The following is a 57,671-nucleotide window of genomic DNA, read 5'->3' as shown; positions in this document are numbered from 1 at the left end:
ACCAGCATCACCTGATAGTCATCACTGTCAAAGGCCTTGCGCATTTCCCGTCCTTTCAGTCCCGGGTTCATGTTGCGTTCGTTAAAGGTCTGCCCGACTAAGCCGCTGCTGTCGGTATCCTTGTCATTAAACTCAACCTCACCCGAGAAAGCGACCATAGCCTGAATAGACTTGTAACCCTGATCCGCCACGTATTTGTCAAAGGCCAACTTGTAACGCACCGCTTCTTTACGTGAACTGGTCACCACCATGGCTTTAGCCTGCCCACCCAATAAGCCCATCACGTTATTTTTGAAATGCTCGACAATGACTTTCACTTTCTGAGAAATGTTGTGGTCATGCAGGCGCACCCACTGATTCAGTCGGATCTTGGCTTTTTTGGCATCGACCTGTTTGTCGGCTTCTTCAATTTTCTGTTTGAGTTTATATACCACTTTATAGTTGGTATAGTTTTTTAGCACATCCAGAATAAAGCCTTCTTCAATGGCCTGGCGCATGGAGTAGACATGGAAAGCTTCCGGCTTGTTCTGCTTGGATGGCGGTAGCTCAGGATTGGGTACACGGCCAAACAGTTGCAGGGTTTTGTCTTTCGGTGTCGCGGTAAAGGCATAGTAACTGAGGTTATTACTGCCCTTACGTGCAGCCACCACCGCATCCAGAATATCTTCCGAAGACAATTCAGCATCCTCTTCGCGCTCTTCCAGCATCAACACTTCTTTCAGTTGTCGTGCCGTAGAGCCGCTTTGTGAAGAATGCGCTTCATCGGCAATCACCGCATAACGTCGCTGTTTCAGATTGGTACTGTTTTCAATCGCACGCAACACAAAGGGGAAAGTCTGGATGGTCACAATGATAATCGGCTGTGAGGTTTCCAATGCCTTGGCCAGTTTTTCCGATTTGGAGCCATCGCCTTCTTTATTGTTGATGCGTCCGACCACGCCATCGGCATGTTCAAACTGGTAGATGGTGTCCTGTAGCTGGGCATCCAGAATGGTACGGTCAGTGACCACAATCACCGAATCAAACAGTTTCTGATTGTGTTGATCGTACAGGGTCGACAGCTGATGTGCTGTCCAGGCAATCGAGTTGGACTTACCTGAACCTGCACTGTGCTGAATCAGATATTTATGTCCAGTGCCCTCCTCTAAGGCGGCATTGATCAGTTTGGTGACCACATTCCACTGGTGGTAACGTGGGAAGATCAGCAGTTCTTTTTTGTACTTGCGTCCTTCCCAGTCTTCTTTTTCTTCAATTTGCAGATGGACAAAACGTCCAATGATATTCAGCAAATTGTCCGGTGTGAGGACTTCATTCCACAGATAGGCGGTGGCGTACTGATTCTGGTCTTCTGGCACATCATTGCCTGCGCCACCGTCATGCGTGCCTTTATTGAATGGCAGGAAGAAAGTATCTTCTCCGGCCAGTTGGGTCGCCATATAGACTTCGTATTGACTCACGGCAAAGTGTACCAATGCGCCACGCTTAAACATCAGCAAGGGTTCAGGCTTGTTGGTTTCTGGATCTTTCGGCAAGCGGGTACGTTTGTACTGCAACATGGCATTCTGCACCGCCTGTTTAAACTCGGACTTGAGTTCCAGTGTTGCCACAGGAAAGCCGTTTATAAACAGCACCAGGTCAATGCGCCATTTCTTGGCCTGTTTGCCCATGTCCTGTAACTCGGCAGCCGTAGCATACGGGCTATAGACCAGCTCTGGCACAATGCGGCAGATGTTCTTTTTGTAATTGGCTAAGGTATCGGGATTCAGCGCATGTTCAGGTTTAAACTGACACAGGAAAAATCGTGCGCTGCGGGTTTTCACTCCATGACGAAGCACACCCAAGGTGCCATAGGTACGCGACTGTTCATCGGTGGCATTGATGTCGGCTTTCTTTAGCTGGGCCACCACGGCATCGAGAAAATGCCGTTCGGTATCCTGCGGAAAGATGCGCTGGAACTTCTGCCAGTCTTGTGCTTGGGTCTGTTGCACAAAATCCAGTACGTCCTGTTCATACAAGGCGGTTTCACGGTTGTAGCCTTGTGGCGTACCGAGTTGCCAGCCTTTGGCCAGCATCTGTTGAATGATGTCGTTCTGGAAAATGCTTTCGCGGGTGGCGTCTAGACTCATGCGCTTAACTCCGTCTGTGTCTCAGCAACCGTTGGCGATTGCCAGTGGCGCACGTCGATTTTTCCAGTCACTGCGGCTGAGATGAGAGCGGTTCGTCGTTCTTGCATAAGCTGAATGGCTGACTCAGCTTTGGCAATTAAGTTATCAATTTTGTTAATTTCACATTCAAGGAAATTTGAAATCTGTTCTTGAACTAAAATTTCAGGTACAGATAAATACAAATCCCCGTATTTTTCAGCACTAACATTTTGAATTGTTGCTTGGATTTGAGAACCTGATACATATTTCCAATATGACTCAGACTGAAAAAACCAATATGCAAATTTTGGATTTAATTTCTTTTTATCCGATCTAGCTCGAATCAAGTATCCTGCAAAACAACTTGTTCCAAATTCATCTTTAAATAAAAACGATTTACCAACAGTTGCACCACTTCGTGCCAAAAGAATATCCCCATCTTCCAAGAGATAATTTTCAGCAATGTGATGTGGCAGTGATCTAAAAGTATTTGGATCTAATGACCCATCATTATTCATATCTGTAATACGAATGTAGCGGGGGTTATTCGGATTATCATCTTCAGCAGCTTCATTTGCACCATATACTAAATTACCTAAAATTAAGTGTTTTAATCGGACTATCCCCCAATGCTCCGGCACTTCCCCTAACCATTCCACACCCGAATCTTTCATTGGGACATTTGGGTTAAGTCCTTTGGTCACGGCATGGCTAATCACCGCCTGACGTTTTTCTTTCAGCAGTTCAATCAGTTGTTGCTGTTTTTCAATCAGGTGGTCGATTTTGGCGGTTTCATGATCCAAGAAATCACCAATAGAATTTTGTTCATCTAATGTAGGAATAACTATCGGAAGTGCATTAATGCGATCAACTGCAATTCCTGGTTGTGCAGCAGAAACGGAATATTGCCCCAAATCCATAAACCTTAAAAATTCTGATAAATATGTAAGGTTAAATTTTTCGTATGGATAGACAACAACAGCATGTTCAGTAGCAAAAAACTTTCCTCTTGCTACATTGATATTTCCACAAAGTGCACCTTGTCTACCAACTAGTGCATATTCACCATCACAATTATATTTTTCAGTAAATCCTCTCAAACCATTACCACCAAATACAGGGTAAGTTCCTGTATCTTCAATATCAAAGGCAGTTATGCCATCACCACTCAATAATCTTAATTTATAACTTAATTTAACGACTTTCCAATGGCTAGGAATCTCACCTAACCATTCAACACCTGAATCTTTATACTCAGTGTATTTTTGATACTTCGCCATTAAGAATGCACCTCTTGCAGAAGTTCCATAATTTCACGGCTCACCGCATCTAAATCCGCATCAATCTCAGCTAAATCACGTGGTGGCTGGTACACGTAGAAATGACGGTTAAACGGAATTTCATAACCCACAATACCAATCTCACCATCTTTCTCATCGCGCTTGTCAGCATTGATCCAGGCATCAGGCACATGGGGCTGGACTTCACGTTTAAAATAGTCTTCAATCAGTTCAGTCGTGCTGACCTTTGGATTCAGTGCAATATTCTCCGCATCACGCAAGTCGCCATCCTGCACAAACTCGACCACTTTGCCCTGGTAGCTGAACTGGCCATATAGTGGATTTTCAACCTGTTTCACGACCTTGTTAATCACTGGTTCTGCTTCCGGATTTTTCCAGGTAATGGCATCTAACAGCTGTTTCTTCTCTTTGGCATCCAACTTGATGTCGGTTTGCTTCAGGGCTTTTTTCAGCACTTCATCAAACTGGTTAAAATCATCAAACTGCTCAGTACCAATCACCTCTTGTAACGCCTCGGCTTTTTCCATCAGGGCTTTCTGGAATAGCCAGATTTTGCTGTCCAGTACCTCTTTAATGTCTTTTTCTTTTAGCTCAGGGAACTCGGCTTTAATCAGGGCACGCACCTCAAGCGCCACGTCCTGCAACTGACCATAAGTTTCTGCTGTCCACGCTGTACCAAAGGCTGTGCCCAATTGCGCATCGATACTTTGCATCACGGCATTAAACGGTTTTGGCGCAAAACGTAATGCAGCAATCGCGCTATCCGTGATCTGTGCCGATAAACGTAATGGACGTTCAATCGTTACGCGACGGTAGCCAAATTCATGGCTGTCAAAAATCTTGCTGGCGAATGGTTTTTGCTGTTCGGTTTCGCCATCCTGCGCCAAGGTGTCTACTGCCACAAAGTCACCGTAATTTTGGGTAATGGTGGCAATTTCAGCTTCAGTCAGATAGTTACGTTTTGAACCCAGCGACTTACGCATTTTGGTACTGAGGTTTGAGGCATTGATCAGCTGTACCTTGCCTTTACGTTCAGTGGCTTTTTTATTGCTGAGTACCCAGATATAGGTGGCAATCCCGGTGTTGTAGAACATATCGTTCGGTAAGGCAATAATGGCTTCCAGCAAGTCGGCTTCTAAAATATAGCGACGGATCTCACTTTCGCCACTGCCTGCACTGCCAGTAAACAATGGTGAACCATTCAGGATAATCCCGATGCGACTGCCGCTCTCGCTACTACTGGCATCACGCATCTTGCTGATCAGGTGCATCAGGAATAATAATGAACCATCGGACACACGTGGCAAGCCGGCACCGAAACGTCCATCAAAGCCCTTGTGTTCATGCTCGTCCTTGATGTCCTGTTCGATCTTTTTCCAGTCCACGCCAAAGGGTGGATTCGACAGCATGTAGTCAAACTGATCCACAGCAAGCTGGTCATTCGACAGGGTGTTACCCAGTTTAATCCGGCTCACGTCCTGGCCTTTGATCAGCATGTCGGCTTTACAGATGGCGTATGATTCCGGATTGAGTTCCTGACCGAAAGCGCGCATCACGGCATTCGGATTCAGCTCATGCAGATATTCCATCCCAGAAGAGAGGAAACCACCCGTCCCGGCTGTCGGGTCGTAAATGGTACGGATAATGCCGTCTTTGGTCAGCACGTCATCATCTTCCATAAACACCAGTGCCGTGGTCAGACGCACGATGTCACGCGGGGTAAAGTGTTCACCTGCGGTTTCATTAGAACCTTCGGCAAAACGACGGATCAGTTCTTCAAACACCAAACCCATGTCATGGTTGGATACGTTCTTTGGACTCAGATCCGTGGTGGCAAACTTTTGCACGACTTTATACAAAAGGTTGGCATCATCGAGTAAGCCTGCAAATTCGATGAAGTTAAAGTATTCAAATATCTCGCGAGCATCTTTAGAGAAACTTTGCACATAGGTGCTTAAGTTGGCCTTGATATCACTCTGCCCCATTTTGCTGAGATCCATTGGGGAGGTGTTAAAGAAGGCTAGACCGTTGGTGGCACGCAGCAATAACTTTTCTTGAGCTTCTTCTGGCAGATTCAGCTTGGAGACTTTTTCATGTTCTGCCAGTACCGCCGCCTTGCTTTCTTCCAGTACACACTCCAAACGACGTAACAAGGTAAATGGCAGAATGATGCGACCATATTGCGATTGTTTGAAGTCACCACGCAGCAGGTCAGCAACCGACCAGATGAAAGAAGCGATTTGAGAAAAGTTATTGTTGGTCATAGTGGCGAATCAATTCCTGAATTCTTATCTGTGATCAGTATCTGGCGACACTTCGGTTGCTAGAGATAATACTGATAATTTTTTAACTGTTGGATAATATTATATTATTTAAAAAGCAGATTGTTGATTATTCATTTATTGCATGAGAGTTAAGCGACAAATTTTGTCGTCTGGTTTCAGATTTTTCTCATAGAAGGTTCATCCACCATAACGCTACAACCCTGCTTTTGAAAGCCGTGCCTATTTATAAGCCCATCTGCTAAACTAGGCTTACATTACCTTTGTTCAAGGAAATTCCAGAATGCTAAACACTCTCGAACAGAAAAAAAAATATATCCAAGCTACGCGCTTGCAGAATTATCAAGCCAGTTTAAAGCTGGAAGGCATTAACCCGTCCTCAACCGCACCGGCATTAAGTAAAGCTCAGATTCTACAGAAATATAAGAAATTCTCACAGACCTCGGAATCGTGATCAGGCTTCCTTATGGATAAATATGGTGAAATGGGTGACAGCATTTACTGTTACCCCGACTCGGACGTCCTCAAAAACAAACTGAACATTCAGGATGCTGAAATTCTGCAACAGGCAGAACTGGAGTTGACTGAGTATGCCAGCACACGAATTGAGTATGCGGAGCCACCTTACGATCTCAAATACCTGCAATCCATTCACTTTCAGCTCTTTTCAGACCTGTATGCCTGGGCAGGTGAACTAAGACAAGTGGATATTGCCAAAGGCGATACCCGCTTTTGTACCTTCCCGCGTATTGAAATTGAAGCCAATAAGCTCTTCAAGCAACTTGAGCAGCAGCACTATTTTCAAGGTTTAGCCAAACCAGCACTTATCCAAAAAATCGCTGATTTTTATTGTGAAGTCAACGTGATTCACCCATTTCGTGAAGGCAATGGACGCACCCAGCGTATCTTCTTTGAACACCTACTTGCTCACTGCGGCTATGGGGTACAGTGGAGTAAAATTAACAATAAGGAAGTCTGGATTCAGGCCAATATTGATGGATTCAACTGCCGGCTAGATGGACTGATCGCTATTTTTGAAGCCTGCATTATCACTCCTGAATAACAAAAAAATTAAGGGAGCCAAAGCTCCCTTCAATTAGTGACTAGCCAACTTGTTCAGAATCCATTAATTGACTTACCAAGCTGACTAGATAATTCAACTGTGCTCAATTCACAGCTCTAACACTCTGCTGCAACCCCTGCTGAATCTCCTGCACATAGCTCAATTGCGCTGAATGCTCTGTATCTACAGCACTGTCACTGTGTGGATAAAATTCCTCCAGCAATTCCACCCCCTCCTCTGCATGCACCTCAAACTTGGCATTGGCAAAACCCTGCCGTGCAATCTGATCTAATGCCGCCTGATCAAACCCTGCCTGTTTTCCCTGTTGGTCAATCTCCTTAGCCGTCTGAATTGCTGTTTGCAAATCCACGCCTTCCCGTAACGTTAAATCCACGTAATACACGGGCTGACGATAGCTTTGGGTGGTACTTTTTCCCCTTAACGTGAGTTGCAATGGTAAACACGACAACAAACCACCTGATGCTGCATGGTAGTAATTCAAACGTGCTGCCAAAGTGCGAATGCTGTTAAAACCAGTGGTTCTGAAAATAAAAGTCCCAAACTCATCGGCTTCGCCTAAATTGACATGCAGGCGTCCATAAGGCTTGCAATGTCCACCTTGTCCAAGTGGGCATAAGTCGGGGGATGGACAAGGATGTTGCTCTACACCTTGTGATGTCATACGTTGGCAGGTTTGACCATTCCCCACACAAATCGGGCGACCTGTCTGTCGGTCAAACAAGCTGTACTCGGCACGTAAGTTCAATTCAGGGTCATTGAAGATCATCCGCACAGGGATGCTGCGCAGTTTTTGATTCGGTGCTTGGCTACGCAATTGCTCATCCAAGGGGTGTTTAATCCAACCGTCCTTACCCTGTATTTGACTGGTAATGGTGAACTGATCATCTTTCTCTGGCAGACGCTTGCCATTCTTTTCTATTACACGGCCAATACTGATCCGTCCCAAGATGGGTGGTGTGATTGCTAAACCTTTAATCATGTTGAAATTCCTCTGTCGTTGAGATGTTTAGATGTGTTGTCCTGTGTGCTTAAAATAAAATCGGCATAAAAAATCCCGTGCAGGGCTGCACGGGATTTCAGGTTTCTTCTTGCTGAGTGTTTGGCTCTAGGCTTTAAGCTAATCTTGATAAATGTTGAAACGACGACTGCCTGCTTTCTGCAATGGGTACTGTTGAATGAGTTCAGGTTGGTGCTGAAGTAAGGACTTGATGTCTAGGCTGATACTGTCCTTGCTTTTCTTCCATGTCACTGAACCTTGCTGAAATACAGCACGTTCATGTTCCTGCATCAGTGCCTGAACACGGTGTTTAAGTAGGTCAAATTGGCTTTGGTGCTGTTCAATCTGCTGTTTCTCCTGTATCAGCTGATCAAACAGTTCATTGGCAAGCTTTACCTCCGTTAGATCAACACAGCTCAGTGGGGTATGTTCAGGATAGAGCTGTTGTAAAGCTTTGGCTGCCGATTCACTGGCATCCACTGCTGGCGGAACGTCATTTTCAACACACTCCCAAAACAGCCGTTCTGCCTGAATGATCTGTTCAATCAGGGCTTCATTACGACTGACTTTGTAGATTTTAGTTTCCTGCCCACACAGCAACACACAAATATGTGCCGCTTGTTTACCTGTCACGGCCAGTTGGTGTTGTACCTGACACAACACGTATAACGGCACACCATCTCGCCACAGTTTAGCGCCATATTCTCCTGCGGTTTTACATTCCAGTATTTGTACGTCTTCATTGCCCACCACGGCATAATCCAAGTTCGCCAACATAAAGGCTTTGTCAGGATCAGGGTGCTGTAACACCGCATTAACCCGACGGACTTTATTATTGGTGTGCATGCTGTAGTATTCTGCGACCAAGGGTTCTAACTGCTTGCCCCAATATAAAGGTGCATGTCCTGAGCTTTCATCTTCAATATTTTGCTGTACCCGTCCTGTTTTAATCATCCACAGTTCTAGCATCGACATATAAGGATTCAAGCCACAGGCGGCTGCGGCGTCACTGCTGCCTATTCCCTGTTTACGCACTTCCAGCCATGCTTGATAGTCCAGTTGTTTGGTGTTGATCAGACGTTTGGCATTTAAACTACGTTTTGAAGGGCTTGGTGGTGGATGTAGCCGTCCTGAATCAACGACAGCAGTTGAATTGGTTGTAGTTAAAGTGCTGTGATGCACTGTTGGTGTTGTGGTCATGTTTGGGTTCATGTGATGTTCCTCATCTCAATACGTTCTAAAAAACGGCATAAAAAAAGCCACATCCGAAGATGTGGCAAAGAGGGATACAAGATAAAATTTAGGCTGCAAGATATAATGCTTGCTCTAATCCACGTTGCTTTAATGCTACCCCTGCACCAAACCAAGCAGAGTCAAGGCGGTGATCAGTACTCATCGCACGACGTTCATGGTCGACAAACTCGGTGATCGCACAAAGTAGTCCATAGGCGGTGTCTTTGGCTGAAGATAAATCTGCCCCACGTCCCTGCCCATTAAACATATTCATGACTTTGGTCATGGCACGTCCATTCGGTTCAGTTTTATTGGGTTGTGGATTGGCTTGAGACGCGACATTACGGTAGTACTGAATAATGTTATCCTCCTGTTCCATCGCACTTAGGCTATTGTTGTTAAATACCGCATCAAAATAAGCCGCTGCTTCTTTCTGGGTGACTTTACGTTGGGTGAGTTGTTTCATTTCATACATGTGGTCGTACCATGTTTTCACTGAAATACCGAGTTGATCTTTGACTTTGTCGGCATCAAACTTAGTACTGTGCGGTACTTTGACCACGCCTGCATTGGAACTCTGCCCTCGTAAGGCAATCGCTAAGGTGTTATTGCACACCACACGGATATTAGTGAATTGTGCGGTGGTGGCTAAAGTACCATCACATGCGGTTGCTAGCAGAATATAGCCATTGCTGACATCCCCACCTTTCAATTCTGCAGTTTGTCCTGTACGTGCCAAAGCCCAGAACTTTTTCCCACCTTTTAGGACACCTGCGGTTTCCAGTTCAAAGCCTGATTGCTCAGTGAGGTCTCGATAGAATTCTAAAATCTCTCTGGGTTGGACTTCTTGATAACGCTGACTCACCACCGATAAAGGAGCATGGGTATCTGAACGGTACAGTACACGCTGGTCTTCATACGGCATGATGATGCTTTGCCCACGTTCATTCTGTGCCATATAACTGACATTGGATGATTCAATGCGCCAGTCCATACCTGCCTGTTGTGCCCAGACTTCTATCGGTTGATTTTGGGTAAGTTGATTCCCTAGTCCATGCCAAGGGGTATCACCAACATAGGCCATTTGTTCAAGTTGATGTGCCATGATTTTAATTCCTATAAAAAGTTAAATGTCTATAAAGGTATAAAAGCTTAATTACGCATGCTTGGACTAAAATCACGGTCACAGTCATTGCAGTAATAATGTCGGGTATAAACAGGATGTGAGCTTTTTGGGACTTCATTCTCGGTCATCAGCATCCAAATTCCACCGATCAGGACACCTACTAAGGCACCTGCAATCGGGGGGATGTTTAAACTTTTAGAAACACTGATGCCTAAGGTCGCTAGTGCCAGAGGTGACATCACATTGTTTTGCGCTGAAGGTGAATGACTGTTAATGACCAAATGTTGTGGAGATTCCAGTAGTACCGTGTCTCGGGACTGACAATAAGGACATGGCAAACTCATCTAAATAATTCCTGTAATAAAAAATGAGTGAAATAAAAAAAGCCTGCTTTGGGGGAAAGCAGGCAAAGCGTGAATTGGGTTATTGCATAAGGCTGTTTTGAAGGAGCCACATGCTTCTCATTTAAATGATATGTATCTGTATTTTTTTAGAATTCGACTTTAAAAGCTGCTTTTATATTAATTTTAACGGCTTGATTCCAAGATCAATTGACCTGATTTTTATCAGCGATTATCATGCAAGGGCTGGCCTACATTGCCAGTCGGTTTTAGCAGACCGTTCATCTAGCGCATCAGAGTTTATTCTTCTGAGTATTCTCTACGTGCGTAAAACCTTCTCGTCCCCCTTTGCGGTAGAACGGGAGGGGGACGCGTTCGCGCGTGCTGGTTCTAGATGTCCAGTCTGCTAACCCCTTTTCGTTCTGCCACCATTATTTAGCAGTAATTTGGTAGAACTTCTATACATCTAGGAGTCATCTATGACGCTATTCAATTTATGTGCTTCCCCTGCACTCGCTTCATTCTCATACCCTCCCAAACTTTGGTATTTCATCCCGATTCCAACTTTATGGTCTTGCCCTGTGCACTGATTCATTTCATCACACTGATCAACCACTGAGTTTTTAATTCAGGGGCTGCTTTGTGCTGGAACAATATGATGAAATTTATCGCACAGCTAATTTGATCTGTTCTCATTGCGCTCAGTAATAACATAACTAGAGCCTGTGACAGCCAGATAATATGTATTTGAAATTACAGTCAATTTCATAATTCATTTTTAAAACTTTAAAAATATTTGATGGGGAAATAACAGGATGAAATACATTTCAATTGCACTACTGACTAGCCTAGCTTTAGCAGGCTGTTCAAAACCACAGAATGATACAAAAAATGAAGAACTGACTCAAAGTATTGAAAAAATGTCATTGAATGATGATACCCCCGCACAGGCCGTGTCTTCCCCTTTGATTATCGCCCGAAATGAAATTACGACTCCGCTCACTAAAACGGGAGAAAACTTTCAGGAATTAATCAAAGATGAGGGCTATTTTTCTTTTTATCCGCCGTATCAGACCATCTCTGGATTACAGATGTTTGCTGAAAATGACGATACTGCTGAAAATTGTCTAAATTGCGTGAATTTCCAAACCACTCTCAATGATTTAAGAAGTGTTCTGGCTTTAAAAAACAATCAAGTTCTGGTCATCGGGCATACAGGTCAACAATTTCCTGCATTCACTTTTGCTTTAGGTGACGATTATTCCTTGCGTGCAGCGCATGATACCGCGATCAATTATATAAGATCGACCATGCAAGTTAAGCCACCGCAAAAAGATCAGTTTGAAAGTACAGAGCAATATCAACAACGTATTCAGACCCTTCAAAAAGAACTGGATACTAAAAATGCCAATTTAAACTATGACTTAAAACTTCTAGAAATGAGTTTAAATGCGACTTCTAGACAAAGTTTGTTCATGACGAGCAGCTATACGCCCAATGATCGTCCAAGTGGCCCGATTGATAACTTCGTTTATTATGATGCTGACTCGAAAAAGTTACATTTTGAGGACATGAATTTTTCATCTGAACTGATCGTAAATTTCACAGCCCCATCCACGCCAGAGTTAGCAAAAAATATTATTACGGCTGATGGACAGAAATATGTCGGGTATATTTTTAACTTTAATCGGAATAAATTAGAGTTAGATAGTTTAGTCATTTATCAAGCTATCAATACTCAAACTGGTTTATTAAATGAGCCTATCGCAATACTTGAACCGAGTACGATTTCTTTTCAACGAAAGCATTTCAACGGTATCGAAAATGCTCGCTTAAAAAAATTTGATGTCGCATTTAAAAAGCCAATTCACTTTGATTTTACGCTGAATAACTACACCCCTATCGAGCATGTATTTAAAAAGATCGGTGAGTAATCCTCAAGCTTATTAATCTTAAGAATTTTATTAACAATTAAATATACAAGAGTGGCCTCCACCCTGTAGATCACGATATTCGCTTAAGAACAGGTATTTATAATGAATTGTATTCCATCTATTTTTTTATCCAGCGTACTGTTGCTAACTTTAACGGCATGTAATTCAGACAATGATGCGCCAAAGTCTAAAGATACCCAAACGCAAACAAGCTCTGCTGAAAATACTACCGCACAAACAGATGAAGCTTTACCGGAGGATGAATTTAGGACCACCATGGTAGAATATGATCCAGACGATCCTGCTTTTGAAGCTGTAGAGCAAGCGCCCCAAGAAGAGTTTGAGCTAAGTGTCCGTCGTGATCCATCACAGCATACCATGACAGGCTACGTAGATAAGCTGATGATTGTTTCTCTAAATAACGATCCCACGACTTTAACTGGTGTTTCGATCAACCGTGGCAATTGTGGCACCAAAGGTTTCTATGACTATAAAAATATGCGTTATGGTTCTGTAGCGCAAATTTATCTGGGCTGTGCTGCTGAGTATGTTCGTGAAGTAACGATCAGTACCAATAGTGGCTTGACCTACACCTATAAGTTTTAGCTATTCGAGAGGCTAAATATAGCATCATTTATTAACGGAAAAGTTAAGGTTACCCTAAGTGAAACTGCTGAACATATCTGGTCAGCAGTATAGCTGTTGAGGCACTAAAAGTGCGCCATATAGTCAGCCTAGGTCGGTGTAAAGATGAGTCTTGATCTTAGAAAAATAAAGATTTTTCTTACTTAACCATATACAAACTTGCAAAACTAAAAGCTTTCCCTTTTTCATCACTTATCTTGGTATTAAGTTGATTTACATTGATAGAACATAGCTTTATTCCGCGGTTAAATGATACGTTCTGATTGACTTCCTTATTAAGGTCAAAATTAGTAACTAAATCCACAAAACTGGGCTCAAACAGACCTGTTTCAACATTGATCTTGTCATCAGACAATTGAAGTGATGTACTAATTTTAGAATAAAATTCAAAATACAGAGCAAAAAGATTCTCTTGAATCGCCGAAGCTGTAAAATATATAGTCAACTTTAGGTTAGATTTTGCTTTTACAGTAGCGTTATAAGAATAGTGAACACCTACCAACTGAAGTAAATTAGCCAAGTAATCTAAAAATCCCTTTTTTAAATCACTTTCATTCTCAAAAGATTGTGCCGCACCATCATAGCCCCTTAATTTATAGACTGTATAACAGAGCAAAGTAAAAACTCCCGCTCCTTTTTGGGATGCTTTTTTAGATTTTTCTGCATTCAGTATTTGGATAATTCGATGTAATTGCTCTAAACGTGGATTATTCGAATTAGGAGCATTTATAGATGCAGCTGTATCATGCAGTTTAAATTTTGCAAACTCCAAATAATCTAACAAAGCGTCAACCACTGGAACCTTAAAGTCTTCCGCTAAGCGAAACGTTAAGTAATCCTTCTTATCTGCTTCCCCTGTAAACAGAGCTAAATCTGCAATTGATACATGTCCTATTTCATATCCTTTATTTTTAGCTAAAATTTCAAAATCATGTAAGTACTCATAAATTTTCTTTTCAAATTCTTGTCCTTTTAAATACTCATCATGATTTAATCGCGTTGTGCGCTGGTTTAGACTGGAAAAATAATTTTCAATACTAATCCAGGTTAAGAATAGACGTTCCGGATTAAAACGGTAGAGCACTAAGTAACGTATATCAATATGTTCAGTCAGTTTGATATAAGCTTCTTTTAGCTGCTCATCTTCACTTAACTTTTTCTTAAACTTTAATCGAAGCTCATCCATTTCCTTTACAAATAAATCATTACCTAGATGATTGATCAAAAAAGCTTCGGTACCCTGATTGATTTTATTTCGCCCATATTGAAGGCAATCAAAAACATACCCTTGTACTGTTTTTTTAAAATCTAAAGTATTTAAAGAGTTTCCTTCTTTCAGCTCGAATTCACCACAGACATCACCTATAAATTCACTAATTTCAACTTGGTAGAAATCACGCAGCCAATCATAAAAATCTCTAAATTCATCAGATTTTTGAATATCATGAATGATATTTATCGTTTTCAGCATCCGCATAAAACGTACCGAACAATATTCCCTATCCACTTTCCACCATTTTTTCATATATTTTTCAACAGATTATAATATATTATTTTTTCACTAAAAAATATATTCACCATGAATCACAATTTAATCGAACCAAAACCAACTCATCCTATGGAGTTCGATCATGGATAATATGAAGAATCAAACGATACAAATCATTCGTTTACCAAAAGTCATTGAAACATGCGGATTATCTCGCAGCACGATATATGAAAAGCTTAACCAACGATCCCCAAGGCATGATCCTACCTTCCCCAAACCCGTGCGTCTTGGAACAGCCGCAGTAGGCTGGCTTCAACATGAAATTAACCACTGGCTGCTCTCCAAGAAAGCATAGGCTCTAAGTGCTTATCTTTTCAGTCAGGTAAACCACAAATCTATCGACTTTACCGAAAGGGGCTGGATTCCAAGTCCCCTTGTAGACAGTTGTTGTCTCTAATTCTGATGGGTGGCTTCTATAAGATTATAATTAGATCAATATATTTGTATCTTATTAATATTTATATATTTTATAAATAAAGATTATTTATCTTACTTAGTCTCTGCTCATACTATAGGTTAGATGGCAACAATCAGTATTTTATTACCGATTGGAGTTATATCTATGAACGATAATAACATTCATTATCCTAAGATCAAAGAAACTGAGGTTAAAGATTCTTTTGACCCAATACCAAGTTTATCAGTTCAAATTGAAACAGACCTATTAAATGAGTCTGAAGAAGTCCTATCTGGGTATGACGATGAATTAAATGAGCAATTTGAACTAGAAGATCTCTTAAACTCAGAAAGTGATAGCAAGCACGATGAGTTACCTAGTCCTCAGACTCTCAATCAATTCCTTAACCACCTAATAGACCCTAATGTAGCTGCATGCACCATCGCTATTAGTTTATGTGATGAAATAATTAAGCAAAAGGCTACCTCCCTATACAGTCTGTATCAGCCAAAAAATAAAGAGGATATTTCCCTTTTCAATCGAAAACATTGGGAATTGACTCACCCCAGAATAAAGCAATTGCTTCGTTCATTCTTACTTAATTCCAAGCGAACAGCTGTATGGGTGAATATAAAGTGTGAACAGCTTGAGGCTGTTATGGCTGCGTTAGATAAGGCCTTAAAACCATATCTAGACTTTATTTATGACTTAATTGAGCATCCATATGAGGAACTTAATGAGGTAGATGCAAATGGTAGACTGACAGGACATAAGGTTTCTTTAGCAGTAATCTTAAATCGCTTTATTAAAGTGCTTTTTGAACAGTTACATTCGCCTGAATATCTACAGCGTGTGAATGACCGTCGCAAAGTAGCGAAAAGGGGTGAAAAAAAGGTTCAGAAATACATTGATAAGTTACGTGGCCTTTATTCACGTTTATTGGGTGTTCGGGTTGATCTCTATCTACCTGCAGATAAAAAACATTTTACTCCTCAACAAATCGTAAAGCATTTCCATACGATTTTACAGAAACTGCGTCGCAGTAAATCCCTGCATTTAAAAGGCTATGTTTCAAAAATGGAATATGGCGTAGATCAGGCTTTACATATTCATTGTTTTTTCTTTTTCTGTGGTCGTAAACATCGAGAAGACATTAGTTTAGGTCGAATGATTGGTGAGTTGTGGGACAGTCAAATTGGCGGTAAACACAGCTATTTTAATTGTAATACCAGTAAGAATCGTAAGAAGTACAAATACGATGCTATAGGCATCATTGACCGTGATGATCAGACCAAATACGACAATATTGCAAAGGTGATTCGCTACTTTGCCAAGTTCGAACAATATGTCTTACATAGCAGCTTAGCGCGCGTTAAAACGCTCAATACAGGCTTATTACCCCATATTAAGAAAGGTATGGGTCGTCCTAATCTAACTCAATACTACAAATCTATTTAACCTTATTACTGAGATTCTTACTATGAAGCAATTACCCTTACACCGTCCTCAACCTCAATGCTTGCAGTCAACTCATGCTGTGTCAAATGTTTATCCAAACAACCATGTGGATTTACTATCTGAGAATGTAATAACACGATGGACATATGCCGATGAAGGCTTTGGGAGAAGAGCATTTGGATTAATTGATTTTCTTAAACAGTTAGAACATGACAGAATTAGGGTTTTTCCTAAACCAACTGCAGCTTATCCACATCCTTTTATGAACTCTTTGTGCTATTTTGCTCTCCAGCAGATATCACCGTTTTCCTATTTTATCGATCTTTTTGATGGCTTTGAAACAAATCCTTATTTAAGGGTTTTCCATAAATTTGCTGTTGAAAACTCACAACTGATGAGATCAGTACATCAAGTCCCTAATCATATTTGGGAAAGTTTATTCCAGCGTTTACGTGCTGAATTATATACAGCCAAGGCAAAACTTCAGACGAATAAATATGAAGCAGAAATACAAAAACTTCGCAATGAACAAAAAGCTTTCTTTAGACGTGTTATGCAAACACAAGAGCAAGCCAATTGTATTTTCTTAGAATTGCCTTTTATTTCTCAAATTGATCCTCCTCATTACCAAACCCAGGAGGAAGCCGAGAAAGATTCAGCAAAAGTATTGAAAAAATACTTTCAGTGGCTACATACAGCACCAGAGCTAAGAGGCAGGCTTTTTGATATTCACTGGCGCATCATTAAAGGACTGGATCATAAGCTAACAGCACAAGCATTCATTTACATCCTCGGCGATAAAATTGATTATTTGCCGTTGCTAAAAGAACAGTGGGAACTAACCTGCTCAGATTATCAGCTTCAAGGTATTCTTCCAGAACCGAAGCACCTTCATTGTTACGATGGACAAGGACTAGTTCAAAAAGCATGGTCACAACTCATCGAACGAGTACATGAGCCACTTCGTTTTTATCGTTATAAGGGCAATGGTATTACTTATGTGTGGAAAGAATACACAGGCAATGTTTAACCTATAGTCTTTTTTATTTCGGCCTAAGGGTTCATTCGTGAACCCTTTTTTATATATTAAAAATATCTTTTCAAAGCTATAAATGAGTTTAAAATTATTAACGTTTTTTATACTCATTTCCTATCTTATCCTGAATCGTCCTGTTTTTGCTTGTCACATCCAAAATTTTATGAGGGGTAGGTTGAGGGGTAAAACTACAGACAAAAAATAAGCCCTTGTAAAAACAAGGGCTTATTTAGATATTTGGCGGAAGCGGTGAGATTCGAACTCACGGAGGACTCACACCCTCGTCGGTTTTCAAGACCGGTGCATTAAACCACTCTGCCACGCTTCCAATGGCGGCTATCATATAAAGAAAATTTTAACTTGGCAAATATTTTTCCAGGTTTTCGCAACCGACTGTACAAAATAAAATCAAAATCATTTAATTTGCTGAATTTTCAAACTTTTCATAGCGAATGTCGACAATATACCAGTGTTTTGCACCTGATGGCGTCTGCACTACTGCTTCATCATCCACACTTTTGCCCAGCAAGGCGCGCGCCATTGGCGAGTCAATTGAAATATGTTGTGGATGATGATCATAAATTTCATCAACCCCGACAATTCTTAGGGTTTTCTGCTCGCCATCATCATTTTCAATATCGACCCAAGCGCCAAAATAGACCTTGCCCTCCTGTTCAGGTGAAAAATCAATAATTCGCAGCTCTTCCAGCCGCTTGCCGAGGTAACGTACCCGACGGTCAATCTTGCGCAGCAGCTGCTTGTTATATTGGTAATCGGCGTTCTCCGAACGATCGCCGAGACTGGCCGCCCAGTTCACTTTTTTGGTAATTTCAGGGCGTTCTTCATGCCACAAATGCTGAAGTTCCGCGACCAGTTTGTCATGTCCACCACGGGTAATTAAGCTCGATTTCATGGCCTTTAACAGCAGAAAAATATGCCTGTAGCTTACCAAAAACTGCTGCCTTCTCCCCAATTACTCCACTTTTAAAGTTTATAAAATATTTTTCCTAAATAGAATCATTTACTTATGAAACAGTTTTATATTTTTTTATGGACAAAATTTGACAACTCAAATTTTGGTCTTTATTATGCGCACATCTTTTAATTATGATCATTTTTTAACCTGTGTGGCGTAGCCACATTTTTTATCTTTCATCCCATGTCATTTTGAATGACGTCATGAGTGCCCACCCTCTTATTGAATTTATCAAACTTGAAAAAGTCTGAGGCCTTTTGCCTCCTGCTTTGTAGGGCATAAATTACTTGTAGCGGAGACAACATGCACAGTAGTTCAACTTCTGGGTCGAGGCTTGGCCTTCACTCTTTTTTCAACTCTCTCCCTTTAAAAGTCTTAGTATTAAGCAGTGCGTTAATTCCGTTTCATAGTATTAATGCAAGTAAAGCAGCGTATCAGTTTGATCGCGTGGTCAATCACAATAAATTGACCGTGGTTTCTGTTTCGAATCCGACCACCGTGTTTCAGAACAGTCAGCATCTGCATGGCTTTGGTTATGACCTGGTGCGCAACTATGCGCATAGCCTGAATGTCAAACTCGAGTTTAAAACCGTACCGGACAATGCGACAGCGTTGCAATGGGTGGCGTCAGGTAAAGCCAACTTTGCCATGACCACTGCCAGTATTCAGAGCATTGAAAACAAGCATCTGACCGGTTTTTCGGCCACCTGTGGCGATTTAAACACCTTGCAGAAAAATGGCCTAAACAGCAATTTAAACTGGGTATTTAAACATGCCGATGATCCGCTGAGCCAGACCGCCAGTGCCTTTGTCTGCCGTGGCAAACAAAGCGGTGCCATCAACCAGCTGGCCTCGTTCTATAACCAGAATGTGGTTAAGCAGGAATCCTGGAATACTATCCAGCGTGACTTAAGCAATCGCATGCCTTTATATAAGGCCAGCTTCCAGCGCACTGCGCAGCAGTATGATCTGGACTGGCATTTACTGGCGGCCATTGGTTATCAGGAATCGTACTTAAAGCCGAACTCTGTTTCACCAACCGGTGTTCGTGGTTTGATGATGCTGACCAACAGCACAGCCAAAGCTATGGGCGTCAGTAACCGTACCGATCCAACCCAGAGCATTCAGGGCGGTGCCAAGTATTACAACCTGATGCTGAACCGTTATAAGCATATTCCGTTTCCAGACCGTAACTGGTATGCACTGGTGGCCTATAACATGGGTCCGGGTGCCGTGAGCCAGATTCAGAAGCGTATTCAGGCCACCGGTAAAAACCCGAACAACTGGGTCAACCTGTATGCTTACTTAGACGGCAATAAAGCCAAGAACGGACGTTATCGTCAGGCCTTACAATACGTGACCCGTATCCGTGCCTATCTGGAACACATCAAGACCACGCCGCAGCTGGTGAATATTTAAATGCTTCACCGTTGATCTTCAAGGCAAAAAAAAGCTTACCTTCGGGTAAGCTTTTTTGTGTCGGGTCACAATCAGGTGGTTTGCGCCAAAACGTTTTTGAACAGGTCTTTTTGCTCTTGGCTTGGTTTTGCAGTTTGCAATGCCATTAATTGAGACATATCGCCTTGTACTTTGATTTTACCGGTCATGAAGGCTTGCATGGCTGCAGCCATATCAAACTCCAAGAACACTTTACGTAAGGTCTCAGCATCCATATTCAGGGTTGTTTTTGCATTTGCAGACAATCCTTTCTGGATTTTGCCACCGTCTAAAGCTAATTCTGTATTGCCTGAAGCATCCGTAACAACCAAATTAATTGCAAGATTCGCAAGCGCAGGTGGTAAATTTAAGTCACCAGCTTGAGCCGTCAGGTTCTCTACGGTTGCAAACCAATCATCAGATAAAAAAGCAGGCATGATTATTCCTCAATTTATTTGTTCATTTGTGTCGCCTGTCCAGACAACATTTTTGTGAAGCAATGATGCTTGTGACCTGTTATAGCATGTAATTATAAAAGATGGCTAAGATTTTTTGTACGATGCGTTCAAATTTTATATTTTTAATACAATATTGAAATAATTCAAATATATAAAAAAAGCACTGAACTGAAGTTCAATGCTTTTTTTGACTATTTAGTCAGCTGCATAGCCTAAATTGACCATGTTGATGCGGTTGGACTGACCATCTTCATTCTCGTGCGAATAACTGCCTTTAAAGTCAAACTCGCGCTCGCTATCGAGTGCTTCAAAGTCAAACAGCTCGCGGTCTGCCAGTTGCGATGGTGATACATTTTGCAATGCACCAAAAATACTGTGCAGACGTTTTGGATGGGCATTGTCCCATTCACGCAGCATGTCATTGATAATCGCACGTTGCAGATTTTCCTGCGAACCACACAGGTTACATGGAATAATCGGGAACTGGCGCATTTGCGCGTATTTGATGATGTCTTTTTCTTCCACATAAGCCAGTGGACGAATCAGCATATTCTTCTTGTCGGAAGATAACAGCTTCGGTGGCATCGCCTTTAAGCTGCCGCCATGGAACAGGTTCAGGAAGAAAGTCGCCAGAATATCATCACGATGATGCCCCAGTGCCACCTTGGTTGCCCCAATTTCCTGGGCAAAGCCGTACAGTGAACCACGACGCAGACGCGAACACACTGCACAGTAGGTTTTGCCTTCCGGGGTCAGACGCTTGGTAATACTGTAGGTATCTTTTTCCAGAATATAATACGGGATATTATTTTCTTCCAGATAACGCGGCAGCACATCTTCAGGGAAGCCCGGCTGTTTCTGGTCCAGATTCACCGCCACCACATCAAAATGAATCGGGGCAATACGTTTAAACTGCAACAGAATATCCAGTAAGGTATAACTGTCTTTACCACCCGAAATACACACCATGACCTTGTCACCGTCTTCGATCATCTTGTAATCACGAATGGCATGACCCACCTGGCGACGCAGCTTTTTCAGCAAACGGTAATACGCAGAGCTGGTTGGCAGTTCTGGTTTAAAATTAAATCCTTGATCGGACTCAACTGGCGAGAACATAGACGAGATTTACCCATAAAAAAAATACCGCGCAATTTTAGCCGATTCAGTCCCGGCACGCATCAAAAGAATGTAATTTCCTGCTTGTCATTTTTTGTCATCTCGCTGTCTTTATTTTTATGCTAATTTGAACGTTTGCGTTCATCTTTTAAGCAAGATGCTTATCTTTTGGACTTTTCCACAGTTTTCCACAAAAGCTGTGGATAACTTTGTGGATTTAAAACAACTTGACAAGGTCACTTGCCTGCAATTGAAGGCTTCTATTTAAATTGATCATTTTTTAATCAATTTTATTTATAATTAAAATCAATGGTTTAAGTGTGTCAAGCAGACCAGAATAAAAAAAAATAAATATTTTTTTTGATTGTTCTGTCAGCAAACAGGGCTTGATTTTTACAAAGTAAACGGGGAAATAAATGTAAAGACTCTTTTCATCAATGTTTTTTTTGTTAAACTCAAACCACCTGTTTGGGGACAGTATGAACTTCGTTACCATAATGAATACGATAATGTATAAAAGATTACATTTTAAACAACTGGCTTTTTGGGGATGTGTGACGCTGCTTGCGGTTGCATCGCACAGTCATGCCGGACAGATTTATGTCTATAAAGACAATAATGGCTCTACCCTGCTGACCAATCGTAAAAGTTCAGACCAGTCCCTGAAAAAAGTCAAAGTGACGTATTATCCCGACAGCAATATTCATCGTTATAGCAACTGGGGCAGCTCTGAAGCATCGGTCTTACCAAGCTATAGCCGCAATAAAAATGCCTTTGACCATATTATCCAGCAGGCCGCGCAGCGCCACGGTATTTCGTCTGGGCTGATTAAAGCCGTCATGCACACCGAGTCCGGCTTTAATGTCAATGCTCGCTCTCCGGTCGGGGCCCAAGGCTTAATGCAGCTGATGCCGGCCACTGCCAAACGTTTTCAGGTTTCTAATGCCTACGATCCTTATGAAAATATTATGGCCGGGGCCAAATATCTGGCCTGGTTACTAAAACGTTTTAACGGTAATACATCCTTAGCATTGGCCGGTTATAATGCCGGTGAAGGCAATGTCGCCAAATACGGTGGCATTCCGCCCTTCCGTGAAACTCAGGACTATGTGCGCCGCGTGACCAGCCGTTATCACAATCTGTATGCCGGTGGTGTCAGCAGTAGCGATCAGGGACCGTTACTGGCCCAATCCAATACGCTTTCTTCTGGTTCGCATTTAACTGCAGCCCAGCCTGCACGCCCATCGCGTGAAATTATTGTTGCCGCAGATGGCAGCTTTACCGATGCACCGGTCCGCTCCTATGCCACGGCACATGCCTCTGCTGCAGCCCGAATCACCATTTCGGACTAAGATGATTTTTTGTTGATTTTCACGATTTTTTCTTGAATTTTTAATACATTCACCGCATATTTACTTGCATGATTTATGAATCAGATTACATTTTCATTTTAAGAGGATTTACTCAATGATGCGGATTGGTTTGTTCTTGCTAACCAACCTCGCGGTACTGGTTGTAGCTGGCATTATTTTGTCACTCTTCGGTGTCGGTAGTTACCATGGCGCGGGTGGCTTAAATCTAGGCAACCTGTTGGTCATCTGTTTTGTCTTCGGTATGGTCGGTTCTTTAATTTCCCTGTTCATGTCTAAATGGATGGCGAAAAAAACCACCGGTACAGAGCTGATTGACCCGAATGCCCCACGTAACCAGGCTGAAGCGTGGTTATTAAATGAAGTTGCACAATTGTCGCAACGTGCTGGCATTAAAATGCCAGAAGTGGGTATCTTCCCTTCTTATCAGTCGAATGCCTTTGCAACCGGCTGGAACAAGAATGATGCTTTGGTGGCGGTTTCAACCGGTCTGCTGGAGCGTATGAACAAAGATGAATTACGTGCCGTACTGGCGCACGAAATTGGTCACGTGGCCAATGGCGACATGGTTACGCTGGCGTTAATCCAGGGTGTGGTCAACGCCTTCGTGATGTTCTTTGCCCGTGTTGCCGGTGATTTCATTGATCGTAACGTATTTGGCCGTGAAGATGGCGAAGCGCCAGGCATTGCCTACTTCGTGATTACCATTGTGCTGGATATCGTGTTTGGTATTCTGGCTTCGGCCATTGTGATGTGGTTCTCGCGTCAACGTGAATACCGCGCCGATGAAGCGGGTGCCCGTCTGGCTGGCAAACAGGCCATGATTTCTGCCCTGTTACGCTTACAGGCCGAATCTGAAATGCCAGATGCAATGCCAAAAGAAATGAAAGCCTTCGCGATTTCTGCCGGTCAGGAACAAGGGTTTAGTCTGGCAGCGTTATTCCAGACCCACCCGACCATTGAACAGCGTGTGGCGGCATTACAGCAGTTAAACCTGCCTTAATAATAATGCCCAACCGTTAAATAGACAAAAGCCTCCATATGGAGGCTTTTGTTTTTATGTGTGATAGATACTGGTTGGAATGATGACAGCTTACTTAAAGATTTAAACCCTGCATCCACTGCCAGACCCATTGCAGCCCGGCCAAGGTCGCCACCACCAGAATGATCAGGAACAACAGGCCTAATAAATCAGGAAGATGAATCCACAGCCAGGCCACCACAGGATTACGCCAGAATGCCGAATATTGCTGCTTCTGCTCCAGTTTTTCATGCAAGAAAGGATGCACCACATGATGGTCACTCTGGATATCATATTCCTGCCGGATATGATCATGCACAATATCCAGCGCCTTACGGCTAGGGCGAATAAAAATATCAAAAATCGTCCCGGCAATCGGAATAAAGCCCACCACCGCATCCATAACCGCCAGCTTCATGACCGGATTCAGTTTGGCATGTGGCACGCCGACCTGTTTGGCTTTATAAATTGCATAACAGGTCAACACAAAACCGGCCAGATCGCCGGCCACCGGAATGGTACTTAAAGCCGCATCAGCGCCCACGCCCTGTTTGGTAAACGGAATCCGCACCACCGAATCCATCATATTGGCAAACTTGGCCAGATCACGCTCCAGGCGAATCACCTCTTGCCGGGAAAGTTTGGGTTTGGTGCTGTGCAGCTCTGTCATGAATCAACCTGATTTTTATCTATTTATGTCATGTTTTTACTATACTCGAGCGCGCTGCTCAAACGTTTTACTGCTTTGTAAATACAGGCTAAAACAACAGCTGTGAGGCAATAAACAGATAAACCACCACCCCGCTGGCATCGCAAATTGAGGTCACCAGAGGTGCCGACGCACTGGCCGGGTCCAGTTTCAGCTTATTGAGAATAAACGGCAGGCTCATGCCAACCAGACAGCCCATCAGCACAATGCCCAGCATACTTAAGGCCAACACCACCGCCACCATCAAATCGCCACGCACATAACCCAGTACCGACACGGCCAGTGCCATGGTGCCACCTAAACAAAGCGCCACCAGACTTTCCCGCCCGAGCAGATAGAACCAGTCACGAAAATGCACATCGCCGGTGGCTAAAGCACGGACCATTAAGGTCGCCGATTGCGCCCCAGCATTCCCGCCACTACCGACCAGCAAGGGCAAGAAGAACACCAGCACAATATGCGCGGCAATAATCTCTTCAAAATGGGCAATCCCAAAACCGGACAGCAAACTGCCAAACACCAGAAATACCAGCCAGAACACGCGCTGGCGATATAAAGATAAAATTGGTGCATTTTTCAGGCTCAGGTTGGGCAAGGATTCAATCGCACCGGATTTTAAAATATCTTCAGTAGTTTCGGCCTCGACAATGTCCATGGCATCATCATAGGTGACAATCCCGACCAGACGCTGCGCCTGATCAACAATCGGCAAGGCCAGAAAATCATAATGCGCCAGCTTCCAGGCAATCTGTTCCTGATCTTCATCGACCTGGCCCATCACCAGATCCGTGGTCATGAGATGCTGCAGCTGTACCTCTGGCGCGGCCTGAATAATCTGCCGCAAGGACACCACACCGAGCAGATGCTGTAGCGCATCGACAATATAAATCAGGTACAGGGTTTCCCGGTCTGCCGCCACCTGACGCAACTGTTCAATCGCCTGCTGGATCGTCAGCTCTGGGGATAAAGTCACAAAATCCGAACTCATGATCGCCCCGGCAGATTCTTCCGGGTAAGCCGCCAGCTGCTGAATTTGCTGACGTTTTTCCGGGGCCAGCTCGGCCAGAATCCACGGCTGTAGCGTCGGACTCAAACCTTTAAACAGGTCGGTCCGGTCATCTGAATGCATGGCACTCATCAGCTGCAACAAATCGGCTGGGTCCAGCTGTTCGGCAATTTGCGCCTGCACAGTTTTTGGCAAAAACTCAAAGATCAGCGCGGCCTGCTCCAGGGTGGGAATCAATCGAACCTGCGCTTGCAGCGACAGCTGTTCAATCCAGACCGCCAAATCGGCCGGATTCATATGCGCAATCAGGGTCTGTACCCGCTCTGGATGCTGCTGCAAAATGGCCTGTTCCAGTGCCTGAAGTTCAAAAGGATTCAGCATAAACTCTCATCATTATTCTTGGTTATTTTTTAAAATGTAAAGTGATTTGCACTGCATCTGCGTGCTGCCGCAGTGTCCCTGAAGCAGCAGCATTTTTCTCTGTATAAACCCGGCGGATCAGGCCTGTTTCAGTTTAAAGATCGAACGCACCAGTACATACATAAAGGGAATAAAGATCAGCACCAGAACCGTACCGAAAATCACTCCACCCAGCACACTCACGCCAATTTCCTGACGGCTGACCGCACCGGCACCAAAGGCAAATACCAGCGGAATGACCCCGGCCCCAAAGGCCAGCGAGGTCATCAGAATAGGACGTAAACGCAGACTCGCTCCTTCCAGTGCGGCTTCCACGGCGCTGCGCCCCTGCTGCTGCGCCATCGAAGCAAACTCGACAATCAGAATCGCATTTTTACAGGACAGGCCGATGGTGGTCAGCAGTGCAATCTGGAAATAGATATCATTCGGGAACCCGGCCAGGTAGCTGAACAGGATATTACCACCAATACCCAGTGGAATCGCGCTCATCACCGCAGTTGGAATGGTCCAGCTTTCATACAGCGCTGCCAGACACAGGAAGATAAAACCAATTGATACCAGATACAACAATAAAGCCTGATTGCTGGACTGCTTTTCTTCAAAGGACAAGCCGCTCCAGGCCAGATCAACACCGTCCTGCTGGTCAACCAGCTGCTGAATATCCTGCATGGCCTGACCGGAGCTGGCACCGGCTGCGGTATCGGCTTCCATTTCCAGTGCGGTATAGCCCATAAACCGGTTCACCACTTCTGGTCCGCCACCCCAGCTCAGGGTAGAAAAATTACCAAATGGCACCATCTGCCCGTTGGCATTACGCACCGACCAGGCCTGTAAATCTTCCGGGGTGGCACGGAACTCGGCATCACCCTGCATAATCACCCGTTTAATCCGGCCACGATCAATAAAGTCATTGATATAACTGCCGCCCCATGCCGCCGACAAGGTGCTGTTAATCGCGCCTTGGCTCAGGCCATTGGCCATGGCCTGTTTCTGATGAATATTGACATTCAGCTCGGCTTTTTCCGGATTGGATTTTTTATCCAGATTGGCAAAGCTGGAATAACGGTCGGCCTGACTGCGCAGGCTCTGGAATTGCTGCTCCAGATAATCACGGCCCTGCCCATTTAAATCTCGCAGCCAAAACTGCAGGCCATCGGTCTGGCCTAAACCGCGCACCGAGGCCGGCATCCCAATCATAATCTGCGCATCCGGATGACGCTGGAAATGCTGCATGGCCCGCTCACGAATTGCCTGCGCAGCATTGTCACTGCCCGGACGATCATCCCAGTGTTTCAGCGCAATAAAGCCCTGCCCCAAGTTCTGACCAGTACCTGAGAAATTACGGCCATAGCGAATCATCACCAGATCAACATTGGCCTGTTCCTGTGCAATAAAATAGGCACGAATCGTTTCCCCAACTTCACGGCTTTTTGACAGGGGCGCGCCTTCTTGCAATTTAAATTGTACCGTGAGCATGCCCTGATCTTCACTTGGAATAAAGCTGGTCGGCAAGGCTCGATAGAACAAGGCAAATACCCCGATTAAAGCCACAAAAATCACCAGAGAGATGGTGCGATGTTGCAGGGTCCAGCTTGAAGAACGCAGATAATGCTGTTTCAGATTTTCCAGTTTCTGATTAAACCAGGCGGCCCATCGGGCGGTTTTCTGCTTTGGCTTTAAAATTAAGGCACATAAGGCCGGGGTTAAAATCAGTGCCACCAGCAAAGATAAGGACATCGCGGCCACCAGGGTGATGGAAAACTGACGGTAGATGACCCCGGTCGAGCCACCAAAAAATGCCATCGGAATAAACACCGCGGTCAGCACCAAGGTAATCCCGACCAGTGCCCCGCTAATTTCCTGCATCGACTGGATTGCCGCCTGTTTGGCTGAAAGCTGCTGCTCATGCATCAAACGCTCAACATTTTCTACGACCACAATCGCATCATCGACCAGCAGGCCAATCGCCAGTACCAATGCAAAAAGAGTTAAGGTATTGATGGTCATGCCCAGCACATACAGCACTGTCAGGGTACCTAAAATCACCACCGGTACGGTGATGGTCGGAATTAAGGTAGCGCGCCAGTTCTGTAAAAACAGGAACATCACGATCACCACCAGAATAATCGCTTCAATGAGGGTTTTTACCACCTCTTTCATCGACTCCTTCACAAACGGCGTATTATCGCGTGGATAGACTATCTTGTAGCCTTCAGGCAACTGTTTGGAGAGATGATCAATTTCCTGCTGGATTAAAGCCGAGGTCGCCAGTGCATTGGCGCCAGAGGCCAGGGAGATGCCCAGCGCAGCTGAAGGATAGCCGTTAATCGTATTAAAGGACTGATAATTTTCTGCCCCCAGCTCGACCCGCGCCACATCTTTTAAATAAACAAAACTGCCGTCCTGGGCCGACTTTAAAATTACATTTTCAAATTCTTCGACAGTTTTTAAACGTGAACCGGAGGTGACTTTGGCATTTAAATACTGATCGGTTGCGGTGGGTAAATCGCCAATACTGCCGGCTGCCACCTGGGTATTCTGGGCTTCAACAGCGGCCCGAATATCGCTTGGCATCAAGGCATACTGTTTCAGTTTTAAAGGATTCAACCAGATTCGCATGGCATATTGCGAACCGAAGACATCCACCTCACCCACGCCTTCAATACGCGCCAGATCCTGTTCCAGATGGGTCATCATATAATCGGACAGTTCAATATTGGAACTGTGACCAGCGCTGTCATACAACCCGATGACCATATGGGTATCACCCAGAGATTTGAACACATTCACGCCTTGGCGCTGTACATCTTCAGGCAAACGGTTAATGGCGCTGTTAATCGCATTTTGCACCTGCACCTGTGCGGTATCTGGGTCTGTGCCATTTTCAAAACTGATACTGATACGGCTGCGCCCCGAAGAATCACTGCTCGAGCTAAAATACAGCAGATGATCCAGCCCTCGAATCTGCTGCTCCAGCACCTGGGTCACGCTCTCCTCCACTGTTTCTGCCGAAGCTCCAGTATAAGTGGCACTCACGGTAATGCGGGGTGGTGCAATATCTGGATAACGCTCGACCGGCAAACCTAAAGTGGAAAAAATACCAAACGCCATGACAATAATGGCCAGGACTCCAGCAAAAATAGGACGTTCAATAAAAAATTTTGACAGCATAAAACAGGATCACTTTTCGGTGGCAGCGTTGTTATTTAAGTCTTGCTAGAGCATCAAATTTATCAGCAAAATCAGAAAGCTTAAAAGGGTTTCTCAAATTACCACAGCTAAATAGATCTTCTATGACGACCTATCAAAAAATGCAGTTTTGTCACAAAAATATGCTTGTTTCTCCATCATTCCTCACATATTTGGCTTATACCCTCCCAATTTTGGGATAGCACCTAAACTCATCTAATTTCTATACTGCAGACATGACAATTTGAATAACAAGGAATTCGTGATGAAAAAAACTTTATTATGCTTAACTTTAGCAGGCTTACTCAGTGCATGTGGCGGTTCAGACAATGATTCTGGTAGCAATCAGAATCCACCACCATCAAATCAAACCACTGAGAATTACGGTACTTTTTTAAATAGTTCTGTCGATAATGTAAGCTATGAAACCAGTTCTGGTATAAGTGGCACACTTACAGAAGAGAATAAAACTTTTAAATACCAATCTGGAGATAAAGTTCAATTCAGTATTAGTGGTGTACAAATTGGTGGACTAGTTACAGCTCAGGATAATATTTCTCCTGCAGATTTATTCACAGATGAAACTGCCCAAAAGAATCTACTCAGCTTTATTGATGCTTTAGATTCAGACCCTGATACTGATGGAGTGCAAATTAGTGATGAAATACTTGAGAAGTTAAAAAACATTCCTAGCATTACTTTCGATCAACCCTTTGAGAATTTCTCTACTCAAATTTCAGAAACTAACCTCTTAAATGATCAAGTCTTAGTAAGCCCTGATGAAATCGTTATTAAACAACAACAAGTTTTTTATAAAGATATCGCAGGCACATGGCAATTGCATGAAAATAATAGTGTAGCAGTGATACACATATTAACGAATGGTAATTATATACTCGGACAAGCTTCTCCAAAAGATGCTGAAAGTCAAGCAGGGATTGAATTAGGCTCGCTTCTATGGAACCCTTTAAACAACAGCTTTGAGCCAACTATTACTCACGATACAAATGGTACAGCAGGTCTGTCTCATGCTAGTGATGGTAAACCCTACACTCTAAGCTCGGATGGCACTTATTTAATTCTGCATGAACCTGGTGCAAATAGTACATATAAACTGACACGTGTAAAACAATCATCTGGTTTAGTCGGCACTTGGAAGTTCTCAGAAACTCAACTCTTTGCTTTCTTTGACAATAATTACTACTTCTTCCTAGATGGAGAAGGTGGTGACGATTGCGGTTGGCCTGGAATTGAATATGGTAAGTTATCCATTACAGCAAATACGCTTACACCAACAGAAGTCTTATATGACACCAATGAATGTGGTGGATTACAAGACTCTTGGGATGGCAGTAAAGTTAATGCAACTTATAGCATCTCAGGAACAAGTCTAACCTTACATCCGCAAGGCGAAGACACTTTCACCCTACAACGTAGTAACTAAAAACTCTTAGAAGCTGTCTAAGCTAGACTTAGGCAGCTTTAACCAATATGTTCAAAATGAATGGTACAGCCCATTAATAAATGCATCAATTCAATCTGCGATGTACACCCGGTTTTTTCATAAATATTCTTAAAATAGGTACGCACCGAGCTTAACGTCAGCTTGCAATGCTCTGCAATCTCTTCAAGTTTATAACCATTAATCAGCACCTCACATAACTCAACTTCCCGATTCGACAAGTGATACTGCTGCTTTAAATAATCTTTGGCTAAATAATATTTCTGCCCGGTTTCAGTCACAAAAACCGCGACATAGGCCTGTTCTGGTAGTCCTTCAGTATTTTTTAGCTGGCTTAAATTAAAAGGAATCACCGTTAGCATTAAGGTACTCTGATCAGCTGCTGTCAGCTCAATCACCCCGCCTGGTTCTTTACTCCATTGACTTAAGTCCGAACCTGCCCCCTCAATGAGCTGATCGAGTTTGGCCTGAAAGCCGCGGCCCACTTTTAAATGATTATAACGGTCCAGCTCAATCAGGCTGGAGCGATTAAGAATTGCTTGAGCCTTTTTATTAGAATAGATTAAACAGGACTGCTGATCGAGTAGCAGCACGCCCGTTTTTAAGTGATCTAAAATATGGCCTAAAGCCAGTTTCTGCTGCTTGGCCTGACAAAGCTGCCGATGAATTTGTAGTGCCCGGCGTAAATGCTTACCGATTCGCCTAAGAAATTCATGTTCTTCCGGACTATAAGGCTGAGCATCTGGTGCCCGGTGAATGCCTAAAACTGCCCAACGATGCTGGCCCTGATCCAGTAAGACTGCTGCGATATGACAAATCCCGGTTGGTTCCAGACAACGCTCATAAAAGATATATTCATCAGTGCCTGGCATCTGGCCATAAGACTGTAAGTTTTGCTCAATGGTGTCTCCTACCGCGGTTTGCTGCCATAACGGCGCATGCAGTTTCATATCAATGACTTTAATCCGCTCATCCTGATAGGCATCAATACAGACTTGAGGAATATTATAGGTATGCACAAAGTCATAGCTTGGACTCAACTGGTCCAAAGCGGTAAAGATCGCAGTTTTACTGTTGGTGTAGTGCACAATGGCTTCAATCACTTGTGGCCACAAACGCGTATCCATCGCGGCATCATAAATTAACACAATGATCTGGTGTTCTTGTTCTTTCATCTCTTCCCCAGCTTAATCATTAAGCCCTACCAATTTAATACAAAACATCATCATACATTTAATTATTTTTGAACCACTTATCTATTTCTTACATTTTATGCGACAGATCCCCAAGATATTTTATAGGGTTATAAATCCTTACCCCTATAAAAAAATCCCCGCAAATGCGGGGATTCTGTGTTTAATCCATTCTCAAATTGGTAAATTATTTACCACCGAAAACGTGTGATAGACCAATACGGCCACCCACTTCACTACTACCTGCAACACCCAGTGCAGCACTTAGCGAAGTTTTACCATTTGCAAATACATTTGCTAGACCTAATGCAACTGCTGATTCACCTTCATAGTGACCTACACCACCGAATACAGCCATTTGACCTGCACCGATATTTGGAATTTGCTGTTGTGCCGCTAAAGCGATTGCAATACCACGGTAAGATGTTTTCTCAACATCATCCACACGTTGATTCAATTGATCAACACGTGAATTTAAGTTAGCAGCCGTAGTATTAAACTGAGTTAAGCGAGAATCAACTTCAACAATTTTAGAATCTACTTCTGCTACTTTAGCATCGATAGCTTCAGTAGCGCCAGCTACAGCACCATCAACAGACTCTTTAATGTTATCAACGATACTTACACCATTGATACGGAAGTCACCAGAGTCAACATAGTCAGCAGTGATTTTTGTTGTTGCAGTAGTTTGCTTACCTTCTGAATCAACAGTCGTTTTCTTAACTTCAACGCCATAAACGTTTTGGTCATCTACTTTATTAATCACACCAGTTGAAACTGATTGAGTAGTTTTGATAGTAGCCTCACCAACGTTTTCATTAGCGACTGCAGTAGCACCAGTAACACCAGTAGTTTTTACAATACCTGCTTGAAGTTTAGATTTATCTACAGATGTAACCGATTCGCTATAAGTTACATTTTTATTAGTAATTGTATTATGAACAACTGCTTGTTCAAATTTACCAGTTGTATATGTTGCTGTACCTGTACGAGTTGGTAATAAATCAGCTACATCTGCTGCTGTTACATCAGCAACTCCTGCCAGTGTATAATTACCATCAGCATTTTCAGTTGCTGCATAGAATTTTGAAGCAACTTCATTACCAGCGTCATCATTATAAACTTCAAGAATTGTACGACCATTAATAGTATATTGACGAGTTTTTAATGTCGAACTATTTGCTGCACCTACTTGTTTTTCATTTGTAATAACACTGCCGTCATACTGAAGAGTGCCTAAGCTAAGATCAGCTAATGCAATACCATTACCTGTTAATGCAACAAAATTGTTGCCATCTTTAGCACTTACACCATAAATATTTTTAGATACATCAACTGGCTGACCAGCAGCATTGTAAGCACCAGTGTTACCAATAATACCCGTATTCACATATTTACTTACAGAAGCACCTGGTTGCACTAAAGTACCTTCAAACTCTTCAGTTTCACCTTCTGGATTAATATATGCACCCTCAAGAATTCTGTTTGCTGCACCAACATTACCTTGATAGCCATAAATCAGATGTTCATCATTAACTTCTTTTAATTCATAACCAGTAACTATTGTACCAGTGGTTACATCACTCAACTGACCACCATCAGACAAAGTATTTAAAAGAACATCGCCACCTTTGTATTCAACTAAACGGCTTTGACCTGTTACTTTGTCAGTAACAATCTCAAAGTAACCTTCAGAAGTCGTAGAACCTAATTTAGTCAAACTAACAACATTCTTACCAGATTCAGTCTTATAATTAAAGATCTCATAAGTTTGTGCAGATCCTGTAGAGCCCGTTGTTCCTGTAACCGTGCCCGTACCTAAGTCTACCCAGTTATTACCAGTATTTAATACAGGTGAATAAATATAATCACCATCAAAAATACCTTCTGATTGCTGGGTTGGATTAGCTACTTTAGCATTTGCTGATACTGCTACTACTGCCAAGCTTGCTGCTAAAAGCGTTTTCTGAAATTTCATATAAATTTCCTTCAATTTTTATAAAAAGACTGGCCTACCCTAGGATGATGTAAACCAGCAAAACTGAGTTGAATGTCTGGTTGTTCTGGAGAATGCCATCCACCCGGTTACCGCTGCTCTAGCGGTCCTGAAGCAATAATATACAAACTGAAACAAAAATATCAATCAAAATTTGATTTATTTTAATTAAAAATTTAAATTTATTGCCAAAGATTAAAAAAAATCAACCATAACTTACTGTTTTAAAACATATTATATGAATAAACAAGCATAAACTTTTGGTTTATATTAATTCAATTTTATTGTAATTCTGATTGATAAAATCTGCCAAAAGTATTGCTTCATAAGAAAGAAAGCTATGAGTTACAAATAATTACGTAGAAGAGAGTACAAATAAATGTAGTACAATTGAAATCCCTGTAAAGTTTTCCTAAAATCTACTCTTTGAAAATAGTAGTTTAAATACACTTTAAAAAAGTGTTACATATCGAGGCCTTAATCAGTAAAAATATATGAGTAGCCAACAAGAAAAAATTTTGTTTGCAGAGCGCTTGAAACAAGCTCTCCAGAATTCAAAACACCCGATCAGCCCTACTTATTTATCAAAAGAGTTTAATCATCGTTATGATGGCCAACCTATATCTGTACAGTCTGCAAATAACTGGATATTAGGCAAAGCAATTCCAAATCAAGATAAATTAGCGACCTTAGCAATTTGGCTTAATGTGTCAAATCAATGGTTAAGATTTGGCGATGAAACTGGCAATTTAGAATCCCAGTTGACTGAATTGGACTCATTAGATTTGGATTATTTTCTCAAATTTCGTGCTTTAAAAAGTCAGCAGAAAGAATTGATTAAAAAGTTAATTGATGAACTTAGCCACGGTTAATTTTTTTTGCAAGAAATTCTAAAGTTTTTCTTTCCTGTAGCTCATATTTTCTTATTCGCTCCTCATAGTCTTTTATCTTTTTATATAATGATTTTAACTCCGCCCTACTGACCAATATAAATTCAGTACGGCGCTCAACTACTGCAGCTTCCTCATTGTTTATAATAACTGATTTATCCATAGTATCAAAAAATATCAATTACATATTGATAAAAATATAAACTAAAAGTTCATAAAAACCAATAATAAAACTTTAAAAACCCAACTTTTTTGGGATTTTCCCCAAAACAACTACACAGTTAACACTTACTGGCAGTAATTAAAAATAAGTCTCAGATTCTACTTTATTTTAAACAAAAAATATAACTTTTTATTAATATTTCAATAAAAAAATCCCCGCAAATGCGGGGATTTTTTATGATCGATGATCGGACGATGACTTACATCATGCCGCCCATACCACCCATGCCACCCATATCTGGCATCGCAGGTTTATCTTCTGGGATTTCAGTGATCATACATTCAGTGGTCAACATTAGGCCCGCAACAGATGCAGCATGCTCAAGTGCAGAACGGGTTACTTTCGCTGGGTCAAGAATACCCATTTCAAGCATGTCGCCGTATTCACCAGTTGCAGCGTTATAACCGAAGTTACCTTCACCATTTTTCACAGCGTTGATCACAACAGATGGTTCATCACCTGCGTTTGCCACGATTTGACGAAGCGGCGCTTCGATTGCACGGCGCAGGATGTTGATCCCTACGTTTTGGTCATCGTTGGCACCTGTTACACCGTCAAGTGCTTTGGCAGCACGTACCAGTGCAACACCACCACCAGCAACCACACCTTCTTCAACTGCAGCGCGAGTTGCATGAAGCGCGTCGTCTACGCGGTCTTTTTTCTCTTTCATTTCAACTTCAGTTGCAGCACCGATCTTGATCACTGCTACACCGCCTGCCAATTTAGCAACGCGTTCTTGAAGTTTTTCTTTATCGTATTCAGAAGTCGATTCTTCGATTTGCGCACGGATTTGTTGAACACGCTCAGCGATTTGGCCTGCGTTACCCGCACCATCCACAATCACGGTGTTTTCTTTAGATACAGTTACTTTGTGTGCAGTACCTAAGTGTTCAAGCGTTGTTTGGTCTAACTGCATACCGATTTCTTCAGAAATCACAGTACCACCAGTTAAAATCGCGATGTCTTGCAGCATTGCTTTACGACGGTCACCGAAGCCAGGTGCTTTCACCGCACATACTTTGATGATGCCGCGCATGTTGTTCACAACAAGCGTTGCAAGCGCTTCACCTTCAACATCTTCAGCGATAATTAATAGTGGCTTACCGGTTTTTGCAACTGCTTCAAGAACCGTAATCAGTTCACGGATGTTGCTGACTTTCTTGTCTACCAGCAGGATGAACGGGTTTTCAAGTTCAGCAGTGAGCGTGTCTTGTTTGTTGGCGAAGTATGGAGAGATATAACCACGGTCAAACTGCATACCCTCTACAACGTCAAGCGCATCTTCAAAGCCTGAACCTTCTTCAACAGTGATTACGCCTTCTTTGCCCACTTTTTCCATTGCTTGTGCAATTAAAGCACCTACAGTGGTGTCAGAGTTTGCAGAGATCGAACCGACTTGTTCAATTGCTTTCGAATCAGATGCAGGTTGTGCAGTTGATTTGATTTCAGCCACTAAAGTTTTCACCGCGATGTCGATACCGCGTTTCAAGTCCATTGGGTTCATACCCGCAGTCACTGACTTGATGCCTTCGTTCAGGATGGCTTGCGCCAATACAGTTGCAGTTGTGGTACCGTCACCTGCAATGTCATTGGTTTTAGAAGACACTTCACGAACCAGTTGCGCACCCATGTTCTCGAACTTGTCTTTTAACGTGATTTCTTTCGCAACAGAAACACCATCTTTAGTGATGTGCGGTGCGCCGAAAGAACGGTCGATCACCACGTTACGGCCTTTAGGACCTAAAGTTACTTTCACTGCATCTGCAAGAATGTTGACACCCGCAATCATTTTGCTACGAGCTGAATCACCAAATTTTACGTCTTTAGCTGACATGATTTACTCCAATTTTAAATCTTAACTAAATCTGATAACCATTGAGTTAGTGAGAAATTAGCCTTCTAAAACAGCTAAAATGTCAGACTCTTTCATAATAAGCAGTTCTTCACCGTCTACTTTTACAGTGGTGCCGGCATAAGTACCAAACAATACTTTATCGCCAACTTTCACATCTAATGCACGTACGCCATTGTCTGTGATTTGACCATTACCAACTGCAATGATTTCACCCTGAGCAGGTTTTTCAGCAGCAGAACCTGGCAATAAAATGCCGCCAGCAGTTTTTGTTTCTTCTTCGACACGACGAATTACTACACGGTCATGTAATGGACGAATGTTGCTCATAAATAACTCCATCAGACTAAGTCTTCGTTAGATAACTGATGACGACTTATTTATTCCTTTGGTCATCATCAAAATGAATTTTAGATGTCACTTTTGTGGGGATGGAAAAAAACGCTTCAAGGGGAAAAATGAAAAAAAATCTGTTTTTTGTCTTTTTTTTCGCCAGCCATCAGACCACTGTCGCTTTATTCCTCATATTTCTAATACGGTTCAAATTTTTGCGTGCGTTCATTAAAAAAATAGGCCTGAATTTCACCGCTGTCATGAATCACATTAAAGCTGTTATTAAAACGATGATGCAGACGATAAGACAGCGCCGTGCCGGCATGAATATCCAGCACCGGATGACTGGCCTGCAAATGATAAATCTGGTTTAAATCATAGACTGCGGACTGATGCAGATGACCATGCAACAGCCCGAACAGGCCATGCTGGCTCCAGCTTTCCAGCGCCATTTTGCCAAGCATTGGACAGTCTTTTACCCCATGCGGATCATCCGGCGGGGTATAAAACGGTTGATGCGCAGCAATCAGCTTGATTTTATGCGCCGGCGCCGCGGCCAGAATCTGATCGACCAGCTGGATTTGCGCCAGCGAAATATGCCCGCGGGTATGGTAACGCCGCCGGATACTGTTTAAACCAATCAGAAAAAAATGCTCGGTTTCCAGCACAGTTTCCATCTTGCCAAAAAACAGCTGATAACGCGCAAATGGATTGACAAAACGGGTCCATAAATCGAATAGCGGAATATCATGATTGCCCGGCACCACCAGATACGGCCGCTCCAGGCTGTCGAGAAACTGCTTACAGTCATAAAACTGTTTAAAACGCGCACGCTGGGTTAAATCACCACTGACCACTATCGCTTCAGCCTGATGCTCCAGGCAAAATTGCCGGATGGCTGCCATGCAGGCCGGCTTTTCGGTGCCAAAATGCAAATCAGACAGATGCAGAATCATAAGGCACCATCATATTTAAGGCATTTTTTTCCACTGTGACTTTTAGCGGTGGTCGCATCCGGACAATTTCACCATCAATGGCCACCTGCATGGTTTTTAGTTGTGCGTGAATCACCACCTGATCTGCAGCAAAAGTATATACATCGGGTGCTTGTTCAATTTCCCCTTTCACCAGCTGCCATAAAATTTTAAACAAGGTCAACTTATCGCTTTTCGCCACCACAATGCCGGCCACCTTGCCCTGTGCCACCGCTGCAGCAATACGCAAATTCATCTCCGACAATTGCAGCTGGTTATTGCCAAAAAATACCAACGGAGTTTTCACCGGAAACAGCTTGCCATCGACTTCAACTTTTAATTTCAGTTCCTTGCGATGGCGAATCAGTACATCCAGACCGGAGGTATAGGCATGTAAAGGAAAGCGACCCAGATAGCGGTTATACAGCTCCCGTTTCTGGATAAATAAAGGATACAGCCCTAAGCTGGCATTGTTTAAATAGATGTGTTCATTGATCCGCGCGATATGCGCCTTGCGTGGCCGGCCGGTTGCAATCACATGCGCTGCCTGAATAATATCCACCGGAATATCAAATACGCGGGCCACATAGTTAAAGGTACCTAAAGGTAAAATGCCCATGGGAATATCGGTATGAATTAGTTTGGCCGCCACAGCATTCAAGGTGCCATCGCCCCCTGCGGCCACCACCACGCCATAATTGTCCGGGTCCTGATGACGTAAAAATACCTGCGCCATTAATTCATCAAAACTGGCATACTGTTCGATATCAAAGGACTGGATTTCAAAACCGTATTGGGAAAAAATCTGGATCAGCTCTTCATACACCTCGGTTTTATGGGTCGCATGAAAGCCTGATTTTTTGTTATACACAATAGACAATGGCTTGAATTGTTCAGACATTTTGTCCACATCTTTAAAGCATTTGTTCTAATTTCAGCCAATTAAGTGGAAATTTAAAGCACCTTTATGTAAAAATCGAATTACCACCATTTATTTAATCAATAATGATTCTCAGAAAAAATTTAGATATAAATTATTGTTTTAAAAAGAAATAAATAAATTAAATAATATACATAAATATAAAAAATAAATAAGATACCCCCTTATTTAAACATTATCTTTTTGTTTTTTATAAACTTATCATTTAGATTGCATTAACTACCAAAATAATTCCTTTAGTCCTTTAGTCTTATTTTTTTCGTCATTTTGTGCTTTAATACAGCCACTTTTTTTTCATATTTCATCTGAGCGGTTCATTTCATCTCTCAGATTGTACTTTGTACAACAGTTTGTACACATTTTAGATAGGCCTCACCATGACCCAAGTGAACGCACCAGAATTCGTTCGTCACCCTAAGCTTATTGCTTGGGTGGAAGAGATTGCTAAATTAACAAAACCAGCAAAAATTGAATGGTGTGACGGTAGCGCAGAAGAATATCAACGTTATATCGACTTGATGATCGCTAACGGCACAATGCAAGCGCTTAACCAAGAAACTCACCCTGGTTCTTATCTTGCAAACTCTGATCCTTCTGACGTAGCTCGTGTTGAAGACCGTACTTACATCTGCTCTGAAAACCAGGAAGATGCCGGTGCGACCAACAACTGGGAAGCGCCTGCAGTAATGCGCGAAAAATTGAACGGTTTATTTGACGGTTCAATGGCAGGTCGTACGCTGTATGTGGTTCCATTCTCAATGGGTCCACTCGGTTCACACATTGCACACATCGGGATCGAGTTAACTGACTCTCCTTATGTTGCAGTCAGCATGTCTAAAATGGCTCGTATGGGTAAAGCTGTTTATGACGTATTAGGTACAGATGGCGAATTCGTTCCATGTGTACACACTGTAGGCGCTCCGCTTGCCGAAGGTGAAAAAGATGTTGCATGGCCTTGCAACAAAGAAAAATACATCGTGCACTATCCAGAAACACGTGAAATCTGGTCTTACGGTTCAGGTTACGGCGGTAACGCATTGTTAGGTAAAAAATGCCTGGCGTTACGTATTGCATCGTTCATGGGTCGTCAACAAGGCTGGTTAGCTGAACACATGCTGATTCTTGGCGTGACCAATCCTCAAGGCGAAAAACACTACATCGCAGCGGCATTCCCATCTGCATGTGGTAAAACCAACTTCGCGATGCTGATTCCACCAGCTGGTTATGAAGGCTGGAAGATTGAAACTGTAGGTGACGATATTGCCTGGATCAAACCAGGTGAAGATGGTCGTCTATACGCAATCAACCCTGAAGCTGGTTTCTTCGGTGTAGCACCTGGTACAAACACCAAAACTAACCCGAACTGTATGGCGACGCTGCACAAAGACGTGATCTATACCAACGTTGCTGTGACTGACAATGGCGAAGTATGGTGGGAAGGTCTTTCTAAAGAAGCACCTGCAAACCTGACCAACTGGAAAGGTCAACCACATACTGGTGAAGAAAAAGCAGCGCATCCAAACGCGCGTTTCACCGTATCTGCAGGTCAATGTCCTTCAATTGATGCTGACTGGGAAAATCCAGCAGGTGTTCCAATCTCTGCATTCATCTTTGGTGGTCGCCGTGCAGACACAGTGCCTCTAATTTCAGAAGCATTTGACTGGGTTGATGGCGTGTATAAAGCGGCAACCATGGGTTCTGAAACCACTGCTGCTGCGGTTGGTCAACAAGGTATCGTTCGTCGTGACCCATTCGCAATGCTGCCATTCGCGGGTTACAACATGGCGGACTACTTCTCTCACTGGTTAGAAATGGGTGAGAAAGTGGGTGCGAAAGCTGAAGCTGCAGGTAACAAACTGCCTGGTATCTACAACGTGAACTGGTTCCGTCGTGATGCTGAAGGCAACTTCGTATGGCCTGGTTTCGGTCAAAACATGCGTGTACTTGAGTGGATCATTGACCGTTGTGAAGGTCGTGCAGATGCTGTAGACACTCCAATTGGCCGCGTTCCAACTTACGAACAGCTGAACTGGACTGGTTTAGATTTCTCTAAAGAGCAATTTGAAACTGTGACAGCACAAGACAAAGATCAATGGATCAAAGAACTGGAAAGCCACACTGAGTTATTCAATAAACTGGGTGATCGTTTACCAGAAGCATTGAAAAAACGTCAAGCTGAGCTTTTAGAAGCGGTTAAATCTGCTTAATTGCTGATTAACATGAAAGAGGTCGCGAAAGCGGCCTTTTTTATTGCCTGCCTATATACGCTACATTTTACCGGCAATAAATTTCAACACATCATTGAGGAAAGCAGTCGTCCCCAGGTCAGGCTTTTATGGCATACTTGAAAGTATAAATTAGAGATCATGAGCCATAATAGCAATGAACAATACTTATAAACTTTTAGGACTTGCCTGTACGGTTACCCTGCTCACTGCCTGCCAGAGTGGGCCACGCGAATTTAATGGCAATGTCGGTTATCAGATCGAAAGCCGCACTGACAGCACAGCCACCTTGGCTTACACCCTTGCAACACGCAACAATCAGCAATTAGATGAACAGCGCCTACAACGTGCCTGCCAGAAAGTGCTGGCCAGCAATAAAGTCTTTAAATTAAATATTCTCAGCGTCAATGAAATTGCCAACCCGGCGGCCGGTAATAATCTTACTGCTCCAGGACGTCAAATTGGCGATACCCGTGCCACCTTCAGCCTGTCGAATACCCCTGGCCTGCACAGCAGTGAAAATCCGGCCACACGTGATGCCCTCACTGCCCGCCCAAGCACTTTAACTGTGGTGCGCTATACCTGCTCTTAAGCTTCTGCAAGCCAATAAAAAAGACGCTGTTTACAGCGTCTTATAAAAACTGACATTACGAAATTCGGGCGACTCATCTAAATCGGGCCAAGTGGTGGCACTACGCTCATCCAGCTTTTCATATTTGGGATGGCTAAAGTTTTTCACCCGGCTGTCCGCCACCCACACTTCTGGGGCAAATTTTAAAAACTCATCCAGGAAAAAACGGTTGCATTGATCGTATAGCACATCCGCTGCGAGTAGTACATCAACCTGCTCGGCTTTGTAGAGATCATCCAGATATTCCAGCTCGACGCCATTAAGTTCGGCATTGACTCGACAGGCATCCAGACTGACCTGATCAATATCACAGCAGATCACCCGTTTAGCACCCGCCATTTTGGCAGCAATGGCCACCACACCTGAACCTGCGCCAAAATCTAGCACTACTTTATCTTTCACATGATGCGGCTCAGCTAGCAACCACTGTGCCATCGCCAATCCTGAGGCCCAGCAGAAAATCCAGTATGGCGTATCATTCCAGATCCGGCGGATCACTTCATCATCGAGTTTATCGGTGGGAAAAACCGGCGGAATCAACCAAAGTGAAATCGGTGTTTCAGGCAATTGCTGTGCCTGCAGTTCACAATGTGGAATCACATCATGCAAAGCACTTAATAGATGTTCAGGGGCTTTAGGAAATTGAAAGGTGCAGCTCATTGGGTTTTTATTCTTTATGTATTTCAGCAAAAATCTGATGTTAGAGGTTTTACCCTCATCCCAACCTTCTCCCTGAGCCGTATACGGCGCAAGAGAAGGAGTATCCATTATTTTTACAATGATTTTTCCCTCTCCTGAGCAAGATTTAAAGCACTGCTTTTAAATCGAAGCGCAAGAGAGGGTCAGGGAGAGGTCAATTTATTAACCCAAAGCCTTCTCAGCCGCTTCTACGGTTTGACGAATCAAGGTTGTAATCGTCATCGGACCAACACCACCTGGCACTGGTGTGTAAGCAGAAGCGATGTCTTCGATACCAACGAGTTGGATATCACCAACACCGCCGCCTTCACGTGGGTGGAAGCCCGCATCAACGACCACTGCACCTGGCTTAATCCAGTCTTTCTGAATCAGTTCAGCTTTACCAACTGCGCCCACAATAATGTCTGCCTGCTTCACGAATTCAGCCAGGTTTTGTGTGCGTGAGTGACAGGTGGTTACAGTTGCATTGGCTTCTAGCAGCATCGCCGACATTGGTTTACCCAGAATAGCCGAACGACCAACCACCACTGCATGTTTACCCGCGATTTCGATGTTGTTTTCTTTCAGAATAGTCATGATGCCCGCTGGTGTTGCCGAACCATAGGCCGCTTCACCCATCGCCATACGACCATAACCCAAACAAGTCACACCATCGACATCTTTTTCAAGTGAAATGGCATCGAAGCAGGCACGCTCATCAATTTGTGCCGGTACCGGATGCTGTAACAGGATACCGTGTACATCAGGATTGGCATTGAGTTTTTCAATTTCAGCCAGTAACTGCTCAGTGGTGGTTTCCTGTGGAAGCTCGATTTTTAAAGAGTCCATACCGACACGGCGGCAGGCATTCCCTTTCATACGTACATAAGTTGCAGATGCACCGTCGTCACCTACCAAAATAGTCGCCAGAATTGGGGTACGACCTGTTTTCGCCTTTAATGCTTCTACGCGTGTTAACAAGTCAGCTTCAATTTGCTTTGCTAATGCACGACCATCCAAAACTAATGCCACGGCACATCTCCAAATGTTGATAGGAATCAATTTTGCAAATAATACATGATAATTTAGGCAATTTTCTTTCATATGCCGAATTTATGTGCATATGCGCGATTTATAGTATTGTTTTTTTTCCAGAGCTTGCTAATATGTGCATCACCAAGACGTGGCGGGGTGGCAGAGTGGTCATGCAGCGGACTGCAACTCCGTGGACGCCGGTTCGATTCCGACCTCCGCCTCCAATCTTGGTAAAAATGCCCGAGTGGTGAAATCGGTAGACACAGGGGATTTAAAATCCCCCGCCCTCAAAGCGTGCCAGTTCGAGTCTGGCCTCGGGCACCATTTTAACAGATCTTAAAATGGTGCAGTAAAGAATCCAGCGTCAAGCTGGTTTTTTTATGCCTGCAATTTAGCTTCTGCGTTGACCCTGTCCATGACCCCACAACAGCCCCTGCTTTTTCTACAACAGCTACAACAACACCATCCGGCTGCATTTAAACGCAATTTTCTGCTGTATGGCGCAATAAAAATCAAAGGCATGCTGGATGAGTGGAAAGAAATCCTCCCCTGGGTGCTGGCCCTGCTGATTTTTATTCCGCTGTCGATGGTCTTTGCAGATGCGATTCAGCAGCACTTGCCACAGTTTGATGCCGCACAAAGCAAAAGTATGGCAATTTTAGCGCTCATGTTGCTGTTGATGCTCACGACACCCTATGTGATTTACCAACTCAAACACAGTGCAGCGGCCTTATATCGCATGCTCCGCCATACCCCAATCAAACTGGCGATCGTGATTTTAGTGCAGGCGCTAAATGTCTATTACTGGCAAAGCGTGCTATTGCAAGGGATACTGTTCTTTTTTGCCCTGAGTTTTGGCTTTGTACGTTTTTATAAAGAAAACCTGTTTCGTCATGAGGCTACACCAGAACAGCAATACTGTTTGCAGCAGATTCGCCGTGCAGCGTACTGGTCATATCGTCAGCTTCGTAATACCCACCTAAAAATGTACTTTTATCCCAAAAGTTCGGCACGCTATGCAGACCTGGCGCTACAGCGGATGAAATATGCCAATCTGCATCAGTAAATCATGCAGGTTGAACACAAGTTTGCGCAGCAGATTAAATTTATTGATCTGGACAGTTATCTCAACGAAATCAGCCAATAAAAAAACCGGGACAATCCCTGTTTTTTATAGAAACAGGGTTTAAGCACTGGCCGGCAGGTCTTTAATTTCCACCAGAGCCGGCGTGTATTGCAGACGGTGATAACGCGCATCATCCAGTTGATAATCTGCTGCTTTGACCGTGTTCACGAATTTCCACTCGGCCAGCATCTCATCTGCCGTAAAGCTGACGGTCAGATAACCTCGCTGATTCAGGTTGCAATAACTCAGCTCATCAATCAGGGTATTAAAGGCAAATTCAAATTCGTATAGCTTGGCCGCCGGAATCTGCAGATATTTTTCCATCCCCGGAGAGGACACCGAACTGGTGGCCAGCTCCACCCCGACAAAGTTCTGCTGGGCATCATACAGCTGTGCAGACCAGGCATTATGAGTATCGCCCGCCAGCACCACCACTTTTTTACCCAGTTGACCCAATACGCTATACAGTGCTTCACGCTCATAAGCATAGCCATCCCAGGCATCCAGATTATACGGCACCACGGTCAAAATACGGGCCTTTTCCTGTGCGGTTAAAGTGGGATCGCCCTGTAAATAACGGCTTTTCAATGTGACCAGTTCTACCAGCATCCGCTCGACATTGGCCAAGGTCTCTACGGTTGCCTGACCCCTGGTGATTTGCCCGAGCACCTGCAAGATTTCCGCCGGAATCAGCATTTTCGCCATCAGCACCTGTTGCCCCAGCACATTCCAGGTGGCTTGAGATTGAGTCAGCTGCTGGGCCAGCCAGGCAAACTGAGTACGTCCAAGCAAGGTACGGTTAGTGTCAGTTAAATCTGCGCTAAATCGGGCGGCATCCAGACCGGTCGCGGTTAAATAATGGGCATAATCCAGCTGCTTGTGACGTGCTAGTACCCGCGTATCCAGCATATTCAACTGCACCAGCTGACCGAAATTGAACTGGCGGTAAATATTCAGATGGTCATTTTCAGAGACCGGACGAATTGGCATCCACTCAAAATAGGCCTGCAATGCAGCCAACTTGCGTGCAAAGAAATCACCTTCGTTGTCCTGATGATTCTCCGCCCCTTCCATCCAAGTGTCATTGGTTAGCTCGTGGTCATCCCAGATTACAATAAACGGATGACGCTGGTGCACTGCCTGCAAATCGGCATCTCCACGATACAGAGCATAACGCTTGCGATAATCATCTAAACGGATAATTTCCTGATTATTATCGGCGGCCAGGGTACGTCCCAGTTTTTCGGCATCTTCAGTGGCATAACCATCGGCGCCATATTCATAAATATAATCACCCAGGTGGATGACTACATCCAGATTTTCCTTGGCCATTTCCTTATAGACATGGAAATAACCGGCCGGATAATTGGAGCAGGAACAGACTGCAAACTTTACTGCAGCAGTATCAAGCGGCAAGGTTTTGGTCTGGCCCACCAGTGAGCTTTGTGCGCCATAGCGGAAACGGTAGAAATAGGTCTGATTGGCTTCTAAACCGTCTGCATCAACTTTGACGGTAAAGTCCTGCGCCTGTGTGGTCAGCACTTTGCCCGTATTTACAATGTGCTGAAACGCCTGATCGGTCGCGATTTCCCACTGTACTTCCAGACGCATAGCCGTATCTTCGGGGCTAAGACGGGTCCATAGAATCACCCGGTCTGCCAATGGGTCACCACTGGCCACGCCATGTAAAAATTGTATTTGTGGCGCATCAGGAGATGAATGCTCTGGATCATCATCGCCACAGGCAGTTAAGCTGAGTGGCAAAGACAGTGCCCCAAAACCTGCAATGGTTTTTTGAATCAGTTCGCGACGGTTCATGTGCGTTGTCATACGGTTTTCCTGTTGTTTTTATTTGCACTACCTTAGAAAACCGAGGTTTAGCTTTGATCTCATTTTTATGAAAAAATGATGACAGTCGACATCCAGCCTGCTTCGAGTTTAGGCTAATACAATGATTTGCTTGAAAAGAAAGCAATTGTAAGCAAATTTACTTGCCAAGTTTTCCATCCTCCTCTATTATTGCGCACATGCCCGAGTGGTGAAATCGGTAGACACAGGGGATTTAAAATCCCCCGCCCTCAAAGCGTGCCAGTTCGAGTCTGGCCTCGGGCACCATTTTAATAGATCTTAAAATGGTGCAATAAATTACCCAGCGTCAAGCTGGTTTTTTTATGCCCGAAATTTAATAAAACAGATTGAATAGAAAGAGAAGAAATATAAAAAGAAGAATGAAATATCAGGTCACCCTACTCACCTTGCCAAGCTGTTTTTCAAGCATTTATGCCGCCGATGAATCAAGCATTTAATATGATCAAGAAACGCCCGCACAGCAGAGCAACACACTGAGTAGGTCGTGCAGGTAGATGAGAGGACTAAAGCATATCCGAAACAGAGCTGCTATTTACTGGACACCCTGTAAGATTGAGCGATGGGATCATCTCAAACCCAGATCATTCCATCATAAAAAAAGAGAGCGGCTTACCACTCTCGATTGGATACCAGCTCTTCCATTTCCAGCTCAAAATAGCCGGCGTCTTGCAGCACCATCATCATCGCTTCAGCAATATAATCCGCTGCAGTATCATCCAGTGAGGAATCCAGATCTTCAAATTGTGGTTTCATCTTGTTGATGACGTTTACCGTTTCATGCGCGAAGTGATAAATGTCAGCCTCGGACAAATTCGGCTTGGCGACTTTTTTCGCAAACTGTTCAATGGACTGTTTGATTTCAGCGACCAGAATATCGGGATAATAGTCATCGTCAAACATGGGGAGAAGTAAATCTGTAAACATACAGGCACTCAAAACTACAAAAGGTCAAATTCAAGACAGGCTATATAGCACAAAGCCCCTGAAAAGCCAAACTGAGCGAGATTTGAATACCCATATGATATAAAGCAGGCTGGTATAGAGCAGCCCTTAAGCCAATTGCATCGCCTGCCAGATTTTAATGGCATCGGCGGTAGCTTTCACATCATGCGCGCGCACCATACAGGCACCCTGCTGAATACTCAGCAAATGCGCAGTGGCTGAACCAACTGCACGTTGCTGTGGCTCTGCGGCATCCAGCACACTGCCAATAAAACGTTTACGCGACAAGGCAGATAAAATTGGATAACCCATGTCAGTCAGTTTATAGAACTCATTTAGCAATTGCAGATTTTGCTGGGCATTTTTGGCAAAACCAAAGCCCGGATCAATCATAATGTTTTCAGCCTTGACCCCGGCATCCAGTGCATCCTGAACCCGTTGCGAGAGTTCACGAATAACATCTGTAGTGACATCTTCATATTGATCCAGATTATTCATGGTGGTTGGCTCACCGCGCATATGCATGATGATCACCGGAATATCTAATTCTGCCGCGGTTTCCAGAGCCTGAGGACGGGTTAAAGCCCGCACATCATTCCAGATATGCGCACCGGCCGCTACTGCCGCACGAATCACCTCTGGCTGTGAAGTATCAATTGAAATCACCACATTTAGTTTGGCCAGCTCCTCGACCACAGGCACCACCCGGCGGATTTCTTCCTCAATTTCCACCACCGCTGCGCCGGGACGGGTCGATTCACCCCCCACATCAATGACGGTGGCACCTTCAGCAATCATTTCCAGGGCTTTTACTACTGCCTGATCTTTCTGATTGTGCAGCCCCCCATCGCTAAAGGAATCCGGAGTCACATTTAAAATTCCCATTACATGCGGCTGAGACAAATCCAGTTTCAAATGACCGAAAGTCCAGATCTGTGGTCGTAGTGGCTTCAGCTGCATGGTTCAATCCTAGTTCACAATAACCCCGGTATTGTCTTATGGAAAGATCAATAAAGCAAAGCTCAATCTATTCAATAGCTAGATTTCAAAATAGTTCTTATTGGAATATTGCATCAGCTTGGATTGCAGTAACGCTTTTACATCAACCCATTCGCTTTTTAAAATACTATAGATATAACTATCTCTGAGTGTCACGCCATCTTTACGCAGCATATGACATCTAATGATGCCATCCTGTTTGGCACCCAGAGCTTCAATAGCTTTTTGACTTTTAAGATTCAGATGATCAGTCCGAAAGCCTACCACTTGAGCATTCAGCTCTTCAAATGCATGCTGCAGCAAAAGATATTTACAGACCCGGTTTACATAGGTTCGTTGATAAGGTTTGGCATACCAGGTAAAGCCAATTTCAACACGTGGAATTTCCGGCTTGATATCATGAAAGCTGGTGGTGCCGATTGCTCGGTCTGAAGTTAAATCAATCACGGCAAAAGCCATTCTTTCACCTTTGGACTGCTGTTCAAAAGCTTGGGTAAAGTAGTGTTTAAGTTTATGTAGGTAAGGTACCGAATTATATAACACTTCCCCCAAGCCCCCTTCGGCACATGCATTTTCTAATTCTGCAAAATGTTCCCAGCTCAGTGGTTCTAAACGTAGCTGATAAATACTGGATTCCAGAACAGGTAAAGTCATTCTTATTTTTACTCAGTGATTTTTATAAATTGACTATACTATAGCATTCAACTAGATATGACAAAACAATAGCCATAAAAAAACCACCCGAAGGTGGTTTTCTTAAAATATTCTTAGTTGGCTGGCAATGGTGGCGGTGTGCTTGGACCATTGCTTGGGGTTACATCAATCACCGGATTTTCTGCAACATATACTTTTGGTGGCTGTGGTTCACGACCTTCCATAATGTCACGAATCTGCTCACGATCAATGGTTTCCCAATCCATCAGCGCTTTTACCATAGCATGGGCAATATCTTTGTTGTTTTCCAGGATATCCCAGGCCACTTTATATTGCTCATCCAGAATGCGGCGCACTTCACGGTCCACTTCCAGCTGCGTCGCTTCAGAAATGGTCCGGCTACCCAGGCTGCCCATGAAGGATTGCTGTGAATCATCTTCATAAACCATCACACCTAGTTTGTCCGACATACCGTATTTGGTCACCATGGCACGCGCCATTTTGGTTGCACGCTCAAAGTCGTTCGATGCACCGGTAGATTGCTGATTAATGAAAATTTCTTCAGCAATACGACCACCAAACAGGATTGAAATTTCTTTCAGCATCTTGTCTTTGTAATGGCTGGTCTGGTCAAACTCAGGCAACTGCCAGGTTACACCCAGCGCCCAACCGCGCGGCATAATCGTGACTTTATGCACAGGATCCGTACCCGGCAGCATTTCTGCCACAATGGCATGGCCTGCTTCATGATAAGCCGTCGCACGACGTTCTTCTTCACGAATCACCATTGATTTACGTTCAGGACCCATGTACAGCTTGTCTTTGGCGTCTTCAAAGTCATGCATGTCGACCGTGTTCTTGTTACGACGTGCAGCAAATAGCGCTGCTTCGTTCACCAAGTTGGCCAACTGTGCACCCGAGAAGCCCGGTGTACCACGTGCAAGGACTTTTACATCCACACCTGTGGTTGAAGGCAATTTTTTCAGGTGAACATTCAAGATTTGCTCACGACCTTTAATATCGGGTAAGCCCACCATCACCTGACGGTCAAAACGACCTGGACGTAATAAAGCTTTATCCAGTACATCGGCACGGTTGGTTGCAGCAATGACAATAATACCTTCATTACCTTCAAAACCGTCCATTTCGACCAGCATCTGGTTTAAGGTCTGCTCACGCTCATCATGACCACCACCGGTACCTGAACCACGGTGACGACCGACCGCATCAATCTCGTCAATAAAGATAATACATGGCGCGTGGCGTTTCGCCTGCTCGAACATGTCACGGACACGAGAGGCGCCCACACCCACGAACATTTCTACGAAGTCAGAACCTGAAATACTGAAGAATGGCACTTTAGCTTCGCCAGCAATGGCTTTTGCCAGCAAAGTTTTACCGGTACCCGGAGGACCAACCATTAACACGCCTTTCGGAATGGTTGCCCCCAAACGTTTAAATTTGGCCGGATCTTTCAGGAAGTCGACAATTTCAACCACTTCCTGTTTGGCTTCATCACAACCTGCAACATCGGCAAAGGTTACTTTAATCTGGTCTTCAGACAGCATTTTCGCTTTGGACTTACCAAAGCTCATTGGGCCGTTTTTACCACCTGCACCGCCACCCATGTTGCGCATAAAGAACATGAATAACAAAATGATTAAAAGTACAGGGAAACTAGCAATGAGTAGTTGCATCAACAAACCTTGACGTTGAGGTGCAGTACCTTCAACAACAACGTTGTTTTCAATGAGGCTCGGCATGAGTTCAGGATCTTGAACCGCCGGACGAATACTTTCAAATGGTGAGCCATTGGCTTTTTCACCACTAATTCTTTCGCCATCAATTGTAACTTTTTTAATTTGACCAGCATCCACCGCCGCAACGAACTCGGAATAGTTCATTGACGTTGGCTTATCACTGCCATTGATGTTACTGAAAATCAGAATCAGTACACCAAGTATAATTAGCCACAATACGGCATTCTTGAAGAGATCGCTCAAAGCTTTATTCCCATATCAATCTAATTTGATCATGCCCTTTACAGGGTGACCTTAATGTTAAAGCTGAAGATCAGCCTACAAAACTCTTAAAAACGTACAAAATGCACAATTTTTAACGGCTTGGCAAGTAAACTTTATTTGAATGCCTTCTTCCGGCCCTGTCCGATCAAAAACACTTCTTTCGAACGTGCACGAGAAGCTGCCGGTTTTGCAGTCTTTAATACATCGAAGCTGTCGACGACCTGTTTGCGAAATTCATCGAAGCCAGAACCCTGGAACACCTTCACAACAAACTGTCCGTTTGGCCCCAGCACTTTTTGCGCAAAGTCCAAAGCCAGTTCACATAAATAGATTTGTCGTGGCTGATCTACTGCTCTATTACCTGATGTATTGGGGGCCATATCGGAAATTACAACGTCTACAGTCCGGCCATTTAAAATATTTAACAATTTTTCAAAAACTTCTTCCTCACGGAAGTCACCTTGCAGGAAGGTCACATCTGGTAAGGCATCCATAGGCAAAATATCCGATGCAATCACCAGCCCTTTGTCACCGACCAGTTTGCCGGCAATTTGCGACCAGCTGCCGGGCGCAGCACCCAGATCGACCACCGTCATGCCGGGTTTGATAATTTTATATTTTTCCTGAATCTCTAGCAGTTTATACGCAGCACGCGCACGATAACCTTCCTTCTGGGCTTTTTTCACGAAAGGGTCATCCAGGTGCTCTCTCATCCACGCACGACTACTTTTGGATAATTTCTGGTTGGTAATGCGTGTTGCCATAACTCTCTAAATATTAAAAACCTTCTAATTTATAATTGTACGTGAAAATTGCCGCGCTTGCAGTACAGATGTGTAGTTAAATGGACGTAGAGGGTGTGATTTTTTCTATTATTTGCATCGATTATTTGCGCAGATTTTACAGCGTTTCAAATTGGGATTTGCTATACTAAGCCGTTTTTAAAATCAGGTTATTTTTATGGCGGCTTTATCTATTCAGGAACGCAAGCGTTTACGTCAAATCGGTCATGCACTCAATCCGGTTGTGATGATTGGCGGACAAGGGCTTACTGAAAATGTCATTGAAGAAACCACGCGTGCGTTAAACGACCACGAACTGATTAAAGTGAAAATTGGCGGTGAAGACCGTGAAGCACGTGCAGCTGTAATTGAGGCAATTGCAGAAGCGACTGGTGCAGAAGTGGTACAGACCATTGGTAAAATTGCCCTGCTGTATAAAAAAGCCAAACCGCAAAATCCAAAATTATCGAACCTGGTTCGTCACGCGCATCTGGCAAAATAATTTTTCCTTATGGCAAGTTATGAACTGAGTGCTTTTGATCGCCGTTTTCAGGCCATCTCCCTAGTCGGGGCGATTGAGCAGCAAAGCCCGTTTAACCTGAATATTGGTTACTGGCTGCGTGATCCGAACCAGTATGTGCAGTGGCCCGATCTGGTGTCTGCGCATCCGCGTCAGGATTTTCTCTGGCAGAACACCTGTTTTGAAGTGTTTATTGGGGTTCATGGGGAAGATTTTTATCGTGAAATTAATCTTTCTCCATCTCAAGCCTGGCAGGCCTATCAGTTTGAGGAATATCGCTATCCGGAAGATATGCCGCCGCAAGCCGCCTATGATATTGAGCTCAACCAGCTGAAACGCACCCATTATGGACTGAATGTCAGTCTGGACTTGGGCGAATTCATGGCCAAGCATAAATTAAAGTGGTCGGATCTGTTCATTGGTTTAACTGCCGTGTTAAACACTTCTGAAGGTGAACACTATTACGCCATGCAGCACAGCAGCCCACAGGCCGATTTTCATAACAAGCGCGATTGGCTGCATCAGTTCTAGGCATTATGTCTGAACTAAAACGCAGTATAAAAAAAGTGAGGCACATGACCTCACTTTTTTATTGCCTGCATCGCACGCACCCGCTACAACACGCCTTAGCTTTTAAGGGTGGTGTCGGTTTCAGAAGCAGGTGCCGCCTCTTTTGCTGGTACAACTTTTTTCCAGGTTTCCAAGGTATGTTCTTTGGAGCGCTTGAAGGTTTCGGTTAACTGGTCTTTATGCTTGACTGAAATCTGGCTGACATCGGCTTTAAGCTCTTTGCCAATTTTATTCAAATCTTCAATCACCGCATTAAACTCGGTTTTCACAAACTCTTTCAGTTCACCAAGATCTTTTTGTGAGCTGCCAAAATGCTCCTTGAGCGATTCAATTTTCTGTAGCAGCTCTTTCTTGAGCTGACTGAGCTGCTCCTGCACGCTGCCATTAAATTTTTTCGCTTCGGTCTGCAGTTTTTCCTGGGTCTCCCCGACTGCTTCAGTAACCTGCTGCTTGGCCTCTTGCGCTGCCTGTTCAAGCTTTTCAGTGCCTTCTGCCACCACGTCTTTTAAGGAGTTTTTAGCCGCTGGCTGTTTTTGTTCTGCTGTCATTGCCGTTCACCCGCCTGTTATTATGAAAGACCATAGCATAGTAGAAACAGATAAAATTTAAGTTTTGATTTGTTAGACAATTATTAAATGCTTACATTTCTGTGACATTGCGTGACAAACATGCTTTTGCACCAAAAGAATACTTTTTTATTGGATATTCCGCTTCAATAACGTGGACTTTTTCAGAGTTGGTGCGTATAATGCGCTGTTAAGTTCAAGCGAGCAGATGTGAGGAGGGTAGGTTGTATAGTAGCCTTCCTTTTTTTTCGTCTACTCGCTTTTTTACAGCCTAAATTTCAGGAGCTTTGGTTTGAGCACCCCCGCCATTTTAGCCCTTGCCGACGGTACGATCTTCAAAGGAACGTCAATCGGTGCATCGGGTAGTACGACTGGTGAAGTCGTTTTTAACACTGCCATGACTGGCTATCAAGAAATTTTGACTGACCCGAGTTATGCACAGCAACTTGTGACTTTAACTTACCCACATATTGGTAACACAGGTTGTAATGAAGAAGACGCAGAATCTGGTCGTATTCATAAAGTATGGGCCAACGGATTAATCATTCGTGATCTGCCTTTATTGCATAGCAACTTCCGTTCTACACAGTCTTTAGCGGATTACCTGAAGCAACACAATGTGGTTGCCATTGCCGATATCGACACGCGTAAACTGACTCGCATTTTACGTGCAAAAGGTGCGCAAAACGGTTGTATTCTGGCTGGTGAAAATATCACTGAAGAAGAAGCAATTGCAAAAGCACGTGCATTTGGCGGCTTAAACGGTTTAGACCTTGCAAAAGAATGCTGTGACCCGAACGGTTTTGAATGGACCGAAGGCTCATGGGAACTTGGCAAAGGCTTTACTCAACCTGAACTTAAATTCCATGTGGTTGCATACGACTACGGTGTCAAAACCAACATCCTGCGTATGCTGGCAGACCGCGGCTGTAAACTGACCGTTGTGCCTGCACAAACCCCTGCTGCTGACGTACTTGCGTTAAATCCAGATGGCGTGTTCCTGTCGAACGGCCCTGGCGACCCAGCTGCTTGTGATTATGCAATTGAAGCTGTAAAAACTATTGTTGAAACCACCAATCTCCCTGTGTTTGGTATCTGTTTAGGTCACCAGATTCTTGCTCTGGCTTCTGGCGCAAAAACCATGAAAATGGCGCACGGTCACCACGGTGCCAACCATCCTGTACAAAACATCGAAGATGGTACAGTGATGATTACCTCGCAAAACCACGGCTTCGCAGTGGATGAAAGCAACCTGCCAGCAGTCTTGCGTGTTACCCACCGTTCACTGTTCGATGGTACTAACCAGGGTATCCACCGTACAGACAAGCCGGCATTCAGCTTCCAGGGTCACCCTGAAGCCAGCCCAGGTCCACACGACTGTGCCCCACTGTTCGATCATTTCATCGAACTTCTTGAAGCAGCTAAGAAGTAATTAAGGAGCAAATAATGCCAAAGCGTACGGATATTAAAAGCATCTTAATTATTGGTGCTGGTCCTATTGTTATCGGTCAGGCCTGTGAGTTTGACTACTCGGGTGCTCAAGCCTGCAAAGCGCTGCGTGAAGAAGGTTACCGCGTCATTCTGGTGAACTCGAACCCGGCGACGATTATGACTGACCCGACAATGGCGGATGCAACCTATATCGAGCCAATCACCTGGCAAACCGTTGCAGCGATCATTGAAAAAGAACGTCCAGATGCAGTTTTACCAACCATGGGCGGCCAGACTGCACTGAACTGTGCCCTTGCTCTGGATGCCAACGGTATTTTAGAAAAATACAATGTTGAGCTGATTGGCGCGACTAAAGAAGCGATTGAAAAAGCAGAAGACCGTAAACTGTTTGACGAAGCAATGCGTAAAATTGGTCTGGAATGTCCAAAAGCTGCGATTGCGGAATCTATGGAAGAAGCGCTGGACATTCAGGCGCGCTTCGGTTTCCCTGTGATTATTCGTCCATCATTCACCATGGGTGGTTCTGGTGGCGGTATCGCGTACAACCGCGAAGAATTCCTTGAAATCTGTGAACGTGGTTTCGACCTGTCTCCGACTCACCAGTTATTGATTGATGAATCACTCATTGGCTGGAAAGAATACGAGATGGAAGTTGTTCGTGACAAAAACGACAACTGTATTATCGTCTGTTCAATCGAAAACTTTGACCCAATGGGCGTGCATACTGGTGACTCCATCACAGTTGCTCCGGCACAAACATTGACCGACAAAGAATATCAACTCATGCGTAACGCGTCTTTAGCGGTACTGCGTGAAATTGGTGTAGAAACCGGTGGTTCTAACGTTCAGTTCGGTATTAACCCGAAAGATGGCCGTATGGTTATCATTGAAATGAACCCGCGTGTATCGCGTTCATCTGCCCTTGCGTCTAAAGCAACAGGTTTCCCGATTGCGAAAATCGCAGCGAAACTGGCAGTGGGTTATACCCTGGATGAGCTGAAAAACGACATCACTGGCGGTACAACTCCTGCATCGTTCGAGCCATCAATTGACTACGTTGTAACCAAGGTTCCACGTTTCAACTTCGAAAAATTCCCGCAAGCAGATGCAACACTGACGACTCAGATGAAATCTGTGGGTGAAGTAATGGCAATTGGCCGTAACTTCCAGGAATCTGTCAACAAAGCCCTTCGTGGTCTAGAAGTCGGTGCTTCTGGTTTTGATGAAAAAATCGAAGTGGGTACTGAAGGCGCACGCGAGAAAATCCTGCAAGAACTTAAAGTTCCAGGCCCAGAGCGTATCTGGTACGTGGCCGATGCCTTCCGTCATGGCTTCACTTTAGACGAAGTATTTGAAGCGACCAAAATTGACCGCTGGTTCCTGATTCAGATTGAAGACATTATCAATACTGAAAACCAGATCAAAACTTTAGGTTTCGGCGACTTAAACGCAGACAATATCCGTGCGTTCAAACGCAAAGGTTTATCGGATCTGCGCATCGCCAACCTGATGGGTATTTCACAAAAACAATTCCGTAAACACCGCTGGAACCTGGGCGTGACTCCGGTTTACAAACGTGTGGATACATGTGCGGCAGAATTCGAATCTGATACCGCTTATATGTATTCAACTTACGATGAAGAATGTGAATCGAATCCATCTGCGAAAGACAAAATCATGGTCATCGGTGGTGGTCCTAACCGTATTGGTCAGGGTATCGAATTCGATTACTGCTGTGTACACGCGGCGCTTGCGATGCGTGAAGACGGTTTTGAGACCATCATGGTGAACTGTAACCCTGAAACGGTTTCTACTGACTATGACACCTCAGATCGTCTGTACTTCGAACCAATTACTTTGGAAGATGTGCTTGAAATCGTGCGTACCGAGAAGCCTAAAGGCATTATCGTACAGTACGGTGGTCAAACACCGCTGAAACTGGCGCGTGCGTTAGAAGAGGCTGGTGCACCAATCATTGGTACATCTCCAGATGCGATTGACCGTGCCGAAGACCGTGAACGTTTCCAGCAAATGATTCAACGTCTGCAACTGCGTCAACCAAACAACAGCATCGTAAAATCTGCTGAAGAAGGTATTGCTGAAGCGGCGAAAGTGGGCTATCCACTGGTGGTACGTCCATCATACGTACTAGGTGGCCGTGCGATGGAAATCGTGTACAACGAAGAAGAGTTGAAGCGTTACTTACGTGATGCCGTTCAGGCGTCGAATGATGCCCCTGTTCTTCTTGACCGCTTCCTGGATGATGCGATTGAAGTTGACGTAGACTGCGTATCTGACGGTAAGGATGTGGTGATCGGCGGGATCATGCAGCACATTGAACAGGCGGGTATTCACTCAGGTGACTCTGCATGTTCGATTCCACCTTACTCGTTATCAAACGAAGTACAGGACGAAATGCGTCGTCAAACCGTAGCGATGGCCAAAGAGCTGGGCGTTATCGGTTTAATGAACGTACAGTTCGCGGTAAAAGGCGATGACGTTT

49 protein-coding genes and 4 tRNA genes (2 of these 53 cut by a window edge) are annotated in these 57,671 nt (G+C 43.9%); 22 read left to right on the top strand and 31 right to left on the bottom strand.

Annotated elements, in window-relative coordinates; all coding sequences use genetic code 11:
* The 3 genes in view from FTU50_RS02725 to FTU50_RS02715 are tightly spaced (each overlapping or abutting the next) and all read right to left on the bottom strand, a layout consistent with a single transcriptional unit that may run on beyond the window.
* Positions 1 to 2,126, bottom strand: partial view of a type I restriction endonuclease subunit R gene (locus tag FTU50_RS02725; RefSeq protein ID WP_180062637.1) — the 5' portion only. Its footprint begins 1,126 nt before the window's first position; 2,126 of the gene's 3,252 nt are visible here — the first part of the coding sequence; the start codon lies at positions 2,124 to 2,126; its stop codon lies off the left edge, out of view.
* Entirely contained in the window at positions 2,123 to 3,424 is a 1,302-nt protein-coding gene (locus tag FTU50_RS02720; protein WP_180054315.1) for a restriction endonuclease subunit S, read from the bottom strand. Before FTU50_RS02720 ends, FTU50_RS02725 begins: the two co-directional genes overlap by 4 nt.
* On the bottom strand, positions 3,424 to 5,709 hold the full coding sequence (locus FTU50_RS02715; RefSeq protein ID WP_180062638.1) for a class I SAM-dependent DNA methyltransferase: 2,286 nt from the start codon (positions 5,707 to 5,709) through the stop codon (positions 3,424 to 3,426). The genes FTU50_RS02720 and FTU50_RS02715 overlap by 1 nt, the downstream gene beginning before the upstream one ends.
* A 301-nt stretch (positions 5,710 to 6,010) precedes the next feature.
* Between FTU50_RS02715 and FTU50_RS02710 the strand changes: the two genes are divergently transcribed.
* Complete coding sequence (locus FTU50_RS02710; RefSeq protein WP_000935322.1) at positions 6,011 to 6,181, top strand: YhfG family protein; 171 nt, start codon at positions 6,011 to 6,013, stop codon at positions 6,179 to 6,181.
* 12 nt (positions 6,182 to 6,193) lie between these two features.
* A complete protein-coding gene (locus FTU50_RS02705) occupies positions 6,194 to 6,790 on the top strand; it encodes a putative adenosine monophosphate-protein transferase Fic (RefSeq protein ID WP_180046047.1) in 597 nt (198 codons plus the stop codon).
* 103 nt (positions 6,791 to 6,893) lie between these two features.
* On the opposite strand, the gene FTU50_RS02700 is transcribed toward FTU50_RS02705, so the two are convergent.
* From FTU50_RS02700 to FTU50_RS02685, 4 genes are all read right to left on the bottom strand, one after another.
* Positions 6,894 to 7,790 (bottom strand): hydrolase or metal-binding protein, encoded by an 897-nt coding sequence (locus FTU50_RS02700; RefSeq protein ID WP_180046049.1) that lies wholly within the window; start codon positions 7,788 to 7,790, stop codon positions 6,894 to 6,896.
* Positions 7,791 to 7,928: 138 nt separating this feature from the next.
* On the bottom strand, positions 7,929 to 9,020 hold the full coding sequence (locus FTU50_RS02695) for a YqaJ viral recombinase family protein (protein ID WP_180046051.1): 1,092 nt from the start codon (positions 9,018 to 9,020) through the stop codon (positions 7,929 to 7,931).
* An 88-nt stretch (positions 9,021 to 9,108) separates the two neighbouring features.
* Positions 9,109 to 10,146, bottom strand: a complete 1,038-nt coding sequence (locus FTU50_RS02690) for a DUF932 domain-containing protein (protein WP_180069458.1) — start codon at positions 10,144 to 10,146, stop codon at positions 9,109 to 9,111.
* A 47-nt stretch (positions 10,147 to 10,193) separates the two neighbouring features.
* A complete protein-coding gene (locus tag FTU50_RS02685) occupies positions 10,194 to 10,511 on the bottom strand; it encodes a hypothetical protein (protein ID WP_180046055.1) in 318 nt (105 codons plus the stop codon).
* A gap of 812 nt (positions 10,512 to 11,323) precedes the next feature.
* Between FTU50_RS02685 and FTU50_RS02680 the strand changes: the two genes are divergently transcribed.
* Together FTU50_RS02680 and FTU50_RS02675 are read left to right on the top strand one after the other, a co-directional pair.
* On the top strand, positions 11,324 to 12,442 hold the full coding sequence (locus tag FTU50_RS02680) for a hypothetical protein (RefSeq protein ID WP_180046057.1): 1,119 nt from the start codon (positions 11,324 to 11,326) through the stop codon (positions 12,440 to 12,442).
* Between the two features lie 102 nt (positions 12,443 to 12,544).
* Positions 12,545 to 13,048, top strand: coding sequence for a hypothetical protein (locus FTU50_RS02675; RefSeq protein ID WP_180046059.1), 504 nt, complete (start codon positions 12,545 to 12,547; stop codon positions 13,046 to 13,048).
* Positions 13,049 to 13,226: 178 nt separating this feature from the next.
* Here FTU50_RS02675 and FTU50_RS02670 read toward each other — a convergent pair whose 3' ends face one another.
* Positions 13,227 to 14,612, bottom strand: coding sequence for a hypothetical protein (locus FTU50_RS02670; RefSeq protein WP_180046060.1), 1,386 nt, complete (start codon positions 14,610 to 14,612; stop codon positions 13,227 to 13,229).
* A 115-nt stretch (positions 14,613 to 14,727) separates the two neighbouring features.
* Between FTU50_RS02670 and FTU50_RS02665 the strand changes: the two genes are divergently transcribed.
* The 3 genes from FTU50_RS02665 (at position 14,728) to FTU50_RS02655 (ending at position 17,521) form a co-directional block, all read left to right on the top strand.
* Positions 14,728 to 14,931, top strand: coding sequence for an AlpA family transcriptional regulator (locus tag FTU50_RS02665; protein WP_180046101.1), 204 nt, complete (start codon positions 14,728 to 14,730; stop codon positions 14,929 to 14,931).
* Between the two features lie 267 nt (positions 14,932 to 15,198).
* Complete coding sequence (locus tag FTU50_RS02660) at positions 15,199 to 16,491, top strand: inovirus-type Gp2 protein (RefSeq protein WP_180046062.1); 1,293 nt, start codon at positions 15,199 to 15,201, stop codon at positions 16,489 to 16,491.
* A gap of 22 nt (positions 16,492 to 16,513) precedes the next feature.
* Positions 16,514 to 17,521, top strand: coding sequence for a hypothetical protein (locus FTU50_RS02655; RefSeq protein WP_180046064.1), 1,008 nt, complete (start codon positions 16,514 to 16,516; stop codon positions 17,519 to 17,521).
* A gap of 244 nt (positions 17,522 to 17,765) precedes the next feature.
* On the opposite strand, the gene FTU50_RS02650 is transcribed toward FTU50_RS02655, so the two are convergent.
* Positions 17,766 to 17,855: transfer RNA gene (locus FTU50_RS02650), tRNA-Ser, on the bottom strand.
* Positions 17,856 to 17,945: 90 nt separating this feature from the next.
* The gene (gene greB, locus FTU50_RS02645) at positions 17,946 to 18,440 is read right to left on the bottom strand and encodes a transcription elongation factor GreB (RefSeq protein WP_005176376.1); all 495 of its coding nucleotides are present in this window, start codon (positions 18,438 to 18,440) and stop codon (positions 17,946 to 17,948) included.
* A gap of 366 nt (positions 18,441 to 18,806) precedes the next feature.
* Between greB and FTU50_RS02640 the strand changes: the two genes are divergently transcribed.
* Positions 18,807 to 19,922, top strand: a complete 1,116-nt coding sequence (locus tag FTU50_RS02640) for a transglycosylase SLT domain-containing protein (RefSeq protein WP_005176374.1) — start codon at positions 18,807 to 18,809, stop codon at positions 19,920 to 19,922.
* 71 nt (positions 19,923 to 19,993) lie between these two features.
* Here the strand turns inward: FTU50_RS02640 and FTU50_RS02635 are convergent, their stop codons facing one another.
* Entirely contained in the window at positions 19,994 to 20,377 is a 384-nt protein-coding gene (locus FTU50_RS02635) for an SCP2 sterol-binding domain-containing protein (protein ID WP_016659963.1), read from the bottom strand.
* Positions 20,378 to 20,593: 216 nt separating this feature from the next.
* Positions 20,594 to 21,517 (bottom strand): tRNA 2-thiocytidine(32) synthetase TtcA, encoded by a 924-nt coding sequence (gene ttcA, locus FTU50_RS02630; RefSeq protein ID WP_005176370.1) that lies wholly within the window; start codon positions 21,515 to 21,517, stop codon positions 20,594 to 20,596.
* 509 nt (positions 21,518 to 22,026) lie between these two features.
* Here ttcA and FTU50_RS02625 point away from each other — a divergent pair.
* Together FTU50_RS02625 and htpX are read left to right on the top strand one after the other, a co-directional pair.
* Positions 22,027 to 22,869, top strand: a complete 843-nt coding sequence (locus FTU50_RS02625; protein WP_034597413.1) for a lytic transglycosylase domain-containing protein — start codon at positions 22,027 to 22,029, stop codon at positions 22,867 to 22,869.
* Between the two features lie 115 nt (positions 22,870 to 22,984).
* Complete coding sequence (gene htpX, locus FTU50_RS02620) at positions 22,985 to 23,890, top strand: protease HtpX (protein WP_005176364.1); 906 nt, start codon at positions 22,985 to 22,987, stop codon at positions 23,888 to 23,890.
* A gap of 94 nt (positions 23,891 to 23,984) precedes the next feature.
* On the opposite strand, the gene FTU50_RS02615 is transcribed toward htpX, so the two are convergent.
* From FTU50_RS02615 to FTU50_RS02605, 3 genes are all read right to left on the bottom strand, one after another.
* Positions 23,985 to 24,578 carry a DUF4112 domain-containing protein gene (locus FTU50_RS02615; protein WP_180054309.1) on the bottom strand — a complete coding sequence of 198 codons (594 nt, stop codon included), beginning with the start codon at positions 24,576 to 24,578 and terminating at the stop codon, positions 23,985 to 23,987.
* Positions 24,579 to 24,666: 88 nt separating this feature from the next.
* Positions 24,667 to 26,004: a magnesium transporter gene (mgtE, locus tag FTU50_RS02610; protein ID WP_005176359.1), complete on the bottom strand. Its 1,338-nt coding sequence runs from the start codon at positions 26,002 to 26,004 to the stop codon at positions 24,667 to 24,669.
* A 117-nt stretch (positions 26,005 to 26,121) separates the two neighbouring features.
* On the bottom strand, positions 26,122 to 29,214 hold the full coding sequence (locus FTU50_RS02605) for a multidrug efflux RND transporter permease subunit (protein ID WP_180046066.1): 3,093 nt from the start codon (positions 29,212 to 29,214) through the stop codon (positions 26,122 to 26,124).
* Between the two features lie 283 nt (positions 29,215 to 29,497).
* On the opposite strand from FTU50_RS02605, the gene FTU50_RS02600 reads away from it, so the two are divergent.
* Positions 29,498 to 30,676, top strand: a complete 1,179-nt coding sequence (locus tag FTU50_RS02600) for a hypothetical protein (RefSeq protein WP_168381651.1) — start codon at positions 29,498 to 29,500, stop codon at positions 30,674 to 30,676.
* Positions 30,677 to 30,714: 38 nt separating this feature from the next.
* On the opposite strand, the gene FTU50_RS02595 is transcribed toward FTU50_RS02600, so the two are convergent.
* A complete protein-coding gene (locus tag FTU50_RS02595) occupies positions 30,715 to 31,869 on the bottom strand; it encodes a LuxR C-terminal-related transcriptional regulator (protein WP_180046068.1) in 1,155 nt (384 codons plus the stop codon).
* Positions 31,870 to 32,074: 205 nt separating this feature from the next.
* A complete protein-coding gene (locus FTU50_RS02590) occupies positions 32,075 to 33,865 on the bottom strand; it encodes a YadA C-terminal domain-containing protein (RefSeq protein ID WP_180046070.1) in 1,791 nt (596 codons plus the stop codon).
* 512 nt (positions 33,866 to 34,377) lie between these two features.
* Between FTU50_RS02590 and FTU50_RS02585 the strand changes: the two genes are divergently transcribed.
* Positions 34,378 to 34,755, top strand: coding sequence for a hypothetical protein (locus tag FTU50_RS02585; RefSeq protein WP_180046072.1), 378 nt, complete (start codon positions 34,378 to 34,380; stop codon positions 34,753 to 34,755).
* Here FTU50_RS02585 and FTU50_RS02580 read toward each other — a convergent pair.
* From FTU50_RS02580 to FTU50_RS02560, 5 genes are all read right to left on the bottom strand, one after another.
* Entirely contained in the window at positions 34,742 to 34,936 is a 195-nt protein-coding gene (locus FTU50_RS02580; protein WP_180046074.1) for a hypothetical protein, read from the bottom strand. The genes FTU50_RS02585 and FTU50_RS02580 overlap by 14 nt on opposite strands.
* A 259-nt stretch (positions 34,937 to 35,195) precedes the next feature.
* On the bottom strand, positions 35,196 to 36,830 hold the full coding sequence (gene groL / locus FTU50_RS02575) for a chaperonin GroEL (RefSeq protein WP_180054307.1): 1,635 nt from the start codon (positions 36,828 to 36,830) through the stop codon (positions 35,196 to 35,198).
* Between the two features lie 57 nt (positions 36,831 to 36,887).
* Positions 36,888 to 37,178 carry a co-chaperone GroES gene (gene groES / locus FTU50_RS02570; RefSeq protein WP_004810787.1) on the bottom strand — a complete coding sequence of 97 codons (291 nt, stop codon included), beginning with the start codon at positions 37,176 to 37,178 and terminating at the stop codon, positions 36,888 to 36,890.
* 200 nt (positions 37,179 to 37,378) lie between these two features.
* Positions 37,379 to 38,137 (bottom strand): metallophosphoesterase, encoded by a 759-nt coding sequence (locus FTU50_RS02565; RefSeq protein ID WP_016659956.1) that lies wholly within the window; start codon positions 38,135 to 38,137, stop codon positions 37,379 to 37,381.
* Complete coding sequence (locus FTU50_RS02560; protein WP_168399598.1) at positions 38,118 to 39,056, bottom strand: diacylglycerol kinase family protein; 939 nt, start codon at positions 39,054 to 39,056, stop codon at positions 38,118 to 38,120. Before FTU50_RS02560 ends, FTU50_RS02565 begins: the two co-directional genes overlap by 20 nt.
* A gap of 416 nt (positions 39,057 to 39,472) precedes the next feature.
* On the opposite strand from FTU50_RS02560, the gene FTU50_RS02555 reads away from it, so the two are divergent.
* Both FTU50_RS02555 and FTU50_RS02550 read left to right on the top strand, forming a co-directional pair.
* Positions 39,473 to 41,302, top strand: coding sequence for a phosphoenolpyruvate carboxykinase (GTP) (locus tag FTU50_RS02555; protein WP_104470892.1), 1,830 nt, complete (start codon positions 39,473 to 39,475; stop codon positions 41,300 to 41,302).
* Positions 41,303 to 41,477: 175 nt separating this feature from the next.
* Complete coding sequence (locus tag FTU50_RS02550; protein ID WP_005176335.1) at positions 41,478 to 41,912, top strand: hypothetical protein; 435 nt, start codon at positions 41,478 to 41,480, stop codon at positions 41,910 to 41,912.
* A gap of 30 nt (positions 41,913 to 41,942) precedes the next feature.
* Here FTU50_RS02550 and FTU50_RS02545 read toward each other — a convergent pair whose 3' ends face one another.
* Positions 41,943 to 42,611, bottom strand: a complete 669-nt coding sequence (locus FTU50_RS02545) for a methyltransferase (protein WP_180054322.1) — start codon at positions 42,609 to 42,611, stop codon at positions 41,943 to 41,945.
* Between the two features lie 201 nt (positions 42,612 to 42,812).
* Positions 42,813 to 43,661: a bifunctional methylenetetrahydrofolate dehydrogenase/methenyltetrahydrofolate cyclohydrolase FolD gene (gene folD, locus FTU50_RS02540; protein WP_005176331.1), complete on the bottom strand. Its 849-nt coding sequence runs from the start codon at positions 43,659 to 43,661 to the stop codon at positions 42,813 to 42,815.
* 153 nt (positions 43,662 to 43,814) lie between these two features.
* On the opposite strand from folD, the gene FTU50_RS02535 reads away from it, so the two are divergent.
* The 3 genes from FTU50_RS02535 (at position 43,815) to FTU50_RS02525 (ending at position 44,730) form a co-directional block, all read left to right on the top strand.
* A tRNA-Cys gene (locus tag FTU50_RS02535) sits at positions 43,815 to 43,888 on the top strand.
* A 14-nt stretch (positions 43,889 to 43,902) separates the two neighbouring features.
* Positions 43,903 to 43,988 (top strand) — tRNA-Leu (locus FTU50_RS02530).
* A gap of 91 nt (positions 43,989 to 44,079) precedes the next feature.
* Positions 44,080 to 44,730: a hypothetical protein gene (locus FTU50_RS02525; protein ID WP_257222788.1), complete on the top strand. Its 651-nt coding sequence runs from the start codon at positions 44,080 to 44,082 to the stop codon at positions 44,728 to 44,730.
* Between the two features lie 120 nt (positions 44,731 to 44,850).
* Here the strand turns inward: FTU50_RS02525 and FTU50_RS02520 are convergent, their stop codons facing one another.
* On the bottom strand, positions 44,851 to 46,620 hold the full coding sequence (locus FTU50_RS02520) for an alkaline phosphatase (protein WP_168383269.1): 1,770 nt from the start codon (positions 46,618 to 46,620) through the stop codon (positions 44,851 to 44,853).
* Between the two features lie 199 nt (positions 46,621 to 46,819).
* Between FTU50_RS02520 and FTU50_RS02515 the strand changes: the two genes are divergently transcribed.
* A tRNA-Leu gene (locus FTU50_RS02515) sits at positions 46,820 to 46,905 on the top strand.
* 363 nt (positions 46,906 to 47,268) lie between these two features.
* Here FTU50_RS02515 and FTU50_RS02510 read toward each other — a convergent pair.
* From FTU50_RS02510 to rlmE, 5 genes are all read right to left on the bottom strand, one after another.
* Positions 47,269 to 47,583, bottom strand: a complete 315-nt coding sequence (locus FTU50_RS02510; protein ID WP_045796482.1) for a DUF5713 family protein — start codon at positions 47,581 to 47,583, stop codon at positions 47,269 to 47,271.
* A 126-nt stretch (positions 47,584 to 47,709) separates the two neighbouring features.
* Complete coding sequence (folP, locus tag FTU50_RS02505; protein ID WP_180054305.1) at positions 47,710 to 48,561, bottom strand: dihydropteroate synthase; 852 nt, start codon at positions 48,559 to 48,561, stop codon at positions 47,710 to 47,712.
* Positions 48,562 to 48,639: 78 nt separating this feature from the next.
* Positions 48,640 to 49,254 (bottom strand): GNAT family N-acetyltransferase, encoded by a 615-nt coding sequence (locus FTU50_RS02500; RefSeq protein WP_180046087.1) that lies wholly within the window; start codon positions 49,252 to 49,254, stop codon positions 48,640 to 48,642.
* Positions 49,255 to 49,367: 113 nt separating this feature from the next.
* A complete protein-coding gene (ftsH, locus tag FTU50_RS02495) occupies positions 49,368 to 51,257 on the bottom strand; it encodes an ATP-dependent zinc metalloprotease FtsH (protein ID WP_005176319.1) in 1,890 nt (629 codons plus the stop codon).
* Between the two features lie 134 nt (positions 51,258 to 51,391).
* Positions 51,392 to 52,042 (bottom strand): 23S rRNA (uridine(2552)-2'-O)-methyltransferase RlmE, encoded by a 651-nt coding sequence (gene rlmE, locus FTU50_RS02490; protein ID WP_005176316.1) that lies wholly within the window; start codon positions 52,040 to 52,042, stop codon positions 51,392 to 51,394.
* Between the two features lie 196 nt (positions 52,043 to 52,238).
* On the opposite strand from rlmE, the gene yhbY reads away from it, so the two are divergent.
* Positions 52,239 to 52,562, top strand: a complete 324-nt coding sequence (gene yhbY, locus FTU50_RS02485) for a ribosome assembly RNA-binding protein YhbY (RefSeq protein WP_005176314.1) — start codon at positions 52,239 to 52,241, stop codon at positions 52,560 to 52,562.
* 9 nt (positions 52,563 to 52,571) lie between these two features.
* Positions 52,572 to 53,111, top strand: a complete 540-nt coding sequence (locus FTU50_RS02480; protein WP_075167187.1) for a DOMON-like domain-containing protein — start codon at positions 52,572 to 52,574, stop codon at positions 53,109 to 53,111.
* 95 nt (positions 53,112 to 53,206) lie between these two features.
* On the opposite strand, the gene FTU50_RS02475 is transcribed toward FTU50_RS02480, so the two are convergent.
* A complete protein-coding gene (locus FTU50_RS02475; RefSeq protein ID WP_005176311.1) occupies positions 53,207 to 53,698 on the bottom strand; it encodes a hypothetical protein in 492 nt (163 codons plus the stop codon).
* A gap of 310 nt (positions 53,699 to 54,008) precedes the next feature.
* On the opposite strand from FTU50_RS02475, the gene carA reads away from it, so the two are divergent.
* Together carA and carB are read left to right on the top strand one after the other, a co-directional pair.
* Positions 54,009 to 55,148 carry a glutamine-hydrolyzing carbamoyl-phosphate synthase small subunit gene (gene carA / locus FTU50_RS02470; protein ID WP_005176309.1) on the top strand — a complete coding sequence of 380 codons (1,140 nt, stop codon included), beginning with the start codon at positions 54,009 to 54,011 and terminating at the stop codon, positions 55,146 to 55,148.
* Positions 55,149 to 55,162: 14 nt separating this feature from the next.
* Positions 55,163 to 57,671, top strand: partial view of a carbamoyl-phosphate synthase large subunit gene (gene carB, locus FTU50_RS02465; RefSeq protein ID WP_180046089.1) — the 5' portion only. It continues 722 nt past the right edge of the window; 2,509 of the gene's 3,231 nt are visible here — the first part of the coding sequence; the start codon lies at positions 55,163 to 55,165; the stop codon falls past the right edge of the window.

The organism is Acinetobacter sp. YH12112 (assembly GCF_013418945.1).
GTDB lineage: Bacteria > Pseudomonadota > Gammaproteobacteria > Pseudomonadales > Moraxellaceae > Acinetobacter > Acinetobacter indicus.
Note: the sequence above shows the minus strand (reverse complement) of the source record. Positions and strands in the feature narration are given on the sequence as shown.

Excerpts from the sequence above, each read along its gene's own strand:
- FTU50_RS02715 (WP_180062638.1), bottom strand. The coding sequence starts at position 5,709 with ATGACCAACAATAACTTTTCTCAAATCGCTTCTTTCATCTGGTCGGTT.
- mgtE (WP_005176359.1), bottom strand. The coding sequence starts at position 26,004 with ATGCTGAATCCTTTTGAACTTCAGGCACTGGAACAGGCCATTTTGCAG.
- yhbY (WP_005176314.1), top strand. The coding sequence starts at position 52,239 with ATGGCGGCTTTATCTATTCAGGAACGCAAGCGTTTACGTCAAATCGGT.
- FTU50_RS02700 (WP_180046049.1), bottom strand. The coding sequence starts at position 7,790 with ATGATTAAAGGTTTAGCAATCACACCACCCATCTTGGGACGGATCAGT.
- FTU50_RS02655 (WP_180046064.1), top strand. The coding sequence starts at position 16,514 with ATGAAGCAATTACCCTTACACCGTCCTCAACCTCAATGCTTGCAGTCA.
- FTU50_RS02660 (WP_180046062.1), top strand. The coding sequence starts at position 15,199 with ATGAACGATAATAACATTCATTATCCTAAGATCAAAGAAACTGAGGTT.
- FTU50_RS02690 (WP_180069458.1), bottom strand. The coding sequence starts at position 10,146 with ATGGCACATCAACTTGAACAAATGGCCTATGTTGGTGATACCCCTTGG.
- FTU50_RS02705 (WP_180046047.1), top strand. The coding sequence starts at position 6,194 with ATGGATAAATATGGTGAAATGGGTGACAGCATTTACTGTTACCCCGAC.
- FTU50_RS02565 (WP_016659956.1), bottom strand. The coding sequence starts at position 38,137 with ATGATTCTGCATCTGTCTGATTTGCATTTTGGCACCGAAAAGCCGGCC.
- FTU50_RS02680 (WP_180046057.1), top strand. The coding sequence starts at position 11,324 with ATGAAATACATTTCAATTGCACTACTGACTAGCCTAGCTTTAGCAGGC.
- FTU50_RS02550 (WP_005176335.1), top strand. The coding sequence starts at position 41,478 with ATGAACAATACTTATAAACTTTTAGGACTTGCCTGTACGGTTACCCTG.
- FTU50_RS02600 (WP_168381651.1), top strand. The coding sequence starts at position 29,498 with ATGAAAAAAACTTTATTATGCTTAACTTTAGCAGGCTTACTCAGTGCA.
- FTU50_RS02480 (WP_075167187.1), top strand. The coding sequence starts at position 52,572 with ATGGCAAGTTATGAACTGAGTGCTTTTGATCGCCGTTTTCAGGCCATC.
- FTU50_RS02580 (WP_180046074.1), bottom strand. The coding sequence starts at position 34,936 with ATGGATAAATCAGTTATTATAAACAATGAGGAAGCTGCAGTAGTTGAG.
- greB (WP_005176376.1), bottom strand. The coding sequence starts at position 18,440 with ATGAAATCGAGCTTAATTACCCGTGGTGGACATGACAAACTGGTCGCG.
- FTU50_RS02510 (WP_045796482.1), bottom strand. The coding sequence starts at position 47,583 with ATGTTTACAGATTTACTTCTCCCCATGTTTGACGATGACTATTATCCC.
- FTU50_RS02545 (WP_180054322.1), bottom strand. The coding sequence starts at position 42,611 with ATGAGCTGCACCTTTCAATTTCCTAAAGCCCCTGAACATCTATTAAGT.
- FTU50_RS02670 (WP_180046060.1), bottom strand. The coding sequence starts at position 14,612 with ATGAAAAAATGGTGGAAAGTGGATAGGGAATATTGTTCGGTACGTTTT.
- groL (WP_180054307.1), bottom strand. The coding sequence starts at position 36,830 with ATGTCAGCTAAAGACGTAAAATTTGGTGATTCAGCTCGTAGCAAAATG.
- htpX (WP_005176364.1), top strand. The coding sequence starts at position 22,985 with ATGATGCGGATTGGTTTGTTCTTGCTAACCAACCTCGCGGTACTGGTT.
- FTU50_RS02675 (WP_180046059.1), top strand. The coding sequence starts at position 12,545 with ATGAATTGTATTCCATCTATTTTTTTATCCAGCGTACTGTTGCTAACT.
- FTU50_RS02695 (WP_180046051.1), bottom strand. The coding sequence starts at position 9,020 with ATGAACCCAAACATGACCACAACACCAACAGTGCATCACAGCACTTTA.
- FTU50_RS02590 (WP_180046070.1), bottom strand. The coding sequence starts at position 33,865 with ATGAAATTTCAGAAAACGCTTTTAGCAGCAAGCTTGGCAGTAGTAGCA.
- FTU50_RS02635 (WP_016659963.1), bottom strand. The coding sequence starts at position 20,377 with ATGCCTGCTTTTTTATCTGATGATTGGTTTGCAACCGTAGAGAACCTG.
- FTU50_RS02475 (WP_005176311.1), bottom strand. The coding sequence starts at position 53,698 with ATGACAGCAGAACAAAAACAGCCAGCGGCTAAAAACTCCTTAAAAGAC.
- FTU50_RS02585 (WP_180046072.1), top strand. The coding sequence starts at position 34,378 with ATGAGTAGCCAACAAGAAAAAATTTTGTTTGCAGAGCGCTTGAAACAA.
- FTU50_RS02640 (WP_005176374.1), top strand. The coding sequence starts at position 18,807 with ATGCACAGTAGTTCAACTTCTGGGTCGAGGCTTGGCCTTCACTCTTTT.
- FTU50_RS02595 (WP_180046068.1), bottom strand. The coding sequence starts at position 31,869 with ATGAAAGAACAAGAACACCAGATCATTGTGTTAATTTATGATGCCGCG.
- FTU50_RS02625 (WP_034597413.1), top strand. The coding sequence starts at position 22,027 with ATGTATAAAAGATTACATTTTAAACAACTGGCTTTTTGGGGATGTGTG.
- FTU50_RS02520 (WP_168383269.1), bottom strand. The coding sequence starts at position 46,620 with ATGACAACGCACATGAACCGTCGCGAACTGATTCAAAAAACCATTGCA.
- ttcA (WP_005176370.1), bottom strand. The coding sequence starts at position 21,517 with ATGTTCTCGCCAGTTGAGTCCGATCAAGGATTTAATTTTAAACCAGAA.
- FTU50_RS02665 (WP_180046101.1), top strand. The coding sequence starts at position 14,728 with ATGAAGAATCAAACGATACAAATCATTCGTTTACCAAAAGTCATTGAA.
- FTU50_RS02685 (WP_180046055.1), bottom strand. The coding sequence starts at position 10,511 with ATGAGTTTGCCATGTCCTTATTGTCAGTCCCGAGACACGGTACTACTG.
- FTU50_RS02605 (WP_180046066.1), bottom strand. The coding sequence starts at position 29,214 with ATGCTGTCAAAATTTTTTATTGAACGTCCTATTTTTGCTGGAGTCCTG.
- folP (WP_180054305.1), bottom strand. The coding sequence starts at position 48,561 with ATGCAGCTGAAGCCACTACGACCACAGATCTGGACTTTCGGTCATTTG.
- FTU50_RS02615 (WP_180054309.1), bottom strand. The coding sequence starts at position 24,578 with ATGACAGAGCTGCACAGCACCAAACCCAAACTTTCCCGGCAAGAGGTG.
- FTU50_RS02710 (WP_000935322.1), top strand. The coding sequence starts at position 6,011 with ATGCTAAACACTCTCGAACAGAAAAAAAAATATATCCAAGCTACGCGC.
- FTU50_RS02500 (WP_180046087.1), bottom strand. The coding sequence starts at position 49,254 with ATGACTTTACCTGTTCTGGAATCCAGTATTTATCAGCTACGTTTAGAA.
- FTU50_RS02525 (WP_257222788.1), top strand. The coding sequence starts at position 44,080 with ATGACCCCACAACAGCCCCTGCTTTTTCTACAACAGCTACAACAACAC.
- groES (WP_004810787.1), bottom strand. The coding sequence starts at position 37,178 with ATGAGCAACATTCGTCCATTACATGACCGTGTAGTAATTCGTCGTGTC.
- FTU50_RS02720 (WP_180054315.1), bottom strand. The coding sequence starts at position 3,424 with ATGGCGAAGTATCAAAAATACACTGAGTATAAAGATTCAGGTGTTGAA.
- FTU50_RS02560 (WP_168399598.1), bottom strand. The coding sequence starts at position 39,056 with ATGTCTGAACAATTCAAGCCATTGTCTATTGTGTATAACAAAAAATCA.
- rlmE (WP_005176316.1), bottom strand. The coding sequence starts at position 52,042 with ATGGCAACACGCATTACCAACCAGAAATTATCCAAAAGTAGTCGTGCG.
- FTU50_RS02555 (WP_104470892.1), top strand. The coding sequence starts at position 39,473 with ATGACCCAAGTGAACGCACCAGAATTCGTTCGTCACCCTAAGCTTATT.